At 60.8% G+C, this 57671-nt stretch carries 38 protein-coding genes and 2 riboswitches (1 of these 40 running past the window's edge); of the genes, 12 read left to right on the plus strand and 26 right to left on the minus strand.

Translation table 11 applies throughout. The annotated features are described in order from the left end of the window. The first annotated feature begins 405 nt into the window (after window positions 1–405). Entirely contained in the window at window positions 406–870 is a 465-nt protein-coding gene (locus KOM00_RS08930; RefSeq protein WP_216498577.1) for a universal stress protein, read from the plus strand. A gap of 39 nt (window positions 871–909) precedes the next feature. Here KOM00_RS08930 and KOM00_RS08935 read toward each other — a convergent pair whose 3' ends face one another. The 8 genes from KOM00_RS08935 to KOM00_RS08970 all read right to left on the minus strand — a co-directional run bounded on the left by KOM00_RS08935 (window position 910) and on the right by KOM00_RS08970 (window position 11909). After that, on the minus strand, window positions 910–3513 hold the full coding sequence (locus tag KOM00_RS08935; RefSeq protein WP_216498578.1) for a plasma-membrane proton-efflux P-type ATPase: 2604 nt from the start codon (window positions 3511–3513) through the stop codon (window positions 910–912). Window positions 3514–3525: 12 nt separating this feature from the next. Then, window positions 3526–3888 carry a SpoIIAA family protein gene (locus KOM00_RS08940; protein WP_216498579.1) on the minus strand — a complete coding sequence of 121 codons (363 nt, stop codon included), beginning with the start codon at window positions 3886–3888 and terminating at the stop codon, window positions 3526–3528. 215 nt (window positions 3889–4103) lie between these two features. Beyond that, window positions 4104–4370 carry a hypothetical protein gene (locus tag KOM00_RS08945; protein ID WP_216498580.1) on the minus strand — a complete coding sequence of 89 codons (267 nt, stop codon included), beginning with the start codon at window positions 4368–4370 and terminating at the stop codon, window positions 4104–4106. Window positions 4371–4466: 96 nt separating this feature from the next. After that, window positions 4467–5885 (minus strand): DegQ family serine endoprotease, encoded by a 1419-nt coding sequence (locus KOM00_RS08950; protein WP_216498581.1) that lies wholly within the window; start codon window positions 5883–5885, stop codon window positions 4467–4469. Window positions 5886–5915: 30 nt separating this feature from the next. Next, complete coding sequence (locus tag KOM00_RS08955; protein WP_236026849.1) at window positions 5916–7328, minus strand: DegQ family serine endoprotease; 1413 nt, start codon at window positions 7326–7328, stop codon at window positions 5916–5918. Window positions 7329–7374: 46 nt separating this feature from the next. Continuing rightward, the gene (locus tag KOM00_RS08960; RefSeq protein WP_216498582.1) at window positions 7375–7746 is read right to left on the minus strand and encodes a hypothetical protein; all 372 of its coding nucleotides are present in this window, start codon (window positions 7744–7746) and stop codon (window positions 7375–7377) included. Window positions 7747–8001: 255 nt separating this feature from the next. Continuing rightward, window positions 8002–9384 carry a sigma-54-dependent transcriptional regulator gene (locus KOM00_RS08965; RefSeq protein ID WP_216498583.1) on the minus strand — a complete coding sequence of 461 codons (1383 nt, stop codon included), beginning with the start codon at window positions 9382–9384 and terminating at the stop codon, window positions 8002–8004. Continuing rightward, window positions 9381–11909, minus strand: coding sequence for a PAS domain-containing sensor histidine kinase (locus KOM00_RS08970; RefSeq protein ID WP_216498584.1), 2529 nt, complete (start codon window positions 11907–11909; stop codon window positions 9381–9383). The genes KOM00_RS08965 and KOM00_RS08970 overlap by 4 nt, the downstream gene beginning before the upstream one ends. A 330-nt stretch (window positions 11910–12239) precedes the next feature. On the opposite strand from KOM00_RS08970, the gene KOM00_RS08975 reads away from it, so the two are divergent. The 3 genes from KOM00_RS08975 (at window position 12240) to KOM00_RS08985 (ending at window position 14173) form a co-directional block, all read left to right on the plus strand. Next, complete coding sequence (locus KOM00_RS08975) at window positions 12240–13133, plus strand: L,D-transpeptidase (RefSeq protein ID WP_216498585.1); 894 nt, start codon at window positions 12240–12242, stop codon at window positions 13131–13133. A gap of 97 nt (window positions 13134–13230) precedes the next feature. Beyond that, window positions 13231–13587, plus strand: a complete 357-nt coding sequence (locus KOM00_RS08980; RefSeq protein WP_216498586.1) for a sulfite exporter TauE/SafE family protein — start codon at window positions 13231–13233, stop codon at window positions 13585–13587. A 127-nt stretch (window positions 13588–13714) separates the two neighbouring features. Beyond that, entirely contained in the window at window positions 13715–14173 is a 459-nt protein-coding gene (locus tag KOM00_RS08985; protein ID WP_216498587.1) for a DUF1003 domain-containing protein, read from the plus strand. 800 nt (window positions 14174–14973) lie between these two features. On the opposite strand, the gene KOM00_RS08990 is transcribed toward KOM00_RS08985, so the two are convergent. Further along, window positions 14974–15501, minus strand: a complete 528-nt coding sequence (locus KOM00_RS08990; protein WP_216498588.1) for a response regulator — start codon at window positions 15499–15501, stop codon at window positions 14974–14976. A gap of 247 nt (window positions 15502–15748) precedes the next feature. Here KOM00_RS08990 and KOM00_RS08995 point away from each other — a divergent pair, with 247 nt between their 5' ends. Further along, the gene (locus KOM00_RS08995) at window positions 15749–16375 is read left to right on the plus strand and encodes a TMEM175 family protein (RefSeq protein WP_216498589.1); all 627 of its coding nucleotides are present in this window, start codon (window positions 15749–15751) and stop codon (window positions 16373–16375) included. Window positions 16376–16560: 185 nt separating this feature from the next. Here KOM00_RS08995 and KOM00_RS09000 read toward each other — a convergent pair whose 3' ends face one another. From KOM00_RS09000 to KOM00_RS09050, 11 genes are all read right to left on the minus strand, one after another. Then, window positions 16561–18066: a B12-binding domain-containing radical SAM protein gene (locus KOM00_RS09000; protein ID WP_216498590.1), complete on the minus strand. Its 1506-nt coding sequence runs from the start codon at window positions 18064–18066 to the stop codon at window positions 16561–16563. A 445-nt stretch (window positions 18067–18511) separates the two neighbouring features. Then, entirely contained in the window at window positions 18512–21055 is a 2544-nt protein-coding gene (mgtA, locus tag KOM00_RS09005) for a magnesium-translocating P-type ATPase (protein ID WP_216498591.1), read from the minus strand. 231 nt (window positions 21056–21286) lie between these two features. After that, window positions 21287–22576, minus strand: coding sequence for a dicarboxylate/amino acid:cation symporter (locus KOM00_RS09010; RefSeq protein ID WP_216498592.1), 1290 nt, complete (start codon window positions 22574–22576; stop codon window positions 21287–21289). 377 nt (window positions 22577–22953) lie between these two features. Next, the gene (locus tag KOM00_RS09015; protein WP_216498593.1) at window positions 22954–24375 is read right to left on the minus strand and encodes a sigma-54-dependent transcriptional regulator; all 1422 of its coding nucleotides are present in this window, start codon (window positions 24373–24375) and stop codon (window positions 22954–22956) included. A 2-nt stretch (window positions 24376–24377) separates the two neighbouring features. Beyond that, complete coding sequence (locus KOM00_RS09020; RefSeq protein WP_216498594.1) at window positions 24378–26066, minus strand: transporter substrate-binding domain-containing protein; 1689 nt, start codon at window positions 26064–26066, stop codon at window positions 24378–24380. 161 nt (window positions 26067–26227) lie between these two features. Further along, complete coding sequence (locus tag KOM00_RS09025) at window positions 26228–26653, minus strand: fasciclin domain-containing protein (protein ID WP_216498595.1); 426 nt, start codon at window positions 26651–26653, stop codon at window positions 26228–26230. Window positions 26654–26973: 320 nt separating this feature from the next. Continuing rightward, complete coding sequence (gene katG, locus KOM00_RS09030) at window positions 26974–29166, minus strand: catalase/peroxidase HPI (protein WP_216498596.1); 2193 nt, start codon at window positions 29164–29166, stop codon at window positions 26974–26976. 197 nt (window positions 29167–29363) lie between these two features. Next, window positions 29364–31346, minus strand: coding sequence for an alpha-amylase family glycosyl hydrolase (locus KOM00_RS09035; protein ID WP_216498597.1), 1983 nt, complete (start codon window positions 31344–31346; stop codon window positions 29364–29366). A 57-nt stretch (window positions 31347–31403) separates the two neighbouring features. Beyond that, a complete protein-coding gene (locus KOM00_RS09040; protein ID WP_216498598.1) occupies window positions 31404–33884 on the minus strand; it encodes a M6 family metalloprotease domain-containing protein in 2481 nt (826 codons plus the stop codon). A 373-nt stretch (window positions 33885–34257) separates the two neighbouring features. Continuing rightward, complete coding sequence (locus KOM00_RS09045) at window positions 34258–34629, minus strand: pyridoxamine 5'-phosphate oxidase family protein (RefSeq protein ID WP_216498599.1); 372 nt, start codon at window positions 34627–34629, stop codon at window positions 34258–34260. Between the two features lie 458 nt (window positions 34630–35087). Then, window positions 35088–35924, minus strand: a complete 837-nt coding sequence (locus tag KOM00_RS09050; protein ID WP_216498600.1) for a CheR family methyltransferase — start codon at window positions 35922–35924, stop codon at window positions 35088–35090. A gap of 490 nt (window positions 35925–36414) precedes the next feature. Then, window positions 36415–36494, plus strand: a riboswitch (cyclic di-GMP riboswitch). Between the two features lie 246 nt (window positions 36495–36740). Further along, window positions 36741–36818: riboswitch (cyclic di-GMP riboswitch) on the plus strand. Between the two features lie 159 nt (window positions 36819–36977). Between KOM00_RS09050 and KOM00_RS09055 the strand changes: the two genes are divergently transcribed. Further along, window positions 36978–40400: a LamG-like jellyroll fold domain-containing protein gene (locus KOM00_RS09055; RefSeq protein ID WP_216498601.1), complete on the plus strand. Its 3423-nt coding sequence runs from the start codon at window positions 36978–36980 to the stop codon at window positions 40398–40400. A gap of 116 nt (window positions 40401–40516) precedes the next feature. Here the strand turns inward: KOM00_RS09055 and KOM00_RS09060 are convergent, their stop codons facing one another. After that, the gene (locus KOM00_RS09060) at window positions 40517–41998 is read right to left on the minus strand and encodes a glutamate synthase subunit beta (RefSeq protein ID WP_216498602.1); all 1482 of its coding nucleotides are present in this window, start codon (window positions 41996–41998) and stop codon (window positions 40517–40519) included. A gap of 150 nt (window positions 41999–42148) precedes the next feature. Continuing rightward, complete coding sequence (gltB, locus tag KOM00_RS09065; protein WP_216498603.1) at window positions 42149–46729, minus strand: glutamate synthase large subunit; 4581 nt, start codon at window positions 46727–46729, stop codon at window positions 42149–42151. A 559-nt stretch (window positions 46730–47288) separates the two neighbouring features. On the opposite strand from gltB, the gene KOM00_RS09070 reads away from it, so the two are divergent. Next, on the plus strand, window positions 47289–48467 hold the full coding sequence (locus KOM00_RS09070; RefSeq protein ID WP_216498604.1) for a methyl-accepting chemotaxis protein: 1179 nt from the start codon (window positions 47289–47291) through the stop codon (window positions 48465–48467). A gap of 162 nt (window positions 48468–48629) precedes the next feature. After that, complete coding sequence (locus tag KOM00_RS09075) at window positions 48630–48887, plus strand: hypothetical protein (RefSeq protein ID WP_216498605.1); 258 nt, start codon at window positions 48630–48632, stop codon at window positions 48885–48887. 88 nt (window positions 48888–48975) lie between these two features. Here the strand turns inward: KOM00_RS09075 and KOM00_RS09080 are convergent, their stop codons facing one another. After that, window positions 48976–49191 carry a CsbD family protein gene (locus KOM00_RS09080; protein WP_216498606.1) on the minus strand — a complete coding sequence of 72 codons (216 nt, stop codon included), beginning with the start codon at window positions 49189–49191 and terminating at the stop codon, window positions 48976–48978. A 474-nt stretch (window positions 49192–49665) separates the two neighbouring features. On the opposite strand from KOM00_RS09080, the gene KOM00_RS09085 reads away from it, so the two are divergent. The 3 genes from KOM00_RS09085 to KOM00_RS09095 all read left to right on the plus strand — a co-directional run bounded on the left by KOM00_RS09085 (window position 49666) and on the right by KOM00_RS09095 (window position 54904). Next, window positions 49666–52272 carry a hybrid sensor histidine kinase/response regulator gene (locus KOM00_RS09085; RefSeq protein WP_216498607.1) on the plus strand — a complete coding sequence of 869 codons (2607 nt, stop codon included), beginning with the start codon at window positions 49666–49668 and terminating at the stop codon, window positions 52270–52272. Window positions 52273–52424: 152 nt separating this feature from the next. Continuing rightward, on the plus strand, window positions 52425–53480 hold the full coding sequence (locus KOM00_RS09090) for a HAMP domain-containing protein (protein ID WP_216498608.1): 1056 nt from the start codon (window positions 52425–52427) through the stop codon (window positions 53478–53480). Continuing rightward, window positions 53435–54904, plus strand: a complete 1470-nt coding sequence (locus KOM00_RS09095) for a putative bifunctional diguanylate cyclase/phosphodiesterase (protein ID WP_216498609.1) — start codon at window positions 53435–53437, stop codon at window positions 54902–54904. The genes KOM00_RS09090 and KOM00_RS09095 overlap by 46 nt, the downstream gene beginning before the upstream one ends. 126 nt (window positions 54905–55030) lie before the next feature. Here KOM00_RS09095 and KOM00_RS09100 read toward each other — a convergent pair whose 3' ends face one another. After that, a complete protein-coding gene (locus KOM00_RS09100) occupies window positions 55031–56290 on the minus strand; it encodes a diaminopimelate decarboxylase (protein ID WP_216498610.1) in 1260 nt (419 codons plus the stop codon). Between the two features lie 46 nt (window positions 56291–56336). Further along, entirely contained in the window at window positions 56337–56807 is a 471-nt protein-coding gene (locus KOM00_RS09105; protein ID WP_216498611.1) for an Lrp/AsnC family transcriptional regulator, read from the minus strand. A gap of 184 nt (window positions 56808–56991) precedes the next feature. On the opposite strand from KOM00_RS09105, the gene KOM00_RS09110 reads away from it, so the two are divergent. After that, window positions 56992–57453, plus strand: coding sequence for a cupin domain-containing protein (locus KOM00_RS09110; protein ID WP_216498612.1), 462 nt, complete (start codon window positions 56992–56994; stop codon window positions 57451–57453). A gap of 76 nt (window positions 57454–57529) precedes the next feature. Here the strand turns inward: KOM00_RS09110 and KOM00_RS09115 are convergent, their stop codons facing one another. After that, window positions 57530–57671, minus strand: the 3' end of a protein-coding gene (locus KOM00_RS09115; RefSeq protein WP_216498613.1) for a lysophospholipid acyltransferase family protein. Its footprint extends 773 nt past the window's final position; the window shows 142 of its 915 coding nt (coding positions 774–915); the start codon falls outside the window, past its right edge; the stop codon is at window positions 57530–57532.

Genomic DNA, 57671 nt, shown 5'->3' on the forward strand with positions numbered 1-57671 from the left:
GACAAGAAGACCCCGGATGAGGCTTATTTCGAAGGACTTGAGAACCTGAGGCCGGCAGCCTGACGCCGGTAATTCCCACATCGACGGGACATTGCTTATTGCGCCCATCAGGCTGTCTCACAAACCCCGGCCACCTCACACAGAGGCAACTGATGACTGTGACCACCGGCAGGAATGAGTCCACGATCAGCAAGAATCCCCAGCCGGAAGCTGTGTCGGATGGCATCCGAAGTAAACATTGGCGACAAAGGTCAAAAGGTAGGCTTCTTAGCTGCGACCGGACCCCGGTTCATCGCGCACCGGCGACAGACTAATGAATTCAGCAAAGTATCCGCAAAGCGTATAATGAATGGAGAGGCGCCGATAAGGAGTCTTTATTTCATTGCACTTTGCGGAGGAAAAGCCATGAGATTCAAAAAAATTCTCGTTGTGAACCGTCTTTCCCAGTACACGAGGGACGCCGTGCGCTACGGAGTCACGCTGGCTACACGCTTCCAGGCCGATCTCCTCGTGCTGCGGGTCATCTCGAATCCTGTGGACCAGGAGGCGGTGAACGCGCCGAGCCTGTTCATCAAGGGAGAAAAATACAAAACGATCGGCAGCATCGAGGAGCAACCCCGGGAGGAACTGGAGCGGACGATCAGGGAAGAGGTGCCGACAACGTTGCCGGTCACCGGATTGGTCACGGACCGAGACCCGCTCCCCGAAATCACCAGGATAGTAAGGGAGGAGAAGATCGATCTGCTGGTCGTCCTCGCCCACGAGCAGTCTCGGCTTGAAAACCTGCTGTTCCCCGAGAACGACGGGCTGATCAGGACGCTGCCTTGCTCCATTCTCCTCATGAAGCATGAGCCTCGTCCGGCAGGATAGTGGAAACGTTGAGCGGCGATTGACGCAGAGAGGGGAGGGTCAGGCGATGACCCGCCCCTTGCGTAGCAGTCGGTAGACCTCGATCTTGACCAGATCGTTGATGACGAACCAGGCAAGGGCGTAGCACCAGACCAGCAGGGCGTAGCGCCAACCGATGGGTGCGATGAACCAGCCGTAGACCGCGAAGAGTGTGGCCGCGACCTTGGTCGAGACTGCCGCCCAGAAGAGCAGGGAGGCCGGGTAGGGAGGTTGCCAGAACCGGTGTTCGGTACGGGTCACGAATATGGTTAGATGCCCGGCGATGGCCAGTTTTAAAAAGACGAAACTCTGCACCACGTCGGGGGGGAGCTTCAGGTAGAGTTTGGCGAGGTAGAAGATCCCGAAACTCGCGATGACGCCCAGGACGCCGAGCACGGTTGCTATGGTCATCACTTCGGTCATATTCCACCGGATCGGCCGATCATCGACCTTGGTGTTGTCCAAAGCTATGGCGAGGATCGGGATGTCGTTAAGAAACGCCAGTATGATGATCATGATCGCGGTGACGGGGTAGAAGTTGAAAATGAGGATCGAGGCGGTCATGAAAAGAATCACCCGGATGGTCTCCGCGATCCGGTAGATGCTGTAGCTTTTCATCCTCTCGAAGGTGATTCTAGCTCCCTTTATCGCCTCGACTATGACCGACAGTCCCGGGGAGAGCAGAATCAGATCGGCCGCGGCCCTTGCGGCGTCCGTCGCTCCGGCGACCGCTATGCCGGCGTCGGCTTTTTTCAAGGCGGGAGCGTCGTTGACGCCGTCGCCCGTCATGCCTACGATGTGTCCTCCCTTCTGCAGTCTGTCCACGATGAGGTACTTGTCCTCGGGGAAAACTTGGGCGAATCCGTTGGCACCCTCGATAAGCGTGATGATCTCCGATTCGTGACTTTGCACGTACCCCTTGGGCAAGGCCAAAGCCCCGAATTCCCTTTCAAGGGCCTGCGCCACCGACCTGCCGAAGCGCTGCGCCTCCTCTTCTTCCACGTCTGGTGACAGCTTTCCCAATACCGCCTTTGCAACCACCTCACCCAAAAGAACCAGCTCCCTGGTGCTTGCCCCGCTGAGTTCCCGCGAGCTCGAAATTTCAGCGCCGATTCCGAGCTCCTCGGCTATGTGCCTGGCGATGGCGATGTTGTCGCCGGTGACCATCTTGATATCGAGACCAAGACGTTTGGCCTCATCGATGGTGCTGCGCGAGTCCTCCCTGGGTGGGTCGAAAAGGGGGATGAGCCCTAGGAAGGTGAATGATTGATCCTCGGGCCGTTTCCTGGCAACCCCTAGGGTCCGGAAACCGCTCTCGGCGAGTTCCTCAACCCGTCGCGCCATCTCAAGGCGCTCGAAATGTTCGTCACAGAGGGAGAAAACCACCTGCGGGGCCCCCTTGGTGACGACGCTACGCTCGCCCCCTGTTTCGACAATCGCCTCTGTCCTCTTGTTCACCGGGTCGAACGGAGTGAAGGATATCTGCCTGTATTGAGTAAGTCCGGTTCCGCCGCGGGACTTAAGCAGGTCGAAGATGGGGCGTTCGATCGGGTCGTCGTTTTCCTCCCGGGAGGCGAGGGCGGCGCAGAGGAGCAGTTCGTTCAGGTCATGCCCCTTAGCCGGTAACGGGTCCGCGACGGTCATCCTGTTCTGGGTCAGGGTGCCGGTCTTGTCGGAACAGAGGATATCAACCCCGGCAAGTTCCTCGATGGCGACCAAACGGCTGACCACCGCCTGCTTCTTGGCCAGGTTCATGGCACCCACCGCCATGGTCACCGAAAGTATGGCAGGCATTGCCACGGGAATCGCGGCGACCGTCAGGACCAGCGCGAATCTGAGGATCTCCAGCATGTTCTCGTGACGGAACATCGCCGTGAACAGGATGAGCGCCACGAGGAAGACGGTAAGCATGATAAGGTAATTGCCGATGTTGATGACCGCTTTCTGGAAATGGCTCTTCTCTTCCCGCTGCGCCTGAGCGACCAGGGACACCGTCTTGCCGAAGTAGGTGTTTAGCGCGGTGTTGATGACGACGCCGAGCATCTCCCCCTGTTTCACCACTGAATTGGCGTAGGCTATGTCGCCTTCCTTCTTGCTTGTCGGCAAAGACTCTCCGGTCAGCGCCGACTGGTCCGCGAGGATGTAGTCGCCAGCGATGAGTTTTATGTCCGCGGGAATCATGTCGCCGATCTTGACCTTGATGATGTCACCCGGCACAAGGCTCTTGGCATCGATGGTGCTGAACCCGCCCTCGCGGAGCACGATCGCGCTTTTAGCCAGCCTCTCTTTCAGTACCGTAAGGGCGTTAAGGGCCTTCGATTCCTGCCAGAAGTCTATCCCCACATTGGTCATCAGGAGGACCAGGATGATGGTGAAATCGTCCCATTTGGCGACTAACGCGGACAAAAAAGCGGCGACTTCGATCATCCCCGGGATCGGTCCCCAAAAACGTCTCAGTATCCTATGCCCCAAAGACTCGACCTTTTCGGGAATTTCGTTGTACCCGTAGAGTTCCAGCCTCTGGCCCACTTCGCTCGATGTGAGGCCTTTGGCCCTGTCCGTCCGCAACTCAAGCAGGGTATCCTCAACGGACAAGGATGAGAACGATTCGGTGCTTCTGGTCACGGCGCCCCCCCTCTATTCGCTAAGCCAGCGTCGAGCCTGTTTCAGGTCGTCGTTGGTGAACACCCTGACCTGTCCGGGCATGAAAAAGCCGAACCCCTTGACCGCCGTGGCGATCCACGCCACGTCCGTGACCACCGCCACCCGCTCCCAGGCGGCCAGGTGCTGCAATCCAACCTTGGCATCCTCCCACATGGCTTTCGCTTCAAAACCGGTGAACTCGTTCCCCAGGTGATAAAGGAACCGTATCTTCATCTGCCGAGCCAACAGTTCCTCAACCGCCGGAATGAGCACCGACCGGTAGTCGGCCCCGGTCACCTCTCCCCTTGCCTCAAATTCGAGCATGTCGTCAGGCAGTTCGTTGATTCGCACCAGCATGGTCGCCTCCCGCTCTTAAATTGCTCCCTCCGTGACATTGTACCATCCGTGTATTGTTCGGCTGCGCACTTTAGCCCAATATCGGCCTTCAAAGTCGCCCCCGGCCCATTCTTCCAGGGCAGCGTCCCAATCCCAAACAGTAATAACCGTCTTGCAGCAGCCTCAGGGACTGCTGCAAGACATTCTCTTACATGCTGTTATCCGTGCCGTGCTGCTCAGTGCCCCGGTTTCAGCAGATCGTCCAACTGGTTGTTGACCTCCCTTAGTTTTCCTTGCAGCACCTTGATCTCTGTGGGTGTGTACACCTTTTTCCCTTTCGCGATCTCTTTGTTCAGTTTTGCGATTTTCTGTTGAATGCTGTCCACCTGGTCCTTGCAGTTCTGAGATGCCAGCAGGCACTCATCTTTGCCTTGTTGGGCAAGAGCTGGAATGCTGGTCATGACCATCGTTGCCATTGTTAGTGCTGCTACCGTTCTTAACATGGTGCACCTCCTGTTGTTGATTCAATGTTGTCGTTATGTACCTGTTTTTTCGCTCCTCATGGGGTTCTCCCTGAGGCTGTGACGCCCACGATTCGATCATCCGATCGTGACAAAAAACTCCGCATCCCCCCGGTGTACCAGCATTAGCACCGGGGTCCCGTGTCCGGAGAGGGCTTGTTTGAAATCATGTGTGTTCCGGATGATCTTGCGGTTCACCTCAAGGATGATGTCGCCGGGGCGTATCCCGGCAATCCGGGAAGGGCCGTCCTCGTCGACATCGGTTACTACCACCCCCCGTCCTTTCGGAAGCCCGCTGCGTTGTTGCCGTAGCGGATCGAGCGGTTTGACTGTGAGACCGAGATCTTCCTCGGAGGCCAAGGCCGGGCGACTTGCCACCGACGTAGAGGCATCCTTTAAAGTCACTCTCAGCGGGATTTCGTTTCCGTTCCGGATGACGGTGATAGCTATCTCCTTACCTACCGGTGCCTCGGCGACGATTCTCGGCAGGTCGTTGGCGTTGGTCACTGCATGTCCGTAGCAGGAGATCACCACGTCGCCGGTGTGGATGCCAGCTGCACTCGCCGGACTGCCGGCCACCACCGAAGATACCAGGGCTCCTTTGGGTTCCTTGAGAGCCAGTGACTGGGCGAGCTCCGGGGTGACCGTCTGCACTGTTACCCCAAGCCAGCCACGGGTAACCTTTCCCTTCTCCCTGATCTGCTCGCTCACCGTTTTGGCGAGGTTGCTTGGGATGGCAAACCCTATCCCTTGCCCACCCTGGATGATGGCGGTATTGATGCCGATCACTTCACCCTGCATGTTTATCAGGGGGCCGCCGCTGTTGCCGGGGTTGATCGGGGCATCGGTTTGAAGGAAGTTGTCGTAAGGACCGGAGCCGATCACCCTCCCCGTGGCACTGATGATCCCCTGGGTCACCGTGTGTTCCAGCCCGAAGGGGTTGCCGACCGCCAGAACCCAGTCGCCCACCCTCATCTTGTCTGAGTCCCCAAGAGGAAGTACCGGAAGTGCCTTGAAGGTCGACGATATCTTGATCAGAGCGAGGTCGGTCTTGGGATCGCGGCCGACGACCTTTGCCGAAAATTCCCTGCTGTCAGAGAGCTTGACTCTGATCTCGTCCGCCTTGTCGACTACGTGGTTGTTGGTGATGATGTAGCCGCCGCGGTCGATGATGAAGCCCGAGCCAAGGCTCTGCTGTTTCACGGCACGGTCAGGGATGTCGTGGAAGAAATTGCCGAAAAAATCGTTCAAGCCCGGTGTATCCCCGTCCTGCCCGAAGAAGTTGCGGAAAGGATCGCCAGGGATCCTGACGGTACTGGTGCTGCTTATGTTCACCACGGCGGGTTGCACCTTTTGAGCGAGTTCCGAAAAGGAGCGCGGGAACGCGACTACCGACGCCTGCTGTGCGTTCTTGCACCCGGAAACCAGCACCAGGATCACCAAGACGAGTGCCCAGGTCCGTCCATGGAGTATGCGTGTCGGTCTTTCATGGTTCATGACTTCACCTCGCCTGCCTGCGGCAGGCTTTTAGGGGATGCGGAAGGCGACGAAAAGGGAGCTTTCCCCTCTCTTCAGCAGCAACCTGGCCGTACCCCCCGTTTTGAGCTGTGCTGCGGCTTTATCGTATTCCGCTGCCGTCGCCACCTTCGTCCCGTTTACCTCGGTTATCACGTCGTTTACCTGTACACCTGCCGCTTCCGCAGTGCTGTTTGCTTCGAGCGAAGTGACAACGACCCCCTTGCGGAAGGAAATCCCTGCATTCGCGGCGTACTCCGGGGTGAGGTCCCGTACGGCAATGCCTATGCTGGACGCCTCCGCTTTTGCCGTAACCTCGCCATCCGCCGGCAGGAGCGCAACCGTGACTGTTTTGTCTATGGTCTTTCCGTCCCGGAGCAGTTTCAGGTGCACGTTTTTGCCCGCAGCGGTCCCTGCCACGAGACGCGGGAGCTCATTCATATCACGCACCGCCTTGCCGTCGAATTCCGTTATGATGTCGCCCGCCTTGACGCCTGCCTTTTCAGCCGGTCCTCCGCTGGTTACTTCGGCTACCAGGGCTCCTTTGGCCTCGTCCATTCCGAAGGAACTGGCCAGATCATCGGTCACCATCTGCACCTTTACACCGAGGTAGCCACGTGTCACCTTTTTCCCTAGTTGCAACTGGGGAAGCACCGACTTGACCATGTTGATCGGGATGGCAAAGCCGATTCCCTGGCCGGAAGCGATGATTGCCGTGTTTATGCCGATCACCTCACCCTTGCCGTCGATCAGCGGTCCGCCGGAATTGCCCGGGTTTATCGAGGCGTCCGTCTGCAGAAAATCGTCGTAAGGACCGCTGCCGATAACCCTTCCTTTGGCGCTGATGATCCCGGCGGTCACGGTACGTTCCAGGCCGAAGGGGTTGCCGATCGCCATCACCCAGTCCCCTACGCGGATCCGGTCGCTGTCCCCCAGCGGCGCGACGTGAAGGGAGCCCTTGGCGGAAATCTTCAGCACCGCCACGTCCAGTTTTTCATCGGTCCCGATCACCTTGGCCTTGTAGTGGTGATGGTCGGATAGCCTCACCGTTATCTCGTCGGCATCGGCTATGACATGGTAGTTGGTCAGGATCTCACCGTCGCCGCTGATGATCACCCCGGAGCCGAGACTCGTCTGCGGCTGGGAGTGCTCGGGGATGCCGCGGTAGAAGTGGTCGAAAAAGTCCTCAAACGGGTCCCGGTTTCCCCGGTTCTGCGGGGATGACTGCGGGCGGGCGGGCTTGAAGCTCTTCCTGGTGCTTACGTTCACCACCGCCGGGGTGAGGTCCGCGGCGAGCTTCACGTAGTCCGGAGTCTGCCTCAAGGGATGTTTCCCCGGCGCCGGCGCGGCCAGGGCCGTCGTGCCGAACATGGTCAATGCCGCGAAACCGGCTGCCAGTAGTATCAGTTGGATTCTCTGTTTCATGGAAATTCTCCAGGCTCCTTTTTCCCTAGTGCTTCAGGCAGGCGGGCTATTTTTTCTGGTCCAGGCGGAAGATCTTCTCCGCTTTCTTCGCCTCTTTTTCGGCCTCCTTGGCGGCCTGGTCCGCAGACTTGGCAGCAGCCTCGCCTTTATTTGCCGCGGCAAGGGCGTCACGTGCGTCAGCCTGTGCCTTTCCAGCCATTTCCACGGCACGATCCGCCTTGGCGCCGTCCTGGGCATGGTACTGCTCGAGCTTAGCCTCATCTGAGGTGAGCCGCGTCTCCAAAGCGTTCACCTTGCCTTCGACCTTAGTCAGTCGATCTGCCAGTGGATCAACCTGTCCCTGGACATACCTGTCCGTCGCGCATCCCGACATTGCCAGTACCAATCCTAAAAGCCCCAGCATCGTCACCTTCTTCATAGCTTATTACCTCCTCTGTCAGATATTAGCCCGGCACCACCAGCCGATCGTGCGGTGCGGCACAGCCCAGGTAGGTGGCCTTGTGCACTGGGGCATGTGCATTCCTGAAAGCATGCGGCGTGCCAGATGTAGAATTATGTGATTTCATGGTGTTATGTCGGAGGTGGCGACCGGCGGGAGTGTCCTGCGATGATAGTGGTATCGAAAATAGATAGCGCGAATGGATAGGTGGGGGGAGTGGGGGGAGATCCCCCGTCACTCCTCGGTGCCGGCAAGACCGTATTTTTCCAGTTTGCGGCGGAAGGTGTAGTAGTTCATAGCGAGCATCGCCGCGGTTTTCATGCGTTTGCCGCCGCAGTGGCGCAGAGCCTGTTCCAGGGTCCAGCGCTCCATCGTCTCCATGGTACAGGGAAACGGTGGGGGAAGAAGTATCTCTGCCGACGTTCGCTCCTCAGGTTTAACGGGGAGATCGGCAAGTGCTTCGATGTCGCTGCTCCGGATCACCCCGTCCGTTTCCAGGACCACCCTGCGCACGAGGCTTTTCAATTGCCGTATGTTCCCCGGCCAGGGAAGCGTGGTGAGCAGGCTGATCGCGGCATCGTCCAGCAGGGGGGACGGCAGCCCCAGTTCCTCGCAGCTCTCCCTGAGGAATCTCAGGGCGAGCGGGAAGATGGCTTCGGGGGTTGAGCGCAGGGGGGGGATGGAGATCACCGTGTCGGCCAGGCGGTAGTAGAGATCCTGTCTGAAACGTCCTGCTGCCGCTTCCTCTTTAAGGTTCAGGTTGCTGGCCGCGATGATCCTTACGTCGATCTTTCTTTCCTCGGCTCCCCCGACCTGGGTAAAACGTTTCTCCTCGACGAAACGCAGCAGCTTGGCCTGCAGTTCCTGTGGTGCGGACTCGATGTCATCAAGGAAAAGCGTCCCCCCGTCCGCCCGTTCGGCGAGGCCGATCCGGGTCCGATCGGCGCCGGTGAACGCGCCCTTGACGTGCCCGAAAAGCTCACTTTCCACCAGGGTCACCGGGAGGGCCCCCATCTGTACCGTCACCAGCGGTGCGGCACGGCGCGGACTAAGCGAGTGGATGAGGGCCGCCAGCCGCGACTTTCCCGTACCGGTTTCGCCTTGCAGCAAAACGTTGTACGAGGTTCTCGCGACCTTTGCCACCTGGTCGGCCATGGAACGCTGAACCGGCGCTCCACCCAGCTGTTCCCACAGGTTCGCCCTCAATTCGTCGGAAAGTCCCTCGATCTCGCGTCGCTGGATTATGGGAAGCACGGCCTTAGTGAGGCTTGCCAGCAGTTGATCGGCGTCGGCCGGCTTTCTTACGAAGGCGCTGATGCCGAGTTCGATCGCCTTGAGCAGATAGCCGGTTTCGGTAAAGGCGGTGCACAGCACCACCGGAGTCCCGGGCGAGAGCTCTTTCAGCCTTGCCGTTAGCTCCAGACCGTCCATGATCGGCATACGGATGTCGCTTAAAACGATATCCGGCGCCTGTGCGGAAAACTGCGCCAGGGCTTCGGTTCCGTTGGCGGCCTCGATGACCCTGTGGCAGTAAAGTGAAAGAAAGGCGGCAGTCTCGTGCCTCAAGTCGGGTTCGTCTTCGACCAGCAAGATGGTGACTTTCTTCAGCGCGTTCATGGTTGTTTTCCCGTGGGCAGCTCGATGTGAAAGGTTGTCATTTCCTGATTGGGGACGAAGCGGATGGTCCCCCCGATGCTTTCTTCGATGATGGTCCTGGACAGGTAAAGCCCTATGCCGGTTCCCCCGCTCTCTTTTTTGGTGGTGAAGTACGGGGCGAAGAGGCGTGGGGCGGTCTCCTCGCTTACACCGCAGCCGTTGTCGTTCACCTCGATGTTCAGCATCCCGGGTCGGTTGCTTGCCACCGTCACCCTTATGATGCCCCGCTCCGGCCCTCGCTGTCTGCTGCGGCGTTCCTGGATTGCGTCGCGCGCATTTCCCAGCAGGTTGAGCATCACCTGCTTGAACTCGTTTCCTCCCCCGTGCACCAAAAGATCCGAACCCGGCCCCCTCGTGAGTTGCACCTCGATGCCGTGATGGGCGAACTGGGCCTCCAGCAACTTCAGGGACTCCTCGATGCATGCTGCGGGGGAGAAGTCCTGGCGCTCTTTGTCAGGGCGGTAAAAATCCCGGAACTCGTCGATGGTTTCAGACATGTAACGGATCTGACGCATGGCGCTGGCCTTGAACTCGTCCAGGTATTCCGGAGAAAGCTCCTGCCGCGAGCCCAGGGCATGGGTGCGCTGGATGATCATGCCGAGGGTGGAAAGGGGCTGACGCCACTGGTGAGCGATGGCGCTGATGAGGTCGCTCATGGCGATTACGCGCGCCTCATAGGCCCGTTTGCGTTCGGTAATGTCGCGGCAGATGCTCAACACGACCGGCCGGTCCCCCCACTGGATCAGCCGCGCACTAACCTCGGTAGGTACCGGCGCACCGTCCTTGCGTCTGTGCGCCGTTTCGTAAGTGACGGACTTGGTTTCCAGCAGCCGCTCCCTGGGCTCTTCCCGCGGGCGCCGCTCCTCATTCGTCTCCACCTCGGTGATGCACATCCCGGTAAGTTCGGGGCGGGGATATCCGAGCCGCTCGATGGCCAGCGGATTCGCCTCCAGGATGCGTCCGCCGATATCCGTTATGAAGATGGCATCGTTTGCGCTGTCGAAGAGGAGTCGGTACTTTTCCTCGCTTTCCTGCAGCAGCGTAGTCTGCCGTGCGAGTGCATCGTTGGCGGCCTGGATCCTTTTGAACTGATCCTTTAGTGAATCGGCCATCTCCCTGAAGTTGCCGATCAGGTAGCTCGCTTCAAAGACGCTGGTCTCGGGCCAACTGACGCTAGCTCCGGACGCAAGCCGGGACGGGAGTGCACGCGTCACCTGAAGCAGTTGCTCCAGGTTGGTCATGATGCGGCGGCTCAGGAATTCAGCCAGTCCCAGCGACATGATCAACACCAGCAAGAGAAGCGTGAACCTCTCGGTGTACTTGGCGTACAGTGCCCTCCGGAATGGAGCGGCAGGTTGCTCCAGAGTAAGAGTCCACTCGCCAAGTTCCCCGACCACGATCTTCGACCGGTAATCGGCAGCCGCGGTGACCATGGCGCCTGAGCTGTCGGTTTCCCTGCGCCACTTTCCCAGCAGGGAGCCCGGGGGCCGTCCGGCGTTTTCGATGGAGGGGGACGCCCCGAGCTCTGCCGGACGGTTGGTCATGATGACCCTGCCGTTCTTGTCCGACAACGTATAGATTTTCTCCGTATGCTCGGTGAACTTGTCCAGCAGTGCCCGAGTCTGCTGCAGGGTTATCACACCGCAGACATAACCGGCAAAGCGGCCCTTTTTAACAACGGGTGCGAGCACGGCGACCCGCGGGCGGGGAGATCCGTTCCAGGAGAAGGAAACATCGGAAAGAATCGGGGTGAGGGACGCTCTGAGCAGGGGCAGATAGCGGCGGTCGGCGAGGTTCAGGCCGACCTCGGACGACTCACCCTGCCGGGGGGGCGGGTAGAAGGCAACGACCTCGCCGTTCGCGTCCATCAGTGCTATTTGCTTGAAGCTGGGATCCGAGCCGGTGGCAAGGAGCAGGTAGTTTCTTATTTCGCCTGAGGTTGCCGCGGAAAGCGTCTGTGCCAGCACGGTAAGGTTCTGTTTTCGGTTCAGCGCCCATGTTTCCATCAGCTTGTCTATCCGCTGCGAATCCTGATTCAGCGAGGTGCTGATGGCGCGTTCGGTTTCCTTGAAATCAGCCCTGCTGCTAACAGCGAGTATGACGAGGCTTGGCAGCAGGACGAAGAGCGAAAACAGGTTTTGCACTATTTCCCGATAGGATAGGGGGACGCTTCGGGAGTAGGCAGCCCATCCCATAAAGAGCATGCGAGCGGCCAAGGCGTTGGCGATGCCGTTCACGGTGAGCTTTGCCATGGTCATCGTCGTGCTCCCGTAGGGGAGCCGCAGCGCCAGATGAAACATCAGGTAGATCGCGGGAATCCCTATTAGAAGCCAGTAGCAGGTGTCCGCGAGCACCATGCTGATGTTGCGGCGCGCAACCAGGAACCAGACCGAGGCCACTTCGGCTATCAGAAGCAGCATGACAAAGGGGTGTCCGTAGTTAAGGCAGGTGACCATCCCGGCAACAGCTGCCACCGCGCAGCCCATACGCGGCCCCATAAACTGCAGGGCCAAGAGCGCGAAGATTGATCCGGTGAAAAATTTTATGTCCAAAAAGAACGTGAAGGCAAAATAGTTGCCGACCAGGCCGGCGATAGCCAGTAATGCAAACGGCAGGATAGTTTGACGGGCATTGACTGCCGGGGGCAAAGGAGGTGAAACAACTGGCATAGGCGGTTCCTGCTCGCTTTCACCTGTGGCCCCCAAAGGATGCCTTCAACGGTGAAGTCGATCAAAGGTTACGAGTTGCACTTTGTAGAGCCGGGTGAATAATTAGATGTATTCTACCTCAATATTATTCACGTGTAGGGAATAACTATGAAGGCTCTACCTTGTATGCTGAATGGTCCATTTTTAGGCTTCGCCTTGCTGTTCGCTCTAGTTGCATGTTCACCTGTGTCGACACGGGCATCCGACATCGTATTCCATGAAGGGTTAGGGGGGGGGCTGCAGACGACAACGACGGGAAGTGATGATTCCTTACCGGAGATCGCCCGCGCCCATGACATCGGGTACAACGCGATAACCGGCGCCAACCCCGCGCTGGACCCTTTTCTTCCTGATTCCGGGAGCACGGTGCTCCTGCCGACGAGTTGGCTCCTTCCCGACGTGGCTGCGCACTCCGGTATTGTGATAAACCTCGCCGAAATGCGCCTGTACCTGTTCAGCGAGCGGGAAAGAGACCGTGTGGCCACATATCCGGTCGGCATCGGGGACGAGGGGTGGGACACCCCGCTTGGGACCTACCGCGTAATCGAGAAGATCGAAAATCCGGCCTGGCACGTTCCCGCCTCGATCAGAGCCCAAAAACCGGAATTGCCTGCGGTGGTCCCTCCCGGCCCGAACAACCCCTTGGGTACTCGCGCTTTGCGCCTTTCCATCGGAACCGTGCTGATTCATGGCACGGACCGCCCTTTCGGCATAGGGATGCGTGTAAGCCATGGCTGCATTCATTTATACCCTGAAGACATCCTGGAGTTGTTCAAGCGAGTTCCGATTGGGACAAGGGTCGTCATAGTCAATCAACCCGTCAAAGTGGCGCTGGTCGGTGGGCGCGTCCTTGTGGAGGTACACGAAAATGGCGTGGCAACTCAGGCTCAGCAGGCATGGCAGTTGCTGGAACGGAAGGGGATCGCCAACCTGGTGGGCCCCGAAAAGTTTCACGCAGCACTAATCTCTCACTCTGGGGTGGTCACCGATGTAACCAAGTAAATCAAGTCTTTACCCCGAATCGATTAAATGAGATAGCCCCTTGCTGTAGATTGGTCTGGCTGTATTTTGTTCCTTACTAAACATGGGAAGGTCTAGCATGATGACAATTGCTTTCATCTTATTGGGAATAGTTGCAGGGACACTGAGCGGACTGATTGGCATAGGAGGTGGTGTGATCATCGTCCCGGCGCTGGTATTCCTGTTCGGGCTTTCGCAGCAGACCGCGCAAGGGACCACGATAGCACTCATGATACCTCCAATCGGCATACTGGCCGCGTGGACCTATTATCAGAAGGGATTTGTAGATGTCAAAATTGCAGCGCTCGTCTGCCTCGGTTTTGTCATGGGGGGCTATTTCGGCGCAAAACTTGCCACCAGTGTTCCGTCAGTGATGCTGGAGAAAATATTCGGTGGGATCATGTTGCTTGTCGCACTGAAAATGTTACTGGCCTAAGTGAGATATGTGAATCGGCTTTGAATTTCTACCCAGGGATCACGCTACGTCGAATTCTGCGGATAGCTTCGGCTTGGTTGGATTTAAGAACATGACATCGCTATTTCGCACCAGTACAGGAGTGATTATGCGCAGACCAGCTTTTCCCCGACCGTATCAACATGAACATGGACCAGTAAGAAACGTTAATGACGTTGTTAAGGAGCAACTAACCGTAGGGCAGAAGGCAGCAGATTGGATTGCTGCGAAGGTAGGTTCATGGGAGTTCATTATCGGTCAGTCAGTCATACTGACAATATGGGCACTGCTCAACGTGACCGCATGGGTACAGCACTGGGACCCTTACCCTTTTATTCTTATGAATCTTGTGCTTTCATTGCAGGCCGCCTACACAGCCCCAATGATAATGATGAGCCAGAACCGGCAGGCATCTCGTGACAGGCTTGAAGCCCACAACGACTATGAAATCAACCAGACTGCAGAAACAGAGATACGTGCAATACTCGACAACCTTGCCGCGCAGAACATTGCAATAACTGAGATTCATGCAATGTTAGAGAATCTTCAACCTTCCCGCATCGATTAGAACCAAAAAAACGGAATTGCCTGGTCCCTCCCGGTCCGAACAATCCCATGGGTACCCGCGCTTTGCGCCTTATCATCTGAACTGTTCTTATTCCGCCTTTCCGGCATCGGGATGCGTGTAAGCCGTGACTGCTTCATTTATACCCTGAAGACATTCTGGACCTATTCATGGTGTCTCAATTGGTACAAAGGTTGAAGGGAATGAGCCTCGAAAATGACGCAATGGGAGGGGCGACACCGTTCCAATTGTGGAAGCCAACACAGGCATCGCCAATAACGGCAAGGAGATGTCTGCCTTCCCGGGGGCAACCGCGAATCAAGGTCAGTATGTTCGGCACTTTGTGAATGACCATGTGAGGAGCCATGTGCGTAAATAGCGCAAGCACGGTTTTGAGAGGGGGGGCTGGGACAACCGAGATAGTAGTAAGGGTACTGCACGAAACTGTCGGGGAAACCAGACAGTAACAGAGGTGCCATCCTTGGGACTAGTAAGGAGAAACCGGTCTACTCGACTGCCGATCGACAGACAGTCTTTGCACCAATTCACTGTACCCTGTGTTGTACCCTAAAGTCTTGCAAACATGGTTAACATGTGATACACAATAACCCAGTCTATGAGTAGCTAACTGTTTATTATTTTAGCAAGTTGTTGATTTTCTTGAAGTGGGATTGGGGTGGCAGGTTGCTCTCATAACCCGAAGGTCACAGGTTCAAATCCTGTCCCCGCAACCAAACAAACTCAGCCAGTTAGCCTAAAAGCTAGCTGGCTTTTTTGTTGTGCCGATGCAGGTCCCCCCTCCACTATCGTTTAGCGAACCTTTCACCCAATTTCCCTTGGCAGGTTGTCTGCAACCGCCGGCCGGCCTCATCCACCTCAGGCACTTCACAAATCAGCCAAAATGCGGCGATTACCTTCAGCAGTTCAACCAACTGGCCGGGATCCTGCGGTTTGACGATATAGGCGCTGGCTCCCAGCGTATAAGCCTTCTTGACGTCATCCAAGTCATTTGACGATGAAAGTACGATGGTGGGAATGATGGCAGATTCTGGGGTACCCTGCAGGAATTCGAGAATCGAAAAACCGTCACCGGGAAACATTTTCAAGTCAGTGAGAAGGAATGAGGGATACTGATAATTTGAACGGTCGGCAAACACTCCTTCTCCTCTGAGGTATGCAATGGCTTCTTCTCCACATGTCACTAATCGCAGTTCTGCCTTTAGGAGGCTGGTCTTAAAAGCACGTTCCATGAGCACCCGATCGTTTGGGTCATCTTCCGCCACGAGAATTGTGTCTTTGCGCGCGTCATGGATGAATTTGTCCTCACTCATCAGTCCGCAGGCTCCATCTATTGTCTGTTGGTCCCATTGTAACACGTTCCTGGGCAGTTATAATGTCAACTGTCGTGACAACAGAGTGTTACGTCTCCGTTAAAAGCTGAAAACTGAGTGCGTCGGTACCAGACAACAAGGTGTGACGTTCAGAGTTTCCGGCACGTGGGAAATCCTGTGCCGACTGGGATGGAAGCTTTGGGCGAGTGCTTCTGTGCCAACCTCTCGGCTTACAGCAGAGGAGACCATGACCGAAAGCGTTACAGGAAATGAAACCGGGCGCATTGAGGCGTTCAGCGACGGAGTTTTCGCCATCGCCATAACCCTGCTTGTCCTAACCATCAAGGTGCCCACTCCTTCCGAGCTTGGTGCCGGTCATAGCCTGGGTTCCGCCTTGCTGGCGCTGTGGCCCCATTACCTTGCCTTCGTGACGAGCTTTGTCACGGTCCTTGCCAAGTGGGTGAACCACCACCGGATTTTCACTTTTGTCCGGACAAGCGACCACACATTCCTGTACTTGAACGGTCTGGTGCTGATGCTTGTGACTTTCCTGCCGTTTCCGACCGCCTTGGTGGCGGAATACCTGCTTCACCCTGAAGCGAAAGTGGCCGGTGCCGTTTTTTCCGGCACTTTTTTCGCGCTGGCGGTGGCATTCAAGGGGTTGTGGCGCTACGCGTCAAAAAATGGAAGGCTGATCGGAGGGGGGGAAACCGTAGATGCAGCGCATATTGAGCAGATCACTAGGCAATTCAGCTTCGGGCCGTTCATGTATCTTGCCGCCTTTGTCGTTTCGTTCCTGTCGACAGGGTTGAGCGTTGTATTCTGCCTCTCCCTGGCGGTAATCGTCGGCTTCAAAGGCTGGCCACGGAGGTAGCATGCCTGCCAAATCGCCTGCTGTTCCAGCCTCCGCTGGGATGCCGCATCGGCAGATCAAAGGAAAAACGGAATGCCCAGGCTGCGTCGCGGGCGGTCGCGAAGACGTCCCGTCTGGCTCGAACTGCGCAGCCCATGCCTCCCTTTTTCTCCCGAGACCCTCCCCTCGATCAAGTCCGGCACCTTTCACCGGTCGCTGCGCGGCGGGGAGCAGACCTGGTCGGAAACGGTACGGAAATGAAAACCGTAGATGGTCAGCGTTATGGTCAACGGGAGTAGTCGCGGTTTGGTGAGGAGCGTCCAGGAAAAAACCTTCCAATAGTGCAGTCGCTCCTTGCCCAGAATCCCCAGAAAAAATATGGATCTGATAAATGCCCTGATGTCCCGCCACTGCAGCGTGGAAAACGGGGATGGTCCCGAAAGCCGGTACTCTTTCAGGAAGGTCATCAAGCGCTCATAGAAATAATCCGGGGAATAAATGGTCCTCACGAGTCGCTGGTAGCCTTCTATCAGCACCTGTGGGCTCATCTTCGGGGCAAAAGTGAGGGTGGTATCGGTGTTGTTGCCATTGGCAGTGCTGATGATCCTTCCCTCGCTGGCGAGCCGGCTATGCAACTTGGTACCCCGCAGGACCATCAGTATTCCCACCATGGCCGTAACGATGCCGCTTTCCTGGATGAAGCGGATCTGCTTGTCGAAGATGGCCGGCGAGTCGCTGTCGAAACCCACAATGAAGCCTCCCTGCACCTGAAGCCCCGCCCGTTGGATAAAGCGCACCGAGGCGAGGAGGTCTCGGTCGTGGTTTTGCAGTTTGCCCGTTTCCCTCAGGGAATCAGGTTCCGGGGTTTCGATGCCGATGAAGACCTCCTGGAACCCGGCGGCGACCATCAACTCGAGGAGGCGCGGGTCGTCCGCAAGGTTGATGGATGCCTCGGTATAGAAGAAGAACGGGTGTCCGTGCTCCTCCATCCAGGAGATCATCGCCGGGAGGACCTCGTTTTTCAGCTTCCGTTTATCGCCGATGAAGTTGTCGTCGACGAAAAAAACCCCACCGCGCCATCCCCTGGAGTGGAGCGCCTTAAGTTCGGCTATAACCTGATCGGTGGTTTTGGTTCTCGGGTTGTGGCCGAACATTGCGGTGATGTCGCAAAACTCGCAGTCGAAGGGACATCCCCGTGAATATTGTATGTTCATAGAGGCGTACTTGCGCATGTCGATCAGCGCCCATCGCGGGATCGGCGTACACGAAAGGTCGGGGCGCTCGTCGGGGAGGTAAAGCCGCTGCGGCGTCTTTTGGTCGAGATCCAACAGAAAACGCGGTAACGTGACCTCGGCCTCGCCGAGCACCAGGTGGTCCACCTCCGGGAACTCGTCATAGCATGTCGAGAAAAGCGGGCCTCCGGCAACGGTCTTGATCCGCAGAGCGCCGCATCGGCTCAGAACTTCACGTGCGGACTCCCTCTGGACCGTCATGGCACTGAGGAACACGTAATCGGCCCACTGCAGGTCATCATCGGAAAGCCCCTCGACGTTGAGATCGATCAGCCTCATTTCCCAGCTGTCTGGGATGAGCGCCGCAACGGTAAGAAGGCCCAGGGGAGGAAACGCGGCCTTTTTCCCGATAAACGGCATTGCATAGCTGAAACTCCAGTAGGTATCCGGGTACTTCGGGTAGACGAACAGGACCTTCATTTTTCCCTCCCAGAGCGATACGAGCAGCCATCAAGAAGATGAACAGGTAGGGGATGATGGTGGAAATGAGGACGTTGCGGCGTTGAATCCTGACCCGTTAGTAAAAGGCACCGACATGGCGATTTCAAGATGGTAAAGGCCGGGAAACTGAAAAAACAGCATGAAGCAGCGTGCCGCTTTTCACCAGGGGCGGTAATCAAAAGGCCCCGGCATCCTGCCTGCGGTGTCGATAGCGCATTTTCTTTATATCATGAATCGAATAAAATGCACGACGGAGAGCCGACGGCCGGCCTGCGGCCTCATGGCCTGCAAACGCGGTTCAGTTCGTGCCGGTGAAGGGGCGAAAATGAACACAAAGCCTCGATTGACAGCAAATGAGGTTTTTTGGGGGGGGAGGGGAGCGCCTGTAACGTGGAGCGCGGACCTTCCCGCTTGGCGAGCTTCACTATGTGACAAAGCGCTGGAAGAACCACCGTTTCATGCCCTCCACCGCCAGCAGATAGGCGAGCAAAATGGCGGCAAGTATCAGAAAAAAGTATCCCGGCACAGCCACAAAACCAAGACTCACGCCGGCAGGGGTGAACGGCAGCGCACCCGCCAGCGCCACCACAATGAGCGAACAGGCGATCAGCCAGGGACTGGGGCGGCTTTTGAAAGGGTTCTTCCGGGTACGGATGATGAAGATGACCAGCACCTGGGTGGCCATGGACTCGATGAACCATCCGGTATGAAACAGCGCCTCGCCGGCATGGAAAACCGTCAGCATGATGTAGAAAGTGAGGAAATCGAAGACCGAACTGACCGGTCCGATCACCAGCATGAAGTTTCGGATGAAGTTCATGTCCCAGTGCCGGGGATGGCTTAGGTAATCGTCATCCACCCCGTCAAGCGGAATAGGGAGTTCCGATACGTCGTAGAGGAGATTGTTGAGGAGGATCTGAACCGGCAGCATGGGAAGAAAGGGAAGAAAGATCGAGGCCCCTGCCATGCTGAACATGTTGCCGAAATTGGAGCTGGTGCCCATCATTATGTATTTCATGATGTTGCCGAAGGTGCGGCGTCCTTCGAGGACCCCGGCATGGAGCACTTCCAGGTCTTGCTCCAGAAGGATCATGTCCGCCGCCGCTTTGGCCACGTCAACGGCACTGTCCACGGAAATGCCCACGTCCGCCGAATGAAGGGACGGGGCGTCATTGATACCGTCGCCGAGATACCCCACCACGTGGCCCCGCCGTTTCAGGGCCAGGATGACCCGGTTTTTCTGCGCAGGGGGCACGCGGCAGAACAGGTTCGCCTGCTCAACCCGCGCGGCGAGTGCCATGTCATCCATCTGCTGGATTTCCGAGCCGGTCAGTACCCCGGTCACCGGAAGGCCGAGCTGCGCGAAGATATGCTGGGTCACCAGTTCGTTGTCCCCGGTGATGATCTTGACCGCGACCCGATCGGCGGCAAGTCCGGCCAGGGCCGCTTTGGCGCTCACTTTGGGTGGATCGAGGAAGGCGGCAAAGCCTGCAAAGACCAGATCCGCTTCATCGCCCACCACGGCATGGGGGTGGGCGGGGCCGACCTGCCGAGTGGCGATTCCCAATACCCGGAACCCCTCGTTGCTGAGCGCCTCGAATTGCGCGTTGATACTCTGACGCGCCGCGGCGTCCAGCGGACGCTGATCCGCTTCCGTTTCCCCCTCGTAGTGCTCCGACAGCCGCAGGATGTCTTCGGGAGCCCCTTTGACCACCAGCATCCTGGTCGTGGAGTTGTCCAAGAGCACGGAAATCCGGCGCCGCTCGAAGTCGAACGGCACTTCATCTATCTTCTGCCAGCCGCTCGCGTCGATCTCGGTGTGCTCGAGAATGGCGTCGTCCAGGGGACTCTTCAATCCCGTTTCGAAGTAACTGTTGTAATAGGCCAATTCCAGGACCCGTCGACTCTCCTTGCCCAGGGGGCTCTGGTGACGTTCCAGATGGATGCGGGCCTCGGTCAGGGTGCCGGTCTTGTCGGTGCAGAATACATCCATGCTGCCCAGGTTGTGGATCGAGGCCAGCCTTTTAACGATTACCTTTTGGGCCGCCATGCGCAGGGCCCCCCGCGACAGGGTCACGGAGACAACCATGGGGAGAAGCTCGGGGGTCAGTCCCACGGCAAGGGCCACTGCAAAAAGGAACGATTCGAGCCAGGGGCGGTGAAAGAAGGCGTTGACCAGCAGCACGAACAATACGAGCAGCACCGTCATGCGCATGATGAGAAGTCCGAAACGGCGGGTCCCCTGTTCAAAGGCGGTTGGGGGGGGCTTGGCAAGCAGGGTGTCGGCGATGGCGCCGAGTTCGGTGTCCTGACCGGTGCGGCACATAAGCACCCTGGCCGTGCCGCTTATCACGGACGTTCCCAAGAGCACCGTGTTCCCTGCGACGAGAACATCGGTTTCTTCAGGTAACTCACTCGGTGCCTTTTCTACGGGGAAAGCTTCCCCGGTCAGCAGGGCCTGGTTTACGAAAAAGTCCTTTGCCTCCAGCACGCGTCCGTCGCAGGGAATCAGGTCGCCGGCGGCGAGAAGTGCAACATCCCCCGGCACCATCCCCGCAATCGGTATCTCCGATGGCTTGCCATCCCGCAGCACCTGTGCACGTACTGCCACAGACTGGCGCAGGCGTTCCGCTGCCTGTCCGGCCCGGTATTCCTGGACGAAATCGAGGGTGACGCTGATGAGGACGATGGTGCCGATGATGAAGAAACTGGTGGCGTCACCGGTGAATGCGGACAATGCGCTGGCTGTCAGAAGGATTATGACAAGGGGGTTGCGGAACTTCACGAGAAACTGCAGGATCAGAGACCTTTTGCGCTCCCCATGGATAAGGTTGGGGCCGAACTGGACCAGGCGACGGGCCGCCTCGGTACTGTCCAGTCCATCAGGGGGCGCGGCCAACTGCTCCAAGAGAGCGGCGATAGGACGTTGCCAGAAACTGGGGTCAGTTTTGACCACGGTTGCAGACATGATGGCTACCCCCTTTCGACCTACGAAGGACGTACACCAAACTGTACCCCAATTCGGTAATTTTTTTGAGATTCAGTGTCGATCTCCAAAGAGCCAGGATGCCAATGAAGAAGGCTTTGCATAAAAAAGGCGCCAGGTTCTCACCTGGCGCCTGTAACAGTAGAGGTCGGGCGCCGAACTCCTCCTACACTCAGAACCTCCTACACTCAGAACCTTCTGTTAACTGCGTTGCTAATCCTGCACCGGGAGCGCGGCGAGGACCATCTCTTCGTCCTCCTCCGTCTCCGGTTCCGCCCCGAGATCTCCTTCCCACTTCGCAACGACGGCGGTGGCGATACTGTTGCCGATCACGTTGGTCGCGGTACGCCCCATGTCGAGGAACTGGTCGATGCCCATGATGAGCAGCAGGCCCGCCTCCGGCAGGTTGAACATGGGAAGCGTCGCCGCAACCACCACCAGCGAGGCGCGCGCAACGCCGGCCATCCCCTTGCTGGTCAGCATCATCACGAGCAGGAGGGCGATCTGCTTGGAGATGGAAAGCTCGATGTTGTAGACCTGGGCGATGAAGATGACGGCAAAGGCCTGGTACATCATGGAGCCGTCCAGGTTGAAGGAGTAGCCGAGCGGCAGCACGAAGCCGGAGACCTTTTCCTTAACCCCGAAGCGCTCCAGGGATTCCAGGGTCTGCGGATACGCGGCCTCGCTGCTCGCGGTGGAGAAGGCGATCAGCATCGGCTCGCGGATCATCTTGAGCAGGGTCCAGGTGGAGTTACGCAGGAACAGGTAGCCGGCCCCGATCAGCACGGCCCAAAGGACAACCAGCCCGATGTAGAAGCTCCCGATGAACTTGCCGTAGGTGGTCAGCACGCCGAGCCCCTGGACGGTGATGCAGGAAGCCATGGCGGCGAAGACCCCGAGCGGAGCGAGGCGCATGACGTAGTCGGTCACCTTGAGCATGATGTGCACCAGTTCCTTCACGAAGGCGACCACGGTCTTGGTGGTGTCGTCCTTGAAGGAGGCGATGGCGAACCCGAAGAAAACGGAGAAGATCAGGATCTGCAGGATCGAGTTCTTCGCCATGGCATCGAGGAAGCTGGTCGGGAAGATGTTGGTGACGAAATCCTTGAAATTGAGGGCGGCGACGTTGAGGTTGGTGGCAGCGCCGGTTGCCGGGGCGGGGAGGGAGGTGCCGACGCCTGGCTGGAACAGGTTGACGAACACCATGCCCAGCACCAGGGAGATCACCGAGGCACAGAGGAACCAGGCCATGGCGCGCATCCCGATGCGGCCGATCGCTTTGGAGTCGCCGTTGCCGGCGATGCCGGAGACGATGGTGCCAAAGACCAGCGGCGCAATGATCATCTTGATCAGGCGCAGAAAGACCGCCGATATGATGTCGAAATACCCTGCGATGGTTTTGGCCGCCTTGGCGTCAGGCGCTGAAACGTTGCAGAAGTAGCCGACGACGATTCCGAGAATCATCGCCACCAGGATGTAGAGGGTCAGTTTGTTCTTTTTCATGCCGCGTTCTCCTTCAAGTTGAATTGCATCGTGGTCCCCAATTTCACAGCTTCCCATAAAATAGTTTTCTACATCCTGCAGTACTTCGCAGATAGCAAGACAACTGCCAACATCGCGCTGAAACGGTAAGTTGCGGTAATTGCGCTACCTTTGAAGAGTGAAAGGGTGGCGGGGGAGGCTCAGGGGGGTATAACCTGCAGGCGGAAAAGCGGGCTCGTGAGCCAAATACTCGTGTGATTATTGGTGGTTGGGACGTTTTTTGGGGAGGTTATAGAAAGGGGTCAGGTTATAGGGGGTTGCCAGAAGGGAAGGGACGCGGAGCCCCTCCCGGCCGCGGAGGCGGCGCGCGAGGGTAAAACTGCGTTGGGTGATGGTGATTACGGTGAAGAATCCCCAGTCTTTTTGAGGCGTTTACTCAGCGCGGGTTGGGAAACACCGATCAGCCGGCAGGCGATGGACTGGTTTCCCTCGGCCCGGCGCATTGCCTCGGCGACCAGGAGATCGCTTACCTCGTGCAGGGCGGGGAGCGGTTCGGTTGGGACGAAAACGCTGCGCTGCCCCTGCTCGTTGAGCCGCACCGGCCGGTTCAGGTCCTTGCCGAGGACCCGTTTGAAGGTTTCAAGGGAAAGCATGTGCGCCTCGTGGCGGCTCATGGCGTCGTAGACCAGCGCCCGCAGCTCCCGGACGTTGCCCGGAAAAGAGTAGTTGGTCAGCAGAACCGGCAGCTCCTTCGGGACGGTCGGTTTCTTCTTCTTGAGCTCCCGGGCCGCCTCCTCGAGGAAGTGGTCGAAGAGGAGCGGGATGTCGTCCGGGCGCTCCCGCAGCGCCGGGATGTGGATGTGGTGACCGCACAGGCGGTAGTAGAAATCCTTGCGGAACTCGCCTGCCGCCTGCTTGGCGGCCAGGTCGTGATGGGTCGCCACGACCACCCGCGCGTTCATCCGTTTCGGCACGTCGCTGCCGAGAGAGAAATACTCCCCCTCCTGCAAAAGGCGCAGCAGTTTCACCTGCGACGTGATGGCCAGGTCCCCGATCTCGTCCAGGAACAGCGTCCCGTCCGCCGCCCGCTCGATCATGCCGCTACGGGGGAGTTCGGCCCCGGTGAAGGCGCCCCTGGTGTGGCCAAAGAGCGTGTCGCTGAAGATCTGGTCGTCCAGCCCAGCCACGTTGACCGAGACGAGCTGGCCGGGGCGCCGGCTCACCCTGTGGACCGCCCGCGCCACCAGCTCCTTGCCGACCCCGCTTTCACCGGTGATCAGGATCGGCTGGCTGCTGCCGGCCACCGCCTCGATGTAGCGGAAGATGGAGAGCATGGCCCGGTCCGCCGTGAGGATGTCGGAGAAGGCCTCGGCGTGTTCCAGCCGGTCGCTGAGGATGCGCGATTTCATCTCGCGGTTTTCCCGCTGCAGGTCGATCATCCGGACGGCGCGGTGGATCCCCTGGATCAGCCGCTCCTCCTCCACGGTCTTCACGAAGAAGTCGAAGGCCCCCTTCTGCATGCACTCAACGGCGACCGAAACCTGGTTCAGCCCGCTCAGCACGATGACCGGGACCTCCGGGTGCTCTTCGATGATGGCGGGGAGGAGATCCTGTCCGGAGAGGTGCGGCATGTTCAAGTCCAATAGGACCAGGCCGATGGGGCGGGACCGGAGCAGCTCCAGGACCCTCCTGCTATCGGAACAGCGCACCACGTTGTTTATGCCTCCCGACATGGCGAGGGTCATGCTGATGCTGCGCAGCCACGCCTCTTCGTCGTCCACCAGGAGGATCTCGAATGCCGGGGTCAGTGAGTCGATCATGGTCATGCTCCTTGAAGGGCGGGCAGTGCCACCCGCACCGTGGTTCCCTCGCCCGGCTGCGACTCGAAAACCATGGTTCCCTCGTGTTCCTTTATGATGGACGCCGATACCGAGAGGCCGAGCCCGGTCCCCCCCGCCTCGCGCTTGGTGGTGAAGAACGGGTCCGCGATGCGCGGCAGATCCTCGCTGGAGATGCCGACCCCCTCGTCCCGGACCAGCAGGAGTACCTCGTTGCGCTCGGCATCGTAACCGGTGGTGAGATAGATCCCCTTTCCCGGATCGGGGAGCGCCTGGCAGGCGTTGAGGATCAGGTTTACCACCACCTGCTCGATCCGCTGCGCGTTGCCTCGGACCGCCGGGAGCCCTTCGGCAAGCTCGGTGACGACGTTGCCGGTGGTCTTGCGGATGGAGTTTTCCACGAGCCTCAGTGATGCCCGGACCACGTCGTTCAAGAGCACCGACTGGTCCATCTGCGAGGTGTCCTTGCGGGCGAAGTCCTTGAGGTCCTCGACGATCCGCTTGATCCGTGTGGCCCCGTCGAGCATCTCGTCGATGAGCAACGGGATGTCCTCGCGAAACTGGGAGTAGCGCATCCCGCCGATCAGGAAGTCCCCTTCCTTTTGGAACCTCTCTTCCAGGTGCTCTTCGGCCGAACGGAAGATCTTCTTCAATACCGGCAGGTTGTAGAGCAAAAGCCCGGTCGGGTTGTTGATCTCGTGGGCAATGCCCGAGACCAGGATGCCGAGAGATGCCATCTTGTCCGCCTGGATCAGCTGCTGTTGCTGCAACTGCATCTCCTGCGTGCGGAGTGCGACTTCCTTGGTGAGCCTGCGGTTGATGTAGCCGATGGCGCTGAGCAGCAGCAACAGCGGCAGCGCCGTGATGGCGGCGTAGGTGACGATCCTGCGCCAGGAGACGGTAGGCGGTTCCAGTGCGCCGAGCCACTTGTCGTGGATCTTCTGGTAGCGCCCGGTGTTTTTCAGGATGGCGAGCCCTTCGCTGAACTGGGACAGGATCTGGTCGTTGCCCTTTTTGACGGCATAGCAATACGGTTGACCGGCGAACAGTTTGCCTACCGGCACGATGTTGGAGAGGCCGAACTCGCGGCTCAGGTAGAGTCCGGGGAGGTTGCCGACCAGGGCGTAGTCGTGCTTGCCGGCGGCGAGCTGGCGCAGCGCGTCGATGTGGGTGTCGACGGGGAAGATGGCGGCTCCCACGTTCTTTTCCAGGAGGTAGTCGTGCATCATGCCGCCGTTTTGCACGAAGACCTCTTTCCCCTTGAGGTCGCCCAGGTTCTGCACCGTCCTGGCGCCGCGGCGGGCGAAGACCGACTGGTTGATGATCGAGTGCGGCGGCGAGAAGTCGTAGTCCCTGGCCCGTACCTCCGCCTGGACCATCCCCTGGACGATGTCCACATCGCCCCTCTGCAGTGCCTTCCGGATCTCTTCCCAGCGACCGAGGCGGATCTCCACCGTCATTCCCATCACCTCCGCGATGGCGCGGGTCAGGTCGACGTTGAAGCCGGCCGGGTGACCGTCCTTGTCGAGGAATTCGTAAGGGGGATAGTTGTGGTCGCCGCCGACGACGATGGTTCCCGCCGCTGCAGCCCAACCGGAGCAGGGCGTGAGCATGCACAGAACCAGCAGCAGAACCGGCAGGAAACGGCGGGTGTATGGGAGGGCGTAAGTCATGCAGTGCCGTACGAAATCAAAGGGAATGTGGAGTAAAGGCTATCTGAGACACCTCTGCGCTCCCGCCTGAACATGAATTGACAGACCTGTGGGCGCACCTGAGCGTACTACCATCGCACAAGCGTTAGCAAGAGGAAATCAACGAGGACGAAAACCAAGTGTCAGCAGCAGCCGCCGCAGTACCAGCCGGAAAACTCGGGCAGGAAGACGTTGTCGATGACCTGGATCAAACCGTTGCCGCAGGTTATGTCGGTCCGCACATACTGAGCGTTGTCGATCACAAGGCGCCCCCCTTGGGTACGGACACTGAGCGATTTGCCACTTTCTGTTAACAGGTGATCGTTCTCAGCGATCTGCGCGGAGTTGTGCGCCCCCTTGACGACGTGATAGGCGAGGAGTGAGGCCAGTTTATCCTTGTCGGCCGCGATGACTTCCACCTTCACGCGCGTGAATGCCTCGTCATCGGGAGCGAACAGGGTAAAGGCTCCAGCGCCGTGCAGCCTCTCAGTCAGCCCGGCGCTCTCCAGCAGCGAGAGCAGGGTCTGAAAGGAACCGTCCGTCTTCAGTGTGTCGATGATGTCTTTCATGTCCTCCCTCCTTCACAACCGGCCCATGTGATCATGGTCCGGTGGGTAGCACTTTTACATAAGGTCGCTGTGCTGTCGGGACTGCCTTAATTATAGAAGGGGCGCAGGATGGATGGGAAGAACAAACATTGTGTCGTATGAGAGGGAAAACGGCCCTCTCGAAATGCCCCTGCCTCAGTCATAGACCTTGCCTTGGAAGGGATGACTCCTTGCAGGCTAAAAAAGGAAACGGTTCAGGGGATTCCTGAACCGTTTCGCTTAGAGCGCAATTTTTCATGACCACCGGCTCGGGTGAACACGAGGGTGCCGTCGCCGGCGCATCAAGGTTTGGCGAGATCGAAGCGGTCGAGGTTCATGACCTTGTCCCAGGCGGCAACGAAGTCGCTCACGAACTTCTCCTGGGAATCACGGCAGCCGTACACCTCGGCCAGAGCCCGAAGCTGGGAGTTAGAACCGAAGACGAGATCGACACGGGTGCCGGTCCACTTCAGTTCACCGGTTCTGCGATCCCGCCCTTCGAAGACGTCGCCTGCCGCCGATGCACTCTTCCAGGTCGTACCCATGTCGAGCAGGTTCACGAAAAAATCGTTGGTAAGCGCGCCCGGCCGGTTGGTGAATACGCCGTGTCTGGTCTGTGCGAAGTTCGCTTCCAGGACGCGAAGGCCACCGATCAGCACCGTCATCTCGGGAGCGGTGAGCGTCAGCAACTGGGCCCGGTCGATCAGCAGTTCCTCCGGGGTCACCGAGTATCGGGCTTTGAGGTAATTTCTGAACCCGTCGGCTGCGGGTTCGAGGGCCGCGAACGAAGAGACGTCGGTCTGCTCCTGGGAGGCATCGGTGCGCCCCGGTGTGAAGGGTACCTTCAGATCGTGCCCGGCGTTGCGGGCTGCCTGCTTGACGGCCGCGCACCCACCCAGGACGATCAGGTCGGCAAGGGAAACCTTCTTGGCGCCCTGTGTGTCGTTGAACTGTTTCCGGATCTCCTCGAGGGTCTTAAGCACCGCCGACAGCCGGGGCGGCTCGTTGACTTCCCAGTCCTTCTGCGGGGCGAGGCGGATGCGCGCTCCGTTAGCCCCGCCGCGCTTGTCGGAACCGCGGAAAGTCGCTGCCGACGCCCATGCGGTGGAGACCAGCTCCGGGATGGAGAGACCGGAGGCGAAGATCCGCTTCCTGAGCTGCGCGATGTCCCGCTCGTCGACCAGCTCATGATCGATTGCGGGGACGGGGTCTTGCCAGATCAGTGCCTCGGACGGCACCTCGGGGCCGAGGTAGCGGGAGCGGGGCCCCATGTCGCGATGGGTCAACTTGAACCACGCCCTGGCGAAGGCGTCAGCGAATTCTTCCGGGCTGTGCAGGTAGCGCCGCGCAATCGGCTCGTAGACCGGGTCGAAGCGAAGGGAGAGGTCGGCTGTGGTCATCATCGGGCGGTGTTTTTTCGACGGGTCGTGGGCGTCGACGACCATGTCTTCTTCGGCAACGTCCTTGGCGACCCACTGGTTTGCGCCCGCCGGGCTCTTGACCAACTCCCATTCGTACTTGAAAAGCACCTTCAGGTACCCCATGTCCCAATGCGTCGGCTGCGGCTTCCATGCCCCCTCCAGACCGCTACCGATGGTGTCTCCCCCCTTGCCGCTGCGGAAGCTGCTCTTCCAGCCAAGCCCCTGCTCCTCGATGCCGGCGGCCTCGGGTGCCGGTCCGACATGCACCGGATTCCCGGCTCCGTGGCACTTGCCGAAGGTGTGTCCGCCCGCGATGAGAGCGACCGTCTCTTCGTCGTTCATGGCCATGCGCTTGAAGGTCTCGCGGACATCGCGCCCTGAGAGGACCGGATCCGGGTTGCCGTTCGGCCCTTCCGGGTTGACGTAGATGAGCCCCATCTGCACGGCCGCGAGCGGATTTTCCAGATCCCGCTCACCGGAATAACGTTTGTCGCCGAGCCACTCGGTCTCTGCGCCCCAGTAGGTCTCGTCGGGCTCCCACGCGTCCTCGCGCCCCCCGGCGAAGCCAAAGGTCCTGAACCCCATCGACTCCAGCGCGCAGTTGCCGGCGAGAATCATGAGGTCGGCCCAGGAGATCATCCTGCCGTATTTCTGCTTGATAGGCCAAAGGAGCCGGCGCGCCTTGTCGAGGTTCACGTTGTCCGGCCAGCTGTTCAAGGGGGCAAAGCGTTGGTTCCCCGACCCCGCGCCGCCGCGGCCATCCCCCGTGCGGTAGGTCCCGGCGCTGTGCCAAGCCATCCGGATGAAGAGCGGCCCGTAGTGACCGTAGTCGGCCGGCCACCACTCCTGCGAGTCGGTCATCAGTGCGTAGAGGTCCCGTTTCAGTGCCTCCAGGTCGAGCTGCTTGAAGGCCTCAGCATAGTTGAAACTCCCGTCCATGGGGTTGGACTGGGGCGAACGCTGGTGCAGGAGTCTCAGGTTCAACTGGTTCGGCCACCAGTCCCGGTTGGTGCGACCGCCGACCGCCGGGGAGCTGGTTGCGCCCGTTACCGGGCATTTGTTTTCCGCCTCCATGGTGTCCTCCTTCTCAGTGTGACAAAACCGTTAACTGGGCCTGCAGCTGTAAATAATACCGTCACAGGGGCCTTGTGTCTAAGGGGTGACCCGTTTGGATAGCGGAAGTGGTGTTTGAGAATCCGGATCCCGGCTTGAAAAAAGGGGCTCGCAGAATCTGCGAGCCCCAAGAATTGCTCTAGCGGCAAAATCCGGTGTCACTGGGAGAGAATCAGCGCGCTGTAAGGACCGATCCCGATGCTCCCCTGGAAAGACAAGCCGTCGCGGCTTGCCGGGTGCGCCTCGGTGGCAAAACTTGCGTGATTCCCGAAGCCCTGGTCGTAATCCCGGGAGTCGCTGTTGAACCGAACCTGCCACAACCCGCCTCTTGGGAACCCCAAGGTGTAACTGTCGTAGGACCGGTTGGCGAAGTTGAGGATGACGACCACGTCGTCCCCCCCGCCCCCCGCATCCCAACGGTGAAAGGCTACCAGCTTGTCGGTGTCGTTGACATGGAAGACGTTGAGGTGTTGACCCCGCAGCCCTCTCGTGTTGTCGTGCCAGTTCCTCCGCAGCCGGATCAGGTCCTGGTAGAGCCGGAAGGTTCCGCTGAATTTCCCTTCGGGGGTGCACCGCTCCGGCAGGTCAGGGCAATCGCTGCAGGAGATGGCTTTCTCGCAGGGGCCTCCGGTCGCGGAGAGGCATTTGAGCCGGCTGTTCAGGCAGCTTCGGCACTCCTTGTCGATCTCGCAGAAGCGGTTCCAATCGACGCCGCTGACCGCGCGGTCGTCGCCGAACTTTCGCCACTCCAAAAGCTCCTGCCCCTGGAGAAACATCTGCATCCCGGGTGCGGTCATCATGAGGGCGGTTCCGAGGCCGATCCGCTTGCGCACCAGCCAGCTTTCGTCGACCCGCCCGAAGTCGATGCAGTCAGTGAGCCGCAGATGCGCAGCCTGGTCGTGGGTCTCGATGGCGACGACGCGCTGGTACCGGTCGGTGCCGTAGCGCCCCTCGATTATCCTGCGGATCTCGTGCATGTTCCGGTCGCCGTCCCAGGTCTTTGCGAGCTGGTCGCGGCTGACACCGATGAATGCCGCGTCCCACTGGGCACCGAAGCCGGCCCCGCCGCTGCCGGTATCCTTGACGATCCATTCGTTCCCCTGGAGGTCCTCCGCGATGGTCAGCAGGTTGCGCCTGGGGTGCTCGGCCCGAACGCAGTTGTTCATCTCCTGCAGCATACGCCAGCCGTCGGGCAGGTCGTTGGCCGGATCGTTGTTGTTGCCCTTGGCGTTGCGTATGTTCACCACGGAGTCGAAGCGCACCCCGTCGATCCGGTACTCCAAAAGCCACATCATCAGGTTGTCGCGCAGGTAGTCGCGGACCTGGGGCCTGCCGTAATCGGGGCGTGAGCCCCAGGGGGTGACGGCGCGCGGATCGTTGTAGAAGTAGACGCCGCCACCTTCCTGGAGCGGACCGCCTCCTACGGAGATCGGTTGCTGCCACGGGGTGATCTGCCACAACGACTTCGGTCCTGCGGGGTTGAGATGGTTGTACACCACGTCTATGAGTACCGCGATACCCCGGGCGTGCGCGGCGTCAACGAACTGCTTCAGGGCGCGCGGGCCGCCGTAGTCCGCCTCGACCGCGTAGAGCCCCGCAGGGTTGTAACCCCACGATCTTTCTGTGGCAAACTCCGTGGTCGGCAGCATTTGGACGGTGTTGACCCCAAGCTTTTGCAGATACCAAAGGTCGTCCAGCACCCCCTTCAACAGCTCCGAGCTTTCCACGGTCTTGTCGGGGTAGGTGCCGGTGTGCATCTGGTAGATTACCAGCTCGTTCCAGGGCGCCATCCGGAAGTCGTTGACCTTCCACGCATACTCCCCCAGGTGGACGATGGAGTTGTCCGCGGCGCCGACCATGGCCTGCGCCCTCGGATCGCTCTTGTCCCTTCCGTCCACACGATAGACGTACTGCTGCCCCTCCTTCACGCTGGCAACCGTAACCGACCAGCAGTCGTTCCACTCGTTGAGCATCGGGTAGATGCGCTCGTTGCGGTCGTCGTCGTAAAGGACGAGCTTCACGTCCCCGGCAAAAGGAAGCCACGCCCGGAACCTCACACCGTCCTCGACGCGAAAGACACCGAGTTGCTGCATCCGGTAGTCCGACGCGTATCGCTCCGTCCCTTCAGTCGTCAAGGTCATGTCTCCTCCGTAAATGCAGGCGCCGGGCAGTTGTCTGCGCCGGCGCCGGCCGTCTGCTTACAGCGGCTGTTCACCGCACCAGCCGTTATTGGGGGCCGTCTGCCAGTTGTGGTAGATACGGGTGTTGGTCCCCACGTAGAATATCTCCAGCCTGCCGTCGGCGTTGCGCCCTACGGTGAGTTGCTTCGCCATCCCCAGCATCGGGTTCTCGCCGCTCCAGCCGTTGTTGGGCCTGGTCTGCCAGTTGTGGTAAATGCGGTCGTTGGTCCCGATGTAGAAGAGCTCCAGCCGCCCGTCTGCGTTCTTTTCCAGCGTGAGTTGCTTCGCCAGGCCGCCCAGGGCCGCCTCCCCGCTCCAGCCGTTGTTGGGCGCGGTCTGCCAGTTGTGGTAGATACGGTCGTTGGTGCCGACGTAGAAGATCTCGAGGCGCCCGTCCGCGTTGCGGCCGACCGATATCTGCTTCGCCAGTCCCCCAAGGGACGCTTCGCCGCTCCACCCGCCGTTGGGGACGATCTGCCAGTTGTGGTAGATACGGTCGTTGGTGCCGACGTAGAAAATCTCGAGGCGCCCGTCGGCGTTGCGGCCGACGGTGATCTGCTTGGCGGCACCTCCCATCGGGCATTCGCCGCTCCAGCCGTTGTTGGGCCTGGTCTGCCAGTTGTGGTAGATCTGGTCGTTGGTGCCGATGTAAAAGATCTCCAGCCGCCCGTCCGCGTTGTTGGCGACGGCGATCTGCTTTGCCGCTCCGCCCAGCGGCTGGTCGACGATCCAATCGCCGTTGGGTGCCACCTGCCAGCTGTGATAGATCTTGCTGTTGGTCCCGACGTAAAAGATCTCGCACCTGCCGTCCTGGTTGCGTCCCGCCACCACCTGCCGGGCCATGCCCCCCAGGGCGACCCCGCCGTGCCAGCCGCCGTTTTGGACCACCTGCCAGTTGTGGTACAGCGCGCTGTTGGTCCCGATGGAGAAGACTTCGAGGCGGCCGTCGGCGTTGTTGACCTGGCAGAGCTGGGTGGCGAAGGGCGCTGCGGTATCGGCCTGCGTAAAGGTCATGACCGGCGCGGGAGGGGAGATCTGCACGATGTTGAGGCCGGAAGGGGAACCATCCCACCACTTCGAGCTCGGCGCGGTCGCCGCGGTGAACTGGGCCGCGGCAGGCGCCGCAAAGAGGTCGTTGCCGTCTCCGTAGTTGGCGCGCCGTTCCAGGTGGAACTGGTTGTCCGCCTGCTCGAGGGCGCACTCGTAGTGCTGGGAGGGGCTCATCTGTTCCCAGTTGTTGCTGCCGAGCTCGTCCACATGCCATATCGCCAGCCCCGCATCGGGAAGCCCCACGTTGCGTCCGGATTGCTGCAGGTTTTCCAGGAGGAAGTACTCGGTCGGCCGGTTGGGGACCCCGTAGAGGAAGAACCGGTTCTGTCCCGCGGGCGCCGTGGCGGTCATCCCGTCGGTGATCCTGGTCACCTGGGTCGCCCAACCCGCCTTGTACTTGAGGTAAGCGCAGACGCTCACCGGGTTCTTCGGATCCGGGCCACCGTAGGCCATCAAGCAGTACTGGCCGTTGCCGTTGGACTCGTAGCCGTAGTCGTAGAGATCCGGAAAATCGCAGAGCATGTGGCCGTTTTCGTGGCAGAAGGTCTCAAGGGAAAGCTCGTCGCCCATGTTGGTGATCTGGTAGTCCGAGAAGGTCTTGCCGCTCCCGGCCTGGTATCCGCCCATCGCCGATGAATGCGGCCACAAGCCTTTGGCCCACTGGTTGACCAAGCCGCCGGCGTAGAAGACGTTGAGGGCGTAGACGTATCCGTCCTCGTCGCTGCTAAGACGGCTGAAATCGAACTGCTTCGCCTTCAGGTCGTCGAGCGCCTCCCGGATCAGCTCCTGCGCCCTCACGCCGCACGGCACCGCCGGATCGGTGTAGTAGGCCCGAGGATGCTTCGCGGTGTAGTAGGTGGGGACGATGTTGGTGTATTGGAGGCGGCCGGCGGAGTTGTCGAGGTAGTAGTCGTAGACAGAGCCGTTGTTGCCGTAGTTGCTGTAGCCCCGCTTGTTGCAGAAGTCGGCGACCTCCTGCTGCGGGATGGTGTCCGGGACGTCGGGGAACCTGACCAAGAGGCAGAGACCGGTGTAGGCGCCGGTACGGGCTTCGGAGGGGGGAGCGGTCAACGGACCTGCCAGCTTCAACGCCTGTTGCAGTCCGGTCCTCCTGTTTTCCCTGCGGATCTCCCAGCGCCGCTTGGTCCCGAGCGCCTGCTGCCCGGCCAGCGCCAGACCGCGGATGGCGTGCGGAGTTGGGCGGAGGCCAGGCTGGAGTCCGAGGCTTTTCGGATCCGCACTCCCTACCCGGACCCCGGACGGGATCAGGGACGCCTGATCCTGGGCCAGCATGGCATAGTCGTAGTAACCGGTCTCGGGATTTGGCACCACGGTGTAGCCGTCACTTTCGAATACGGCAAAGTTCTGGTCTCCCCATCCCTGGACTTCGATGCGGGTTCCGTCGGGGTTGCTGAGGGTGAATGGCTTGTGGGCGAATGGTATGCTCATAGCTTCTCCTTTGCATGATTGGGATCAAAGTCTGACGAGCCGATACGCCTTTATCACCTCCTTTTTTCGCGCTGTTTCCACAGCACCTTCTTTTTCGGAAACAAAAAAAGCCCTCCGCGGCGGCAGAATGCGGCGACCGCGCAGGCCCAACATGGCTGTGGAGGCAAGAGATGTACTTGATGGAGCCGGCGGAGTGGTTTGTTCCGCCGCCCCGGGGCAGGTCAGGAACACGGTGGGAGCGCCCTGGCTTTCGGGTAAATTATAGTAGTTTAATATTTGATACTGTCAAGGCCCGGGAGAACCTCACCAGCGCAGGCAGCCGCAGTTGGACAAAAAAAAGCGGCTGCAGGTGGCTGCAGCCGCGGCAGGAGTTCTACCAGGTCTGGGTTATCGAGTCGGGGGTGACGGCCAGGGTGGCGCGCAGCCAGCCGAACTTCGATTTTAGCTGATCGAAATCGGGTCCGGACGTTATGAATGCGGCCTCCCCCTTGATCAGAAAACCCGCGCCCGGGCCGTGCAGCCCCTGCACCTTGCTGCTCCCCACGGTGATCAGCACTTCCGGGTTGAAGGCGACGTTGGCCTCGGTCCGGTGCATGTAGCCTGCGGGAATGAGGACGCGCCCCTCGTCGGAGATGCGGATATAGCTGTTCCAGGTGTTGACCAGGTGCGGTCCGTTCTCCCCCAAGGTTGCGATTGCGACCACGCCATCCTGTTTCAGAATTTCGAGCAGTTTTTCGGAAATCATTTCTACCTCCTGTTGGTGATCTTGCGCAGCCACACGGCGTGACTGCAAGAGTTTATGTCCATCCTGGGCCAGAACCAGAAAGCCCCTCTCTACCGGCAGCTCCAGGACCAGGTCAGGGAACAGGTGCTCTCGGGAAAGTTCGGGGATCGGGCTCCCCGCCGACGCCTGCGTTAGGCTAGATGAAAATTGCCCCCAGGAGTAGGGTCAGAACAGAATAAATTTGTGGGGTCAGAAGGCCTGCCCGGCAGGTGCGGGTGTAACCCTGCCGGGCAGAGGGGAGAAGAGGATGGGGGCGGGGAGAAGGGGAGGGAAATTGCTGGTGGCGACGGCCCCGGCAATGCCCTTCAAAGCTCGGGAGGCCAGCCGGTTTGGCCGCGGCGAGCACGAGACGAATGACGGCAGGTGCTGCGCGAACATCGCCGCCACTGCGCGCAGCGCCTTTGGGGTGGAAGCCGGGATTACCCCTGAGGGGCGCCGCCAAGGAAGTGCGGTTTGAGAGAGAATACCTTTTCGCCCCTATGCTCGAAGCGCTGATCTCCGCCGAGGCCCGGTTCAGTCTCGCCCATGAAGAGGAGCCCGCCCGGTTTCAGCATCCCCGCCATCCGCCCGACCAGCCCCTGCTGTGTCGCGGGATCGAAGTGGTCAAAGACCTCCTTGCAGAAGATGGCATCGTATTTCCCTTTCAGCACCCATTCTTGCGCTGCGAGGTTACAGGGGAGAAAGGAGACCATGCGCCGGATCTCGGGCACCACCTGGTAGGCCTCTTCGCGGCAGGCGAGCCGGACAAGGTACTTCTCTTTGTACTGCTGGGGAAGGTGCCGCAACCGGTCTGCAGGATATACCCCGTCCTCGGCGACGGCCAGCGCCGAGAGGTCGATGTCGGTGGCGAGAATCTTCATGGATCGTACGTCCCCCCCCAGCGCGTCATGGGCGGTCATCGCCATCGAGTATGCCTCCTCCCCCGTGCCCGCGGCACAAGACCAAAGCAGCGCCCCGGGGGTCCGTAGGACCTGCAGGTACTCCTTCAGCATCGCGAAATGCGCAGCATCTCGGAAAAAACAGCAGGGGGATGAGCCAAGGGCGCTGGTGAAGGCGCCCCACTCGTTCTTGCTGTCGACCACCAGCCGGTCCAGGTACTGCGAAAAGTTCTGCGCAGAGGTGCCCTGCACCCGTTGCGACATGCGGTTGTACACCAGGTCCTTGGTGTGGTGCCCCAACGTGATCCCGGTGGAGGAGCGGTACATGTGGCGTATGCGGTGAAAATCGCTGCTGGTGTAATTGGCCTGTGCAGTCATGGCTTCTCCCTCCGTGCTTGTTGTTCCCGTGTCGTCCGATATGGACCGGCGCGTGCCAGTGTCGTTTTTGGGTATCTCGTAAACACGATCCGTTCCCATCAGGCCTCCGGAAGGGGAAAAAATGTCCCGCCGGGGCAGCTTTCGTATAAGTTGCCGAAGTCTCATGCCTTTAATGGGCGAGTGCCGTAGCTGTCCAGCGTGAAGCCGGTAGCCAGACGGTTTAATGAGGCGCGTAGAGTTGTGGCATGCCACAGTTGTCGGTCCCCAGTATTGTGGCACGCCACACTCGCGAAAGTCGTGAGGAGGTAACGCGGAGGCCGTGGTCATAAAAGGGGCCCGGCGCGCTTTTACCTTAGGCTGAGAGTGTCTCTGCCTGCCTCGCACAGGCATAAAAAGTTGCGAACAGGATGAGAAGTGACTTCTGTCATAAAAAAACATTTGCCATTTGGCGATTACTGTGATACATCTCTGCATACAACTTAAAAAACGTTCTCCGAACGGGCAAAACCAGAGTAATCTGGTGACGCAAAGCCACGGGTCCTTATCACAGAGGATAGCCGGGTTGCCGAAGAGATGGATATGCATCCTGGCACCCGGAACGTATTGGCAAAAGGAGCACTCTCATCTTCGGAACTGAGAGTGCTCCTTTTTTTTGCGCTCTTTCTTCAGGTGATTGCGGAGCCTTCGCAAGGCAGGGTGACCTGAAACAAACGCTCGCAAAGGGCGGTCGCGTCAGTTGTTCGTTCTCGTAAAAATTAAGTCGCGATTCAATCCCCCAGGCAACAGTGCGTCGCAGGGGGTGAGCGAATCGGGAAGTCGCCGAAAGGGTAAAGCACGGGTAACCGTGTGGCACAGAGCCACCATCCAGCGCAGCTGGTTAGAGGGGCCGTCGAAGTGACTCTGTAGCGGGAGTTTATCTTCGTCATGCCAGCCTGCCCTTTCCGGGGCGGGCTGTTTCTTTTTTTGGCCGATTTCTCCTCCCTTACACGAAAAAGGCGGGGAGGGGGCTTCAAATGTCATGCAATGAAATAAAGCCTACGGGAGGAGTCAACTATGAGCACGGTTCGTAGTCTGATGACAGGCAGTTCGGTACTGCTGGCGCTTTGCAGCGCGCCGGCACTGGCGGCGATTGACGCGACACCACCAACCACGACGATCAACGTCGCCGGCGTGAGGGGAGGAGGCGGGGGGTACGCATCCGCGGTGACCGTGACCCTGACGGCCGCGGATGACGCGGGCGGCGCCGGGGTGGCGAGGACCGACTACAGCCTTGACGGCGTCACCTGGCAGCCGTACTCCGCACCCTTCGTGCTGGACACCGACGGAGACAGCTACCTCTCTGTCAGGTCGACCGACCTGGCGGGCAACGTCGAGGCACCGGCCAAGTCGCAGCTGGTGCGGATCAACAAGGCGGCGCTGGTCGGCTGGTGGAAGCTGGACGCGAACTGGAACGGCTCGTCCATCTACGGGAACAACGGCTACCCCATGAACGCGCCTACCTTCAGCACCGACGTCAAGGTCGGCACCGGGTCCGGGAGCTTCAACGGCTCGAGTAGTTACGTCTCGGTTATCGACAGCCCCAGCCTGAAGTTGACCTCCGGCATGACGCTGGCCGCCTGGATCAAACCGTCCGACGTCACCCAGTACCGGCAGATAATCAGCAAGTTCAGTTACGGTGGCTATGCCTACCAGATCGGCCTGGCTCCCACCGGTAACATCCGCACCGACATCAGCAAGGACGGCACAAGCTACGATCGCCTGGTTACTACCAACGCGCCGATCACCCCCAATACCTGGCAGCATGTCGCGGCGACCTTCGACAACGGCGTTCTGAAACTCTACGTGAACGGGGTCGAGGTCGCCGGCAAAACCTCTACGGTCCCCAAACTGTTCCTGGGATCTGCCAACCTCAACCTGGGCCGCAACTCCGACTGCATCCAGTACTTCAACGGCCTCATCGATGACGCCCTGGTCTACAGCAGCGCCCTTTCCGCCGGTGACATTCAGGGCCTTTACCTTGCCGCTGCGGTGGGGCTTCCCACCGTTTCTCCCCTGCCGTCCGCGACCTCCGCGGCAACCGTAACACTGAGCGGCACCAAGCCCGCCAATACCGCCGTCGTGGTCAACGGCACCACCCTGGTTCCCCTGGACGCCGGCACCACCTGGAAGACGACCTACACCCTGGCGCAGGGGATCAACTCGGTATCCGTTGCCGCGCTGGACGGACAGAATCTGAGCAGCGCGCCGGTCACGCAGAGGGTGGTCCTGGACAGCTCGGCGCCGGCGGTGACGGCGACCGCACCGGCAGCCAACGCCCTCCTCCAGACCGCGCCCGGCGCGGTCAGCTTCACCCTCTCGGACGCCTTTTCCTCGCTCGATTTTGCCGCAACCTTGAGCGGCGCCGCGCTGACCAACGCCTCCGGCACCAAGATCGCAGGGACCTGGAGCAGCTCAGGTGCCGGCAGCGGCGGTACCGTGAAGTTCACCCCGGCGTCCACCCTCCCCCAGGGGACCTACAGCTGCGTCATCAACCCGACCGACAGTTTCGCCAATGCCTCCTCCTACCGGCTCGCCTTCACCATCGACAGCACTCCCCCCGCTGCGCCTGTAATCGATCCGGTGCCGGCGCCGACCAACGCCGCCAGCAAGATCATCACCGGTACCAGGAGCGCAGACAGCTCGGCAGTCACGGTTAGCTGCGCCGGGGCCGGCATCGGCCCGGTCTCCTACCCGAGCGCGACCACGTGGGGCGTCGAGGTCACCGGCCTCAAGGAGGGGAGCAACGTCATCACGGCCAGCGCGGTCGACGCGGCCGGCAACCAGAGCGCCCCCAGCGCAACGACGGTCATCGTGGACCGCACCTCCCCCACGGTCAGCTCGACCACGAGCGGCGGCGCCTACGCCTCCTCCCAGACCGCTGCCCTGAGCGCCAGCGAGCCTGCGGTGATCTACTACACGCTCGACGGCTCGGTGCCGACCACAAGCGACAGCGTCTATGTCGCGCCCATCTCCATCACGACCTCGGCAACCCTCAGGTACTTCGCCAGGGACCTGGCAGGAAACGTGAGCGACGTCAAGACCGATAACTTCGTCATCGACACCGCGGCTCCGACCCTGGCCCTGTCCACCCTGAGCGACGGCAGCTACACCAACAATGACATCCTCAACATCGCCGGCACGGTGACGGACCAGACGGTCGTTCAGGAGTTCAGCATCAACGGCAACCCCGTCCCGCTCAACGCGGACGGGAGCTTCACCTACGCGCTGGCGCTCAAACCCGGGGCCAACACGGTGACCGTGGCGGCCATCGACCAGGTCGGCAACCGTAGCGGCGAAACGCGCACGGTGACCCTGGACCAGACGGCGCCCGCCCTGGCGATCGGCAGCCCGGCCGACAACAGCATGACCGGTTCCGCGTTGCTCACCGTCGGCGGGAGCGTGGACGAGACCTCGAGGGTGGTGGTCAGGCTCGGCGACAACGTTCAGGCTGCCGCCCAGACCGGCGCCGCCTTCAGCGCCTACCTCTCCCTGATCCCCGGCTACAACACCATCGAGGTGACGGCCACGGACCTGGCCGGCAACCAGAGCACGCTGAAGCGGACCGTGCTCTATGACAACCAGAAGCCGTCCCTGTCGATCAACGCGCCCAACCAGGACCTGCGCATCAACCAGAGCAATCTCACCATCAAGGGGTCGGTGGCCGACTCTCTGACCGCTGTCGGTGTCACCATCAAGAAGGACAGCGAAACCTTCACCCCCCCCGTGGTCAACGGCAGCTACGAGCAGACGGTCTCCCTGGACCAGGAAAAGACCTATGACATAGTGGTCACCGCGACCAACGAGGTGGGCACCTCGACGACCGTGCAGCGTAACGTCATCTATGACATCACCCCCCCGGTACTGGGCATCGATCCCCCGGTCAGCCCGACCAGCCAGACCGGCCTCACCATCACCGGGATCAGGGAAGCCGGGACGGCGGTGACCGTTGTCTGCGCCACGGCGACGGTAGGGGAGATCGTCTACCCGACCGACACCACCTGGCAGGCGGATCTTTCCGGACTCGCCGAGGGGGGCAACCTCATCAGTGCCGCCTCGACCGATGCGGCCGGCAACGCTGTCACCGCGACGGCGACCGTCGTCCGGGCCACCAAGCCGCCCCAGATCACCCTCACCGCGACGCCCAGCGTCCTGTGGCCTCCCCAGCACAAGATGGTGCCGGTGAAGATCAGCGGCGGAGTGACCGGCAGCGGAGCCCCGGTCAAGTCGGTCTCTGTGTCGGTGAGCGACGAGTACGGCAAGATCGCCTACAAGAACCTGAAGCTCGGCGGCACCATCATGCTGGAGTCCTGGAGAAACGCCAACGACGCGGACGGGAGGAAATACACCATCACCGTCGCGGTAACCGACGCGGCGGGGGTAACGACCACCAAGACAACGACGGTGACGGTTCCCCACGATAAAGGGAAGGGGAAGTGAACACTTCGCCCCGCTAAGGCACCCCGCCCGCCCGAGGCGGAGCAGGCTGTGAAGAGCAGCATGAGAAAAGGCACCCGGTTTACCGGGTGCCTTTTAGCATTGATACGGTGATGCGACTACGGGAGCTCGGTCTCGCCCATCAGGAAGCGGTCGCATTCGCGGGCCGCGCCGCGCCCCTCGTTGAAGGCCCACACGACGAGGCTCTGGCCGCGACGGCAGTCGCCGGCGGCGAAGACGCCCGGTATGTTGGTGGCGTAGCGGTTGAACTCCGCCTTGATGTTGCTGCGCGGGTCGCGCTCGAGCCCGAGCGCCTCGGGAAGCTCCTGCTCGGGGCCGAGAAAGCCCATGGCCAGGAGCACGAGGCCCGCGGGGCGGACCTGCTCGGTTCCCGGAACCGGGACCGGTATGAACTGTCCCTTCTCGTTTTGCTTCCACTCCACCTGGACCGTGTGCACGGCTGTCACGTTCCCCTGTGCATCACCCTCGAACTTGGTCGCGGTGGTGACGAAGACGCGCGGGTCGGCGCCGAACTTGGCTGCCGCTTCCTCTTGGCCGTAATCGACCTTGTGGACCTTCGGCCACTCCGGCCACGGGTTGTCGTCGGAGCGGGTGTCGGGGAAGCGGGGCATGATCTCGAGCTGGGTGACAGAGTTGCAGCCGTGGCGCAGCGAGGTGCCGACGCAGTCGGTGCCGGTGTCGCCGCCGCCGATGATGATCACGTCCTTGCCTTCGGCGGAGATGAACTCGGCCCCTTCGTTCAGGACCGCCTTGGTGTTGGCGGTCAGGAAGTCCATGGCGAAGTGGATCCCTTTTAAGGAGCGCCCGTCGATGGGGAGGTCGCGGGGGAGGGTGGCGCCGGTGGCAAGCACCACGGCGTCGAATTCGCCGCGCAGCTTCTCCACCGGGTAGTCGGCGCCGCCGATGGCGGTGTTGCAGACGAAGTTGATCCCTTCCTGCTCCATCATCTTGACACGGCGCAGCACCACGTCGCGCTTGTCGAGCTTCATATTGGGGATGCCGTACATCAAAAGCCCGCCGGGGAGGTCGGCCCGCTCGAACACGGTGACCTGGTGCCCGGCCTTGTTGAGCTGGGCGGCGGCAGAGAGGCCGGCCGGGCCGGAACCGACCACGGCGACCTTCTTGCCCGTCCTCACCTGCGGCGGGTTCGGGGTGATCCACCCCTCCGCCCAGGCGCGGTCGATGATGCTCACCTCGATATTCTTGATGGTGACCGCGGGGTCGATGGAGCCCAGGGTGCAGGACCCCTCGCACGGGGCGGGGCAGACCCGGCCGGTGAACTCGGGGAAGTTGTTGGTCCGAAGCAGCCGGGCCAGGGCCTGCTTCCACAGGCCGCGGTACACCAGATCGTTCCATTCGGGGATCAGGTTGTTGATGGGGCAGCCGCAGGCCATGCCGCTCACCAGCATGCCGGTGTGGCAGAACGGGATGCCGCAGTCCATGCAGCGGGCACCCTGGGTGCGCAGATGATCTTCCGGCAGGTGCAGGTGGAACTCGTTCCAGTCCTTTAGCCTCTCAAGCGGCTCGCGGTCGGCCGGGAGCTCGCGTTTGTATTCCATGAATCCGGTAGGTTTTCCCATAGCTCTATCCTTAAAATCAGGTTGAGGTCGAGGTTAAGGTCGAGAGGTTCTGCCAGCCTTAATCCCTTCCTGCTTTTCCAATCGGGCTCGAGGCCGGGCAGGGCCGAGGGTGAGTTTTAGCTCAACCTCAACCTTGACCTCGACCTGCTTTTAGTGTGCGGCCTGGTGCGCGTTCTCTTCGAAGGCGGCAGCCAGCGCGTCATCGCCGGTGAGGCCGGAGGCCTGGGCGCGCTCGAGTGCCTGGAGTACCCGCTTGTAGTCCATCGGCATCACCTTGACGAACTTGTGGGCGTGGGTCTTCCAGTCGTGCAGGATGCGCGTGGCGCGTGCGCTGCCGGTCCGCTTGGCATGCTGAAGGATCATTTCCCGGAGGGTTTCCAGGTCCTTCTCGTCAAGCTGCTCAAGCGCCACCATCTCGGTGTTGCAGCGCTCCTTGAAGTCCCCTGCGCTGTCCAGGACGTAGGCGATGCCGCCGCTCATGCCGGCGGCGAAGTTGCGGCCGGTTTCACCAAGGACCACGACGGTGCCTCCGGTCATGTACTCGCAGCCGTGGTCACCCACCCCTTCCACGACGGCGTCGACGCCGGAGTTGCGCACGCAGAAGCGCTCGCCGGCGATGCCGCTTATGTAGGCGGTACCGCTGGTGGCGCCGTAGAGGGCGACGTTGCCGGCGATGATGTTCTCCTCGGCCTTGAACGGGGAGCCGTCGGGGGGGTAAACAACGATGGTGCCGCCGCTTAGGCCCTTGCCGAGGTAGTCGTTCACGTCACCGGTGAGCTCAAGGGTCATCCCCTTGGGTACGAAGGCGCCGAAGCTCTGCCCCGCGGAGCCGCGGAACTTGAGCCTGATGGTGTCGTCGGGGAGGCCGGCGGCGCCGTGGGCGCGGGTGACCTCGTTGCCGACGATGGTGCCGACGACGCGGTCGATGTTGGTGATCGGGAGTTCCGCGCTCACCTTCTCGCCCTTCTCGATGGCGGGCTTGCAGATCTCCAGGAGCCTGGTCATGTCGAGCGACTTGTCCAGGCCGTGGTCCTGCGATTCGGTGCAGTAGCGGCTTCCCTTGATGCCGGTCTGCGGCTGGTACAGGACGTTGCTGAAGTCAAGCCCCTGGGCCTTCCAGTGGGCGACGGCGCGTTTGGGCTCCAGGCGGTTGGCGCGGCCGACCATCTCGTTGAAGGTGCGGAAGCCGAGTTCCGCCATGATCTCCCGAACCTCCTGCGCGATGAAGCGCATGTAGTTGACCACGTACTCGGGCTTGCCGGAGAAGTTTTTCCTGAGTTCCGGATCCTGGGTCGCGACGCCGGCCGGGCAGGTGTTGCTGTGGCAGACGCGCATCATGACGCAGCCCAGGGTGACCAGCGGCGCGGTGGCGAAGCCGAACTCCTCGGCGCCTAGAAGGGCGGCGATGGCGACGTCGCGGCCGGTTTTCAGCTGGCCGTCCACCTCGACGATGATCCTGCTCCTCAGGTTGTTGAGCATCAGGGTCTGGTGGGTCTCGGCGAGACCGAGCTCCCAGGGGAGACCCGCGTGCTTGATCGAGGAGAGCGGGGAGGCGCCGGTGCCGCCGTCGTAGCCGGAGATGAGCACCACGTCGGCATGGGCCTTGGCCACGCCGGCCGCGATGGTGCCGACCCCGACCTCGGAGACCAGCTTGACGCTGATCCTCGCGCGGCGGTTGGCGTTCTTCAGGTCATGGATCAGCTCCGCGAGGTCCTCGATGGAGTAGATGTCGTGGTGGGGCGGCGGCGACACGAGGCCGACGCCCGGGGTGGTGTGGCGGGTCTTGGCGACCCAGGGGTACACCTTGGACCCCGGCAGCTCGCCACCTTCGCCCGGCTTCGCGCCCTGCGCCATCTTGATCTGCAGCTCGTTGGCGTTGGTGAGGTAGTTGCTGGTGACGCCGAAACGCCCGGAGGCGACCTGCTTGATCGCGCTGTTCTTGGAGTCGCCAAGCTCGTTGGTCCAGGTGAAACGTTCCGGATCCTCGCCCCCCTCGCCGGTGTTGGAGCGGCCGCCGATGCGGTTCATGGCGATGGCGAGCGCCTCGTGCGCCTCCTGGCTGATGGAGCCGTACGACATGGCCCCGGTCTTGAAGCGCTTCATGATCTCTTCGACCGACTCGACCTCGTCGATGGGGACCGGGATGCGGATGTCGGTGTTGAAGTCGAGCAGGCCGCGCAGCGTGTAGATACGCTCGTTCTGCTCGTCGATCAGCTTGGAGAAGACCTTGAACTCCTTGTAGTCGTTGGTCCTGGTCGCCTTCTGCAGCGACTGGATGGTGAGCGGGTTGAACAGGTGCTCCTCACCCTCCTTGCGCCACTGGTACTGCCCCCCCGGGTCCAGGGTCGGATCCGCAGGGACCCGCTGCGGGTAGGCCTTTCTGTGGCGGATCAGCAGTTCCTGGGCGATGCCGTCGAGGTCGATGCCGCCGATCCTGGACGGGGTCCAGGTGAAGTACTTCTCGATCAGCGACTGGTGCAGGCCGACCGCCTCGCAGATCTGGGCGCCGCGGTAGCTCTGGATGGTGGAGATCCCCATCTTCGCCATGGTCTTGACGATCCCCTTGATGGAGGCCTTGACGAAGTTCTTGACCCCTTTTTTGTAGTCGAGCCCGGGGAGCATCCCCTGCTGGATCATGTCCTCGATGGACTCGAAGGCGAGGTAGGGGTTGATGGCGGTGACGCCGTACCCCAGGAGCACCGCGAAGTGGTGCACCTCGCGCGGTTCACCCGACTCGAGGATCAGGGAGGCGTGGGTCCTGGTGGCGGTGCGGATCAGGTGGTGGTGCAGGCCGGCCACGGCCAAAAGGGCCGGCAGGGCAGCGTACTCTTCGTTCACGCCGCGGTCGGAGAGGATGAGGACGGTGGTCCCCATCTCAATGTGACGGATGGCGCTGCTGAACAGGCTGTCGAGCGCCTTCTCCATCCCCTCGGCGCCGTCGGCCGCCTTGAACAGCAGCGACAGGGTCGCGCTCTTGAAACCGGGACGGTCGAGTTCACGCAGCTTCTCGAGCTCCTCGTTGGTGAGGAGCGGGTGCTCCAGCCGGATGACGCGCGCGCCGGTCGAGGAGGGTTTCAGGAGGTTCGTTTCCGAGCCGATCCTGACCGCGGTCGCGGTGATGATCTCCTCACGGATCGGGTCGATGGGCGGGTTGGTCACCTGGGCGAAGAGCTGCTTGAAATAGCTGTAAAGAAGCTGCGGCTTCTCCGAGAGGACCGCGAGCGGGGTATCGGTCCCCATGGAGCCAAGCGGCTGGATGCCGTCGGTGGCCATGGGCCCTATGATGGTCTCCTGGTCCTCGAAGGTGTAACCGAAGGCCTTCTGCCGCTGCACCAGGGGGGATTCCTCGACTGCCTGACCCTTCGCCTTGGGAAGGTCAACCAGGGGGAGGTGGTTCACCTTGACCCAGTCAGCGTACGGCTTGGCTGTTGCCAGCCCGTTCTTGATCTCCTCGTCCGGGATGATGCGCCCCTGCTCGGTGTCGACCAGGAACATCTTGCCCGGCTGGAGGCGGCCCTTCTTGATGACCTTCTCGGGCGGCACCTGCAGGACGCCTGCCTCGGAGGCCATGATGACCAGGTCGTCGTCGGTGAGGTAGTAGCGGCACGGACGCAGGCCGTTTCTATCGAGGACGGCGCCGATGATGCGGCCGTCGGTGAAGGTGAGGGCTGCGGGTCCGTCCCACGGCTCCATCAGGCAGGAGTGGTACTCGTAGAATGCACGCTTCTCCTTGCTCATGGTCTCGTGGTTTTCCCACGGCTCCGGCACCATCATCATCACGGCGTGCGGCAGGGAACGGCCGGTCATGAGCAAAAGCTCGAGACAGTTGTCGAACATGGCCGAATCGGAGCCGTTGGTGTTGATGACCGGCAAGAGCTTCTTGATGTCGTCGCCGAACAGCTCGCTGTTGAACATGGACTGGCGGGCATGCATCCAGTTCACGTTGCCGCGCAGGGTGTTGATCTCGCCGTTGTGCGCCAGGTAGTGGTACGGATGCGCGCGGTCCCAGCTCGGGAAGGTGTTGGTGGAGAAGCGGGAGTGGACCACGGCGATGGCAGACTCGACCGCGGGGTCGCGCAGCTCGGGATAGTACTGGTCCAGCTGGGCCGGCATCAGCATCCCCTTGTAGACGATGGTGCGGGTCGAGATGCTGGCCACGTACCAGTACGGATCTACCTCCTGGTCGCGGATCTCGTGGATCGCCCTCTGGTTCACCAGGTAGAGCTTCCGGTTGAACGAGTCCTCGTCCGGGCAGGAGGCGCCACGCTTGAAGAAGATCTGGCGGACCAGCGGCTCGCCCGCCTTCGCCGTGTCTCCAAGCGAGGAGTTGTCGGTCGGCACCTCGCGCCATCCGATCACCTCGACCCCTTCCTCGGCGATGATGCGCTGGAAGATGTGCTTCGCTGCGCTGCGCTCGGTGGGTTCCGGGGAGGTGAAGAGCATGGCCACGCCGTAGTCGCCGGGGGCAGGGAGCTCGAAGCCGGCCTCGGGGCAGACCTTGCGGAAGAAGGCGTCGGGGAGCTGGATCAGGATGCCGGCGCCGTCGCCGGTGTTGTGTTCGCTGCCGACGGCCCCGCGGTGGTCCAGGTTCTCCAGGACGGTGATCGCCTGCTGGACGATCTCGTGGGACTTCTTCCCCTTGATGTTGGTGACGAAGCCGACGCCGCAGGCGTCGTGCTCGAACTGGGGATCGTACATCCCCTGCTTCTTGGGTAATCCGATTGTTTTCATGATGCAACCTTTGCGGGGGTAGTGTTCGGACGAATGAGTCAACGGTTATCAGCAGTTACCGTGCCATGTGAAACGTATACGGCTGTCCGGGGCGATTGACTCGCAAATACAGGAGGTTCCGGGGTGTGTATGTTCTAATACTCGCGCGGCGCGGCGCGTTTTTGTCATACACGAGATTACAACTGTTACTCAGTTGTGTACTCATGGGTGGACGCCGGGAGAAATGTGTAGTCAGCCAGGGATGGATAGCAGTGCCAGATCGCTTGCATCGGCAGAACTCCTTTCATGCCTGGTGGGTCGGTGTTCTGGGTAGAGTGATTCGACGCTGTTACTTGTATCGGCGTGAAGCGGGAAAGGATTTAAGAGAAAACGGTGACCGCTGTCCCATGCGGAAGGCGGAGTCGGCCTTCAGCGAAGAGTCGGATGAGGCCTTTCTTAAGAAAAAAGAGGGATAAACGCCTAAAGCATCGGGCTTGTGGTTCCGAAGAGGTGCCTAGTACAGGCAGGCGGCATCGAGGCCGCTTTGCTGTGAATGGAAACGAACCGCTGGGGACAGCTCATGAACTTTCTGCTCGATCTCTACCTCCATCTCCGGATCCGCACCCGGATCATCCTGCTTTGCATCTGTTACAGCTTCTGCATCGTCTTCGCCGTTGTGGCGGGAAGATCGTTCTCCCTGGCCCTCTCGGTGGTCTCGACCGCGGTGTTCCTGGTCCTTGGTGCTTTCTTCAGCGCGCTGCTGTTCTGGTCGGTCAACGATGCCCTGCAGCGGATCATCGCCTTTTTGAAGACGATGATAGACGGAGACCTGACCAGACCCATCTCCGCCAAGCGCAACAACGAGATCAGCACCATCATCCGTTCGATCGACGCACTTCAGACCACCATGCGCGACATCATCCGCCAGATCCAGCAGAACTCGGAGCAGATGGCCCTCACCTCGCACCAACTGCAGGAGAACGCGGAGCGGATCTCGGCCGGTACCGACGACGCCGCTGCGCAGACCAACGCCGTGGCGGTTGCCAGCGAAGAGATGGCCGCCACTTCCGGAGACATCGCCCGCAACTGCGTGAGCGCCGCCGACAACTCCAGACGCGCCAGCCAGACCGCCGGTTCCGGCGCGGAGGTGGTGCGCCAGACCACGTTGGGCATGGAGCGGATCGCGAGCAGGGTGCAGGGGGCAGCCAGGACGGTCGAGGACCTGGGCGCGCGCTCCGACCAGATCGACCAGATCATCCGCACCATCCAGGATATCGCCGACCAGACCAACCTCCTGGCCCTGAACGCCGCCATCGAGGCGGCCCGGGCCGGGGAACAGGGGAGGGGGTTCGCCGTGGTCGCCGACGAGGTGCGGGCCCTGGCCGAGCGGACCACCAGCGCCACCCGGGAGATCGGCGAGATGATCAAGGCGATCCAGGGGGGGACGCGGGGTGCAATTGCGGCCATAGAGGAAGGGGTGGCCGAGGTGGGGAAGGGTGCCGAGTTTTCGGCCCGCTCCGGGCAGGCCCTGGAGGAGATACTCGCACAGGTGAGCGAGGTGAACAGCCAGATCAGCCAGATCACCGCCGCCGCCCAGCAGCAGACCTCCACCACCGACGAGATCACCCGCAGCATCCAGAAGATAACCGACGTGGTGCATCAGACCGCGCGAGGGGTGAACGATGCCGCCGCCGCTGCCTCCACGCTGGCCCTGCAATCGGAGGAACTGGAGCGCCTGGTGCGTCAGTTCAAGCTTTAGCTTCACCAGGGTACCGGCGGGTGGGGGTTGCTTCCGGCCCGTGAGTGTGCTATAGCTGCGGGCCGGGCTGCGACGCAAACAGCAGCCACCTCTGTCCCCGCAACCATTGTGAAGGGGTTACCCGTCAGGTAACCCCTTTTTATATCTGCTCACGGATGCCTCATGTCGAAAAACGGTAAATTGAAGAAAGCGAAGAAAGTGGAAAAGCGTCGCCTGCAGATGCAGGAAGCCCTGGAGTGTCTTCCTCTGAAGGAGGCGGCGCAGAGCGACCCGGTACCGAGCAGGCCGCTGAAGGATCCCGAGGAGTTTCAACCGCTGCCGGCAGCGAGGAAGCAGCCGAAGCAGTGCACCTTCCCCCCCTGCGGGCGCTATCTCGACCCGGCCTGCAAGGTCTGCCCTTACTGCGGTACCCCGCTTTAGCGGTGTGCCCGCTGCAAGGCAACCCTCAAATGAAAAAGGGACGGCGTTAACGCCGTCCCCTTCCGGTCATGCCTGTCGGTCGCGCGGGTTAGTATTTGCCGCGACGGCCCCTCTCCGCATCGAGTTCGTCTTCGATGCTCTTTTCAGCCTTGCCTGCGTGTTTTTGCACCTTGCCTGCTATCTTTTCCGCTTTGCCTTCGGCTTCCAATGAGACGTTCCCGAATATCTTGCCGGTAGTTTCCTTTACTTTGCCCTTTGTTTCGTGCAGCACGCCTTTTGATGTATCCCTTGTACTGGATCTCATGGCCTACCTCCCGGCTTGCGCCGTTGTCTTGCTCCTCCTTTCGGTTGCATATCAGTTGCTACGATTTGATTTTATCATGTATCCATCGTCTAAATACAGGTGATTATCACCACGGCTGCTCCAAACAATTATGACCGCTTTGCGTAGTATTGTCGTCCGGGGGGGCTTCGCGCGCAGGAACTTGTTTGCCTACATTTTGGGGATGATGACGTGAGAGCGGTGCACCAAAAGACAAGGGATGGACCTGCCCTGGGTCCCCCCCTCGCGTGAGGCGATCCTTCGTTGCCATCTGTGTTGATTTTCGATTCCTCAACAGTTATTGCTCCATTCTGACTTGGTTTCTTCAAAAGATCCCGCTTTTAGGTTTTTGACATTGGATCTGCTTTCACTTAGTCTTCTGCATATAGTGATGCGCAAGTCGTTAAGAGAGACGTCGCTGTCTCATACTGCGACGATTCCCTAAACGGAGCGATAATGAACTGGTTAAAATCCCTGCCGATTCATCTTCTAATAGCGTTCATGCTGACCATCATGGCGCTCCCCTCGGTCGGCCTCATCATCTACTCCGGAATGGAGGGGCGCGCCGACGACCTGCGGATCGCTACCCGCGCCACTACCTACCTCCTTGACAACGTCGCCTCCGAGCTCAACAGCAAGGTTGAAGCATCCCGCCAGTTGATGGAGATGCTGTCGCTGATGCCGCAAGTCCGTCAGAAGGACGCGGCAGCCGTGAATCGGGTGCTGGCGGAACTGCGGCAGAGATGTCCAAGCTATGCCAACATCATGATGGTCGACCGTAGCGGCCTCACCTGGGCCACAGCCCTGCCGACCGCGAAACCGATTTCCCTCGCGGACCGCAAAGCCTTCAAGGACGCCAGGAATAGCGGTCGCTTCTCCCCCGGCGAGTACACGGTCGGCAAGGCAAGCAACAAGCCGATCCTCAATTTCGCCTACCCCCTCAAGGACGATAGTGGCGCCTTCGACGGCGCCATCCTTGTCGGTATCGACCTGACCTACATCGGCACGCTGCTCAAGGCGAGCAAGCTCCCGCCGGGAACCTCCTTCGGCATTTTCGACCACAAAGGGATCTTTATCTACCGTACCGTGGGCGCCGATAAGTTCGTCGGGACCCCCGACCGCAGCAACCAGTTCGAGAAGATGAAAAACGGTCCGGAGACGGGGGTCATCAGGCTGACCTCCAGCGACGGGATCCAGCGCCTGTCCGCCTATCGCAAGATTCGCATCTCTCCGGAACTCCCTCCCTACGCCTACGTGCGGGGGGGCACGCCGATGGACATCCTCCTGCACGAAGCCAACCACCAGCTGGCACTGAACCTGGCCGTCATGTTCCTGGTCCTGGTCCTCGTGTTCGCCCTCAACATCTGGCTCAGCAAGCGGCTCATCGTGAACCGGATAAGTTCACTGGAGAGCGCCTCGCGCAGCCTCGCCTCCGGGGACCTGCGGGTACGGGTGGGCGAGGAGGTCCGCGGCGGCGAACTGGGAAGCCTCGGCGGTTCCTTCGATGAGATGGCCGACGCTCTCAGCTTCGAACTGTCGCAGCGGATGAAAAACGAGGACGTGCTGCGGGAAAAGTCGGACCTGCTCGAACTCGCCCACGACGCCATCATCCTGCTGGAGCTCGACGGTACCATCCTTTACTGGAACCAGGGGGCGGCGACGACATACGGGTACGACTCCGCCCAGGCCATGGGACAGGTCATTCACACCCTCTTGCAGACGGTCTTTCCGAAACCCCAGGAGGAGATCGTGCAGGACCTGCTGCGTGTGGGGCGCTGGGAGGGGAAACTTTCGCACACGACCTCCGGGGGGGAGAGCATCGTCGTCAGCAGCAGGTGGGCGCTGCAACGGGACAAACAGGGGCGTCCCTGGCGCATCATGGAAATAAACAGCGACATCACCGAGCGGGAAAAGTCGCAGCAGGAACTGCTCAAGATGCAGAAGCTGGAATCGTTGGGGGTGCTGGCGGGAGGGATAGCCCACGACTTCAACAACATCCTCACCGGCATCATGGGGAACATCACCCTGGCGCAGATGACCCTGGACGACGCCGCCCAGGTGCACAAACTGCTGAAGCAGGCGGAAAAGGCATGTCAGAGGGCCTCCGAGCTCTCCAACCAGCTGCTCACCTTCGCCAAGGGGGGAAAGCCGATCAAGAAAAACGTGGCGGTGAGGCACCTCGTCGAGGAGACGGTGTCCCTGGTGCTGCGCGGCTCCAACGTCCTGAGCGTGCTGAACCTCCCCACGGACCTCTACCTGCTGGAGGTGGACGAAGGGCAGGTTCACCAGGCCTTCAGCAACATCGTCATCAACGCCCTGCAGTCCATGCCCCAGGGGGGCACCTTCACGGTGACCGCGGCCAACGTCATCCTGGAGGAGGGTAACAGCATGGCCCTGTCGGCGGGGAGGTACGTCAAATTCTCCTTCAGCGACACCGGGTGCGGGATTTCCCCCGAGGACCAGAAGAGGATATTCGACCCGTACTTCTCGACCAAGGCGGGGGGCAAAGGACTCGGACTCTCCTCGGCGCACTCCGTCATCGTGCGGCACGGCGGCTACATCACCGTCCACTCCCGGCCCGGAGTGGGGACGGCATTCGAGGTGTTTTTGCCGGCCGCGAAGGGAGAGGGGCATGCGGTCGTGCCGGAACCGCCTCCCGCCGCGCCCGTCGTGGTCGCCATCCCGCAGCGGAACATCCTGGTTATGGACGACGAGGAGATGATCCGCGATCTGATCTGCGCGATACTCGAGAGTCTTGGCTGCAAGGTGAAAAGCTGCGCGAACGGAAGCGAGGCAATAGCCCTCTATGCCGCCGCCAGGGAATCCGCCACCCCGTTTGACGCGGTGATCATGGACCTCACCATACCCGGCGGGATGGGGGGAGAGGAGGCCGCGCGGCATATCCTGGAAATGGACCCGCTCGCTTCGCTCATAGTTTCCAGCGGATACTCCAACGACCCCGTCATGTCCGACTACGCCCAGTTCGGGTTCAAGGCCACCATGGCGAAGCCGTACCGGGCTTCGGAGGTGGCCGAGGTGCTCGACAGGGTGCTCGCCCACTAGTAGCCGCTCCCACCCCCCCGGGGGCTCCCGTTCCCCGCGTCACGTCCTCCCTTTCGATCAAGCCACCCTCCGCACTTCCTCGCTCAGGTTTTGACAGGCGATGCCGATAGGTGTGACTGAAGAGATCCAGTCTTCGTACCTGAGGGAGTCGCATGCAACTTTGGCTTAAACTGCTGCTGAGTTATCTTGTCATCATCTGTGCCACGGTTTTGATCTCCATCGGGGGGATATCGGGCGCCCAGAAGGTGAGGGACAGCTTCTACAAGGTGAACAAGGAGGTCATCCCGCACCTCCTCGCGCTCAAAGACCTGCGCTACGCGGGACTGCGCATCGTCTCCTCATCGATGGAGTACGCCTTCCTCACCTCGGTACACCCTGCCGGCGGGGAGGGGAAAAAGGAGCTGGAGGCCAAGGAGGAAGAGGTGAGGCTTCTCGCCCAAGGGCGCACCAGCTTTCTCTCCAGCCTGGATCTTTGCACAAGGGTCCTGGTGCATGGGGAGGAAAGGATGCCCGCGGCGCTGGAGCTGGCAGGGCAGTCGCTGCTGAAGGGGTCGCAGGATTATATCGCCGTGGTCGACGCCGGGGGGGGGACGGCGCGGTTGATCGAGGCCAAGGAACGGTTCGAAAACGCGGAAAAGACGTTCCTGGAGGCCGTGAACGTGGCGCACGACCGGGAGATGGCCGACCTGCACCGGCACGTCGCCGGCACGCTGCAAAGCGTCTCCAGTGCCATCGTCTCATCGGTGGTCCTCTCCATCGTGGCGCTGACCGCTGCCCTGCTCTTGAGCGTGGCGATTTCCCTGAAGGTGTCACGCCGCATCCGTACCCTCAAGGAGGCTGCCGCAGCGGTGGCGGCCGGCAAGCGCGACGTGGCCGTTCCGGTAACTGAACGGGACGAGATCGCGGCGGTTTCGGCCTCCTTCAACACCATGGTGCAGCGTTTGCGGGCCTTCGAGGAGGAGCTCGATTCCGCCAACAGGTACCTGGACAGCATCATCGCCACCATGCCCGAGGCGCTCACCGTGGTCTCCTGCGAGGGGGGGATTCTGGACGTGAACAGGGCGACGGAAGAGGTTTTCGGCTTCGCCAAGAAGGATCTGGTCGGGAGGGATTTCTCCGGGCTGTTCGTGGATTTCGACCAGGGAACGATTTCATCGCGGCGGTGCTGCGCCAGGAAGGGCTGGTCGAACGGGAGGCGAGCCTTTTGACCCAGGACGGCCGGGCGATACACGTGACCCTGTCGGCAACCATGCTGGAGCTCAAGGGGAAAAGGGACCGGTTCCTCTGCCTGAGCCACGACATCACCCTGCGCAAACAGGCCGAGCAGGAGGTCCACAACCTGGCCTACTTCGACCAGCTGACCGGTCTCGCCAACAGGACCCTCTTCTACGACCGCTGTTCCCAGGCGCTCGCCCGCGCCAAGCGTTACGGCGAGATGTTCGCCATCCTTTTCTTCGACCTGGACCATTTCAAGGACGTGAACGACACCATGGGGCACCACGCGGGCGACCAGCTGCTGCAACTGGTGGTGCTGCGCTTCAAGAGCATCCTGAGGGCGAGCGACACCTTCGCCCGGCTGGGGGGGGATGAATTCGCCCTGCTCTGCTGCCATGTGCCGGAGCCCGACGGGGCTGCGAAGTTCGCGCAGAAGCTGATCGAGCTGGGCAAGCAGCCCTTCGAGGTGGATAACCGGCAGATCTATTCCGGTGCGAGCATCGGCATCGTGCTCTTCCCCGAGGACGGGGGCGACATCCCGACCCTGCTGAAGAACGGCGACCTGGCCATGTACGCCGCCAAGAGCGCCGGGGGGAACCGGTACCAGTTCTTCTCGGAAGGGCTGAACCAGAAGGCGCAGGAGCGGGCGGCCATCGAGGCAGCGTTGCGCGAGGCTCTGAAAAATGACCGGCTCACGCTGCATTACCAGCCGCAGCTCGATCTTCGGGATGGGAAGGTGGTCGGCATGGAGGCGCTGGCACGCTGGCACGACGAAACCCTGGGCGCGGTGGCGCCGAACCGCTTCATCCCCATAGCCGAGCAGACCGGGCTGATCCACGAACTGGGCGCCTGGGTGCTGCGCAAGGCCTGCGCCCAGTGCAAACAGTGGCACCAGGATGGGTACCTCGTCAGCGTCAGCGTCAACGTCTCCATAAAGCAGATGATGCAGGAGGGGTTCTCCGAGATGGTGGTGGGGACGCTCCTCGAGGCGGGGCTTGAGCCCCGGTACCTGGACCTGGAACTGACCGAGAGCATGCTGATGGAGAAGGCGGCCGAATCGGTGGCCCTGTTGCGCATGTTCAAGTCGCTTGGGGTACAGATCTCCATAGACGATTTCGGGACCGGCTACTCTTCGCTTAGCTACCTGAAGAACTTCTCCGTGGATCGGATCAAGATCGACCAGTCCTTCGTCAGGGACGTCACCGTCCGGGACGACGCGGTGGGGATCATCAAGGCGATCGTCGCCATCGGGCACAGCATGGGGCTCAAGGTGATAGCCGAAGGGGTGGAAAGCCAGGGGGAGGAAGAGAAGCTGCTGTCCTGCCGGTGCGACCAGGTGCAGGGGTACCTGCACGCGCGGCCGATGCCGGCCGCCGAGGCCGAGGCCTTCCTGGAGCGGGCGCAAACCTCCGGATGAGCCGAGGCGGCGCGGTAAACTTGTGAGCCATGCGGAAAGAAAAAAAGGCACCCTGCAAAGAGCGGGGTGCCTTTTAGTTTTGTGGAAGGGGAGGAGTGAGACGTCCACCCGTTCGCTACGGAACCGCTACGGTTTCAGCACGCAGGGCTCGAAGTTGTAGGTGGCGAAGTAGTCCTCGACGGTCTCGGCGCGGCGGATCAGCTCGACCCGGCCGTCGGCGCGCAGCATGAGCTCCTTGGGGCGCAGCCGCCCGTTGTACTGAAAGCCCATGGCGTGTCCGTGGGCGCCGGAGTCGTGGATCACCACGAGGTCGCCGTCCTCGATCGGGGGAAGCTCGCGCTGGATGGCGAACTTGTCGTTGTTCTCGCACAGCGAGCCGACCACGTCGTACACTTCGCTGCGCTCAACGCCCTCCTTGCCCACGACGTCGATGTGGTGGTAGGACCCGTACAGAGCCGGGCGCATCAGCGAGGACATGCAGGCGTCCAGGCCGATGTACTTTCTGTAGGTGTCCTTGCTGTTGATGGCGGTGGCCACCAGGGCGCCGTGCGGGCCGGTCATGAACCGGCCGCTCTCCATGAACATGGCCGGCGCATGGCCGTGGCGGGCGCGGAAGTCTTCGAAGAGCGAGGTGATCTCCCTGGACATGGTGGGGAGGTCGAGCGCCTTCTGCTCCGGACGGTAGGGGATACCGAAGCCGCCGCCGATGTTTACGAACTCGAAGGTGATGCCGAGCGCCGCCTCGACCTCCTGGGCGACCTCGAGCACCATGCGGGCGGTCTCCACGATGTAGGTGTAGTCAAGCTCGTTGGAGGCGACCATGGTGTGCAGGCCGAAGCGCTTGGCGCCGCGCGCCTGGGCTTTGCGGTACGCCTCGACCACCTGCTCGTGGGAGACGCCGTACTTCGCCTCTTCCGGGTTGCCGATGATGACGTTGCCGGTGCGGCGCGGGCCGGGGTTGTAGCGGAAGCAGATCAGCTCCGGGAAGACCGGCACCTTGTCGATCAGTGAGATGTCGTCCAGGTTCAGGATGCAACCCCCGTCCTTGGCGGCGAACTCGAACTCCTCGGGGCTGGTGTTGTTGGAGGTGAACATGATGTCTTCCGGCTTCGCGCCCAGCTCGCGGGCCTGGATCAGTTCGGGGATGGAGCTGCAGTCGAAGCCGAAGCCCATCTCCTTCATGAGCTTCAGGATCTCCCGGTTGGGGAGCGCCTTGACCGCGAAGAACTCGCGGAAGCCGGGGATGCCGGAGAAGGCCTTGATGAGGCTGGCGCCGGTCTCGCGAATGCCCGCCTCGTCGTAGATGTGAAACGGGGTCTGGAAATGCTGCTGGATGGCGGGGATCCGGGGGAACAGACGTTCTTTGAAAGAAGCGGACATCGGCATGACTTTGGTTCTCCTTCTATGGTGGTAGCTGCGTACTGGTTCGTGGTTAAGAGTGACGGCCGTTGCCGTTGTGTTCCGTGAGGTCGACCCTTCTGGTTTCCTTCACCGTTTCCAGGACTACCTGGGTGCGCATGGATCTCACCCCGGGCAGGGGGCGGATCTGCTGCAGGATCCTGGCGAGGGTGGTGTGGTCGGCGGTTCTCAGCTTGACCAGGAAGCCGTCCGGACCAACCACCTGGTGCACCTCCTGCACCGAGGGGATGGCGGCCAGCGCCGTCGCGGTCTGTGCGTCGGTTCCGTCCGTCTCGACCTGGACGAAGGCGGAGAGCCCCTGGTGGAAACAGGCGGGGTTCAGCCTCACCTCGTACCCTTCGATGATCCCCCGCTCCTCGAGCTTGCGGATCCGCTCCAGGACTGCCGAAGGGGCCATGCCGACCTGCCTGGCCACCTCCGCGTTGGGGATTCTCGCCTTCTCCTGAAGAATCTCCAGTATGTGGATGTCTATTTCGTCGAACATTCTTGTTTACACCTTTCGGCGCGAATTTTATTCATAATGTAATACGTTGTAAAGAATTTTTTTCGGGAGCGTTCAGGGTGCCGGGCTCTTCGGGAGAATTATCTGGCACTGGCATGGGGGGGACCGTACAATAGGAGGCAGGTAGGTAAATACGGCTGATTCTCCAGCTGTTGAGGAGGCAGATATGAAAAGGACGATGATGTTCCTGGTGATGATCTTCTTCTCCCTGGCCGCCGTCGGAGTTGCGGCAGAGAAGAAGGGTGGCGTAGCGGCGGTGCGGCAGGTGATCACGGTGCCCGCCGACATTCAGTGGCAGGCCGGTCCGCCGGCGATACCCGGCGCACAGATGGCCGTGTTGGAAGGGAATATGGCCAAGGGCGGTTTTTTCGTGGCGCGGCTCAAGCTCCCGGCCGGGGCGAAGATCGCGCCTCACTACCATGACAACGTGGAACGGGTGACGGTGATATCAGGGACCGTGAAGCTTGCCATGGGGGTGACCCAGGATAACCCCACCGTGCTTCCGGCCGGGAGCTACTTCGCGCTCCCGCCCAAGAAGGTGCATAACGGCTGGGTGGACGAGGAAACCGTCCTGCAGATAGCAACGCGCGGCCCCTGGAGCCTGCATGTCGTGAAGGGCGGGAAGTAGGGCGCAGCAGACAAGACGTGAAGCAGAAAAGCAAAGGGACCAGCCGGCGGCTGATCCCTTTTTGTTGCTCATATTTTCAGGCGCTCGCCTCTCCGGCCCGTTTCCAGCGCCGGTGCATCCAATACCACTGGGTGGGATGGGCCGCCACGAAGTTCTCCACGTAGCGTGACAGCGCCTGGGTCTCCTTCTGGATACCGTGGTCGCTCATGTCCCCGCTG

Origin of the sequence: Geomonas diazotrophica, from assembly GCF_018919385.1 — a bacterium.
GTDB classification, from domain to species: domain Bacteria; phylum Desulfobacterota; class Desulfuromonadia; order Geobacterales; family Geobacteraceae; genus Geomonas; species Geomonas diazotrophica.

Excerpts from the sequence above, each read along its gene's own strand:
- KOM00_RS09020 (WP_216498594.1), bottom strand. The coding sequence starts at position 26,066 with ATGACTTACGCCCTCCCATACACCCGCCGTTTCCTGCCGGTTCTGCTG.
- KOM00_RS08980 (WP_216498586.1), top strand. The coding sequence starts at position 13,231 with ATGATGACAATTGCTTTCATCTTATTGGGAATAGTTGCAGGGACACTG.
- KOM00_RS08945 (WP_216498580.1), bottom strand. The coding sequence starts at position 4,370 with ATGTTAAGAACGGTAGCAGCACTAACAATGGCAACGATGGTCATGACC.
- KOM00_RS09100 (WP_216498610.1), bottom strand. The coding sequence starts at position 56,290 with ATGCCGATGTCCGCTTCTTTCAAAGAACGTCTGTTCCCCCGGATCCCC.
- KOM00_RS09105 (WP_216498611.1), bottom strand. The coding sequence starts at position 56,807 with ATGTTCGACGAAATAGACATCCACATACTGGAGATTCTTCAGGAGAAG.
- KOM00_RS09055 (WP_216498601.1), top strand. The coding sequence starts at position 36,978 with ATGAGCACGGTTCGTAGTCTGATGACAGGCAGTTCGGTACTGCTGGCG.
- KOM00_RS09075 (WP_216498605.1), top strand. The coding sequence starts at position 48,630 with ATGTCGAAAAACGGTAAATTGAAGAAAGCGAAGAAAGTGGAAAAGCGT.
- KOM00_RS09050 (WP_216498600.1), bottom strand. The coding sequence starts at position 35,924 with ATGACTGCACAGGCCAATTACACCAGCAGCGATTTTCACCGCATACGC.
- KOM00_RS09025 (WP_216498595.1), bottom strand. The coding sequence starts at position 26,653 with ATGAAAGACATCATCGACACACTGAAGACGGACGGTTCCTTTCAGACC.
- KOM00_RS09060 (WP_216498602.1), bottom strand. The coding sequence starts at position 41,998 with ATGGGAAAACCTACCGGATTCATGGAATACAAACGCGAGCTCCCGGCC.
- katG (WP_216498596.1), bottom strand. The coding sequence starts at position 29,166 with ATGGAGGCGGAAAACAAATGCCCGGTAACGGGCGCAACCAGCTCCCCG.
- KOM00_RS09085 (WP_216498607.1), top strand. The coding sequence starts at position 49,666 with ATGAACTGGTTAAAATCCCTGCCGATTCATCTTCTAATAGCGTTCATG.
- KOM00_RS09010 (WP_216498592.1), bottom strand. The coding sequence starts at position 22,576 with ATGAAAAAGAACAAACTGACCCTCTACATCCTGGTGGCGATGATTCTC.
- KOM00_RS09080 (WP_216498606.1), bottom strand. The coding sequence starts at position 49,191 with ATGAGATCCAGTACAAGGGATACATCAAAAGGCGTGCTGCACGAAACA.
- KOM00_RS08955 (WP_236026849.1), bottom strand. The coding sequence starts at position 7,328 with ATGAAACAGAGAATCCAACTGATACTACTGGCAGCCGGTTTCGCGGCA.
- mgtA (WP_216498591.1), bottom strand. The coding sequence starts at position 21,055 with ATGTCTGCAACCGTGGTCAAAACTGACCCCAGTTTCTGGCAACGTCCT.
- KOM00_RS09000 (WP_216498590.1), bottom strand. The coding sequence starts at position 18,066 with ATGAAGGTCCTGTTCGTCTACCCGAAGTACCCGGATACCTACTGGAGT.
- KOM00_RS08960 (WP_216498582.1), bottom strand. The coding sequence starts at position 7,746 with ATGAAGAAGGTGACGATGCTGGGGCTTTTAGGATTGGTACTGGCAATG.
- KOM00_RS08930 (WP_216498577.1), top strand. The coding sequence starts at position 406 with ATGAGATTCAAAAAAATTCTCGTTGTGAACCGTCTTTCCCAGTACACG.
- KOM00_RS09035 (WP_216498597.1), bottom strand. The coding sequence starts at position 31,346 with ATGACCTTGACGACTGAAGGGACGGAGCGATACGCGTCGGACTACCGG.
- KOM00_RS08940 (WP_216498579.1), bottom strand. The coding sequence starts at position 3,888 with ATGCTGGTGCGAATCAACGAACTGCCTGACGACATGCTCGAATTTGAG.
- KOM00_RS09110 (WP_216498612.1), top strand. The coding sequence starts at position 56,992 with ATGAAAAGGACGATGATGTTCCTGGTGATGATCTTCTTCTCCCTGGCC.
- KOM00_RS09045 (WP_216498599.1), bottom strand. The coding sequence starts at position 34,629 with ATGATTTCCGAAAAACTGCTCGAAATTCTGAAACAGGATGGCGTGGTC.
- KOM00_RS08985 (WP_216498587.1), top strand. The coding sequence starts at position 13,715 with ATGCGCAGACCAGCTTTTCCCCGACCGTATCAACATGAACATGGACCA.
- KOM00_RS08975 (WP_216498585.1), top strand. The coding sequence starts at position 12,240 with ATGAAGGCTCTACCTTGTATGCTGAATGGTCCATTTTTAGGCTTCGCC.
- KOM00_RS09040 (WP_216498598.1), bottom strand. The coding sequence starts at position 33,884 with ATGAGCATACCATTCGCCCACAAGCCATTCACCCTCAGCAACCCCGAC.
- KOM00_RS08965 (WP_216498583.1), bottom strand. The coding sequence starts at position 9,384 with ATGAACGCGCTGAAGAAAGTCACCATCTTGCTGGTCGAAGACGAACCC.
- KOM00_RS08995 (WP_216498589.1), top strand. The coding sequence starts at position 15,749 with ATGACCGAAAGCGTTACAGGAAATGAAACCGGGCGCATTGAGGCGTTC.
- KOM00_RS08950 (WP_216498581.1), bottom strand. The coding sequence starts at position 5,885 with ATGAACCATGAAAGACCGACACGCATACTCCATGGACGGACCTGGGCA.
- KOM00_RS08990 (WP_216498588.1), bottom strand. The coding sequence starts at position 15,501 with ATGAGTGAGGACAAATTCATCCATGACGCGCGCAAAGACACAATTCTC.
- KOM00_RS09070 (WP_216498604.1), top strand. The coding sequence starts at position 47,289 with ATGAACTTTCTGCTCGATCTCTACCTCCATCTCCGGATCCGCACCCGG.
- KOM00_RS09090 (WP_216498608.1), top strand. The coding sequence starts at position 52,425 with ATGCAACTTTGGCTTAAACTGCTGCTGAGTTATCTTGTCATCATCTGT.
- KOM00_RS08970 (WP_216498584.1), bottom strand. The coding sequence starts at position 11,909 with ATGGGCTGCGCGGTGGCAGCTGTTGCCGGGATGGTCACCTGCCTTAAC.
- gltB (WP_216498603.1), bottom strand. The coding sequence starts at position 46,729 with ATGAAAACAATCGGATTACCCAAGAAGCAGGGGATGTACGATCCCCAG.
- KOM00_RS09015 (WP_216498593.1), bottom strand. The coding sequence starts at position 24,375 with ATGATCGACTCACTGACCCCGGCATTCGAGATCCTCCTGGTGGACGAC.